51 protein-coding genes, 4 tRNA genes and 1 pseudogene (1 of these 56 running past the window's edge) are annotated in these 57,074 nt (G+C 61.4%); 33 read left to right on the top strand and 23 right to left on the bottom strand.

Features of this window, described 5'->3' with window-relative positions; genetic code table 11:
- Together ASC85_RS18930 and mrcB are read right to left on the bottom strand one after the other, a co-directional pair.
- Positions 1-689: the 5' portion of a tetratricopeptide repeat protein gene (locus ASC85_RS18930; protein WP_057450888.1), read on the bottom strand. The gene continues 31 nt to the left of window position 1, outside the view; 689 of the gene's 720 nt are visible here — the first part of the coding sequence; it begins with the start codon at positions 687-689; its stop codon lies off the left edge, out of view.
- 16 nt (positions 690-705) lie between these two features.
- Positions 706-3,024, bottom strand: a complete 2,319-nt coding sequence (gene mrcB / locus ASC85_RS18925) for a penicillin-binding protein 1B (RefSeq protein WP_003205618.1) — start codon at positions 3,022-3,024, stop codon at positions 706-708.
- 128 nt (positions 3,025-3,152) lie between these two features.
- Between mrcB and ASC85_RS18920 the strand changes: the two genes are divergently transcribed.
- The 3 genes from ASC85_RS18920 (at position 3,153) to ASC85_RS18910 (ending at position 5,642) form a co-directional block, all read left to right on the top strand.
- Positions 3,153-4,709, top strand: coding sequence for a bifunctional aminoglycoside phosphotransferase/ATP-binding protein (locus ASC85_RS18920; RefSeq protein ID WP_057450887.1), 1,557 nt, complete (start codon positions 3,153-3,155; stop codon positions 4,707-4,709).
- 87 nt (positions 4,710-4,796) lie between these two features.
- A complete protein-coding gene (locus tag ASC85_RS18915; protein WP_003205621.1) occupies positions 4,797-5,138 on the top strand; it encodes a pentapeptide repeat-containing protein in 342 nt (113 codons plus the stop codon).
- Positions 5,139-5,369: 231 nt separating this feature from the next.
- On the top strand, positions 5,370-5,642 hold the full coding sequence (locus ASC85_RS18910) for a TfoX/Sxy family protein (protein WP_003205623.1): 273 nt from the start codon (positions 5,370-5,372) through the stop codon (positions 5,640-5,642).
- Positions 5,643-6,000: 358 nt separating this feature from the next.
- Here ASC85_RS18910 and ASC85_RS18905 read toward each other — a convergent pair whose 3' ends face one another.
- The 4 genes from ASC85_RS18905 to ASC85_RS18890 are packed head-to-tail and all read right to left on the bottom strand — an operon-like array spanning position 6,001 to position 9,554.
- The gene (locus ASC85_RS18905; protein ID WP_057450886.1) at positions 6,001-6,858 is read right to left on the bottom strand and encodes a ChaN family lipoprotein; all 858 of its coding nucleotides are present in this window, start codon (positions 6,856-6,858) and stop codon (positions 6,001-6,003) included.
- A 16-nt stretch (positions 6,859-6,874) separates the two neighbouring features.
- On the bottom strand, positions 6,875-7,642 hold the full coding sequence (locus ASC85_RS18900; protein WP_057450885.1) for a heme ABC transporter ATP-binding protein: 768 nt from the start codon (positions 7,640-7,642) through the stop codon (positions 6,875-6,877).
- Positions 7,642-8,625 carry a FecCD family ABC transporter permease gene (locus tag ASC85_RS18895; protein ID WP_164488490.1) on the bottom strand — a complete coding sequence of 328 codons (984 nt, stop codon included), beginning with the start codon at positions 8,623-8,625 and terminating at the stop codon, positions 7,642-7,644. Before ASC85_RS18895 ends, ASC85_RS18900 begins: the two co-directional genes overlap by 1 nt.
- A gap of 50 nt (positions 8,626-8,675) precedes the next feature.
- On the bottom strand, positions 8,676-9,554 hold the full coding sequence (locus ASC85_RS18890; RefSeq protein WP_057450883.1) for a heme/hemin ABC transporter substrate-binding protein: 879 nt from the start codon (positions 9,552-9,554) through the stop codon (positions 8,676-8,678).
- A 254-nt stretch (positions 9,555-9,808) separates the two neighbouring features.
- Between ASC85_RS18890 and ASC85_RS18885 the strand changes: the two genes are divergently transcribed.
- Positions 9,809-10,126 carry a Rieske (2Fe-2S) protein gene (locus tag ASC85_RS18885; RefSeq protein ID WP_057450882.1) on the top strand — a complete coding sequence of 106 codons (318 nt, stop codon included), beginning with the start codon at positions 9,809-9,811 and terminating at the stop codon, positions 10,124-10,126.
- On the opposite strand, the gene sfsA is transcribed toward ASC85_RS18885, so the two are convergent.
- Complete coding sequence (sfsA, locus tag ASC85_RS18880; RefSeq protein WP_057450881.1) at positions 10,082-10,828, bottom strand: DNA/RNA nuclease SfsA; 747 nt, start codon at positions 10,826-10,828, stop codon at positions 10,082-10,084. The two genes, ASC85_RS18885 and sfsA, sit on opposite strands and share 45 nt — an antisense overlap.
- Positions 10,828-12,000: a pyridoxal phosphate-dependent aminotransferase gene (locus ASC85_RS18875; RefSeq protein WP_057450880.1), complete on the bottom strand. Its 1,173-nt coding sequence runs from the start codon at positions 11,998-12,000 to the stop codon at positions 10,828-10,830. The genes sfsA and ASC85_RS18875 overlap by 1 nt, the downstream gene beginning before the upstream one ends.
- Positions 12,001-12,351: 351 nt before the next feature.
- Between ASC85_RS18875 and dksA the strand changes: the two genes are divergently transcribed.
- From dksA to ASC85_RS18800, 15 genes are all read left to right on the top strand, one after another.
- Positions 12,352-12,795 (top strand): RNA polymerase-binding protein DksA, encoded by a 444-nt coding sequence (gene dksA, locus ASC85_RS18870; RefSeq protein WP_003205639.1) that lies wholly within the window; start codon positions 12,352-12,354, stop codon positions 12,793-12,795.
- Between the two features lie 161 nt (positions 12,796-12,956).
- Positions 12,957-13,847, top strand: coding sequence for a tRNA glutamyl-Q(34) synthetase GluQRS (gluQRS, locus tag ASC85_RS18865; RefSeq protein WP_057450879.1), 891 nt, complete (start codon positions 12,957-12,959; stop codon positions 13,845-13,847).
- Between the two features lie 78 nt (positions 13,848-13,925).
- On the top strand, positions 13,926-14,102 hold the full coding sequence (locus tag ASC85_RS32170; protein ID WP_003176118.1) for a hypothetical protein: 177 nt from the start codon (positions 13,926-13,928) through the stop codon (positions 14,100-14,102).
- Positions 14,086-17,040 (top strand): sensor histidine kinase, encoded by a 2,955-nt coding sequence (locus ASC85_RS18855; protein ID WP_024618745.1) that lies wholly within the window; start codon positions 14,086-14,088, stop codon positions 17,038-17,040. Before ASC85_RS32170 ends, ASC85_RS18855 begins: the two co-directional genes overlap by 17 nt.
- 22 nt (positions 17,041-17,062) lie before the next feature.
- On the top strand, positions 17,063-18,496 hold the full coding sequence (locus ASC85_RS18850; protein WP_057450878.1) for a sigma-54-dependent transcriptional regulator: 1,434 nt from the start codon (positions 17,063-17,065) through the stop codon (positions 18,494-18,496).
- Positions 18,497-19,211: 715 nt separating this feature from the next.
- The gene (locus ASC85_RS18845) at positions 19,212-20,609 is read left to right on the top strand and encodes a polynucleotide adenylyltransferase PcnB (RefSeq protein WP_057450877.1); all 1,398 of its coding nucleotides are present in this window, start codon (positions 19,212-19,214) and stop codon (positions 20,607-20,609) included.
- A gap of 3 nt (positions 20,610-20,612) precedes the next feature.
- Entirely contained in the window at positions 20,613-21,098 is a 486-nt protein-coding gene (gene folK / locus ASC85_RS18840) for a 2-amino-4-hydroxy-6-hydroxymethyldihydropteridine diphosphokinase (protein WP_057450876.1), read from the top strand.
- A gap of 366 nt (positions 21,099-21,464) precedes the next feature.
- The gene (panB, locus tag ASC85_RS18835) at positions 21,465-22,265 is read left to right on the top strand and encodes a 3-methyl-2-oxobutanoate hydroxymethyltransferase (protein ID WP_057450875.1); all 801 of its coding nucleotides are present in this window, start codon (positions 21,465-21,467) and stop codon (positions 22,263-22,265) included.
- Entirely contained in the window at positions 22,262-23,122 is an 861-nt protein-coding gene (gene panC / locus ASC85_RS18830) for a pantoate--beta-alanine ligase (RefSeq protein ID WP_057450874.1), read from the top strand. Before panB ends, panC begins: the two co-directional genes overlap by 4 nt.
- Before the next feature lie 217 nt (positions 23,123-23,339).
- Positions 23,340-23,720 carry an aspartate 1-decarboxylase gene (gene panD, locus ASC85_RS18825; protein WP_003205654.1) on the top strand — a complete coding sequence of 127 codons (381 nt, stop codon included), beginning with the start codon at positions 23,340-23,342 and terminating at the stop codon, positions 23,718-23,720.
- A gap of 322 nt (positions 23,721-24,042) precedes the next feature.
- Entirely contained in the window at positions 24,043-25,707 is a 1,665-nt protein-coding gene (pgi, locus tag ASC85_RS18820) for a glucose-6-phosphate isomerase (protein ID WP_003205656.1), read from the top strand.
- Between the two features lie 242 nt (positions 25,708-25,949).
- Positions 25,950-27,887, top strand: a complete 1,938-nt coding sequence (gene acs, locus ASC85_RS18815; protein WP_057450873.1) for an acetate--CoA ligase — start codon at positions 25,950-25,952, stop codon at positions 27,885-27,887.
- A gap of 243 nt (positions 27,888-28,130) precedes the next feature.
- On the top strand, positions 28,131-29,147 hold the full coding sequence (locus tag ASC85_RS18810; protein WP_057450872.1) for a class I SAM-dependent rRNA methyltransferase: 1,017 nt from the start codon (positions 28,131-28,133) through the stop codon (positions 29,145-29,147).
- Positions 29,148-29,267: 120 nt separating this feature from the next.
- Positions 29,268-32,201, top strand: a complete 2,934-nt coding sequence (locus ASC85_RS18805; RefSeq protein WP_057450871.1) for a DUF748 domain-containing protein — start codon at positions 29,268-29,270, stop codon at positions 32,199-32,201.
- A 1-nt stretch (position 32,202) separates the two neighbouring features.
- The gene (locus ASC85_RS18800; protein WP_057450870.1) at positions 32,203-32,499 is read left to right on the top strand and encodes a DUF2845 domain-containing protein; all 297 of its coding nucleotides are present in this window, start codon (positions 32,203-32,205) and stop codon (positions 32,497-32,499) included.
- 327 nt (positions 32,500-32,826) lie between these two features.
- On the opposite strand, the gene ASC85_RS18795 is transcribed toward ASC85_RS18800, so the two are convergent.
- Together ASC85_RS18795 and ASC85_RS18790 are read right to left on the bottom strand one after the other, a co-directional pair.
- Positions 32,827-33,180 carry a BON domain-containing protein gene (locus ASC85_RS18795; protein ID WP_003205664.1) on the bottom strand — a complete coding sequence of 118 codons (354 nt, stop codon included), beginning with the start codon at positions 33,178-33,180 and terminating at the stop codon, positions 32,827-32,829.
- 345 nt (positions 33,181-33,525) lie between these two features.
- On the bottom strand, positions 33,526-33,948 hold the full coding sequence (locus ASC85_RS18790; RefSeq protein WP_053163361.1) for a pilin: 423 nt from the start codon (positions 33,946-33,948) through the stop codon (positions 33,526-33,528).
- Positions 33,949-34,172: 224 nt separating this feature from the next.
- Here ASC85_RS18790 and pilB point away from each other — a divergent pair, with 224 nt between their 5' ends.
- From pilB to yacG, 5 genes are read left to right on the top strand one after another with little or no spacing between them, the layout of a single operon-like run.
- A complete protein-coding gene (pilB, locus tag ASC85_RS18785) occupies positions 34,173-35,873 on the top strand; it encodes a type IV-A pilus assembly ATPase PilB (protein WP_057450869.1) in 1,701 nt (566 codons plus the stop codon).
- 2 nt (positions 35,874-35,875) lie between these two features.
- The gene (locus ASC85_RS18780; protein ID WP_057450868.1) at positions 35,876-37,093 is read left to right on the top strand and encodes a type II secretion system F family protein; all 1,218 of its coding nucleotides are present in this window, start codon (positions 35,876-35,878) and stop codon (positions 37,091-37,093) included.
- 1 nt (position 37,094) lies between these two features.
- Positions 37,095-37,964, top strand: coding sequence for a prepilin peptidase (locus ASC85_RS18775; RefSeq protein WP_057450867.1), 870 nt, complete (start codon positions 37,095-37,097; stop codon positions 37,962-37,964).
- The gene (gene coaE / locus ASC85_RS18770) at positions 37,964-38,587 is read left to right on the top strand and encodes a dephospho-CoA kinase (protein WP_057450866.1); all 624 of its coding nucleotides are present in this window, start codon (positions 37,964-37,966) and stop codon (positions 38,585-38,587) included. The genes ASC85_RS18775 and coaE overlap by 1 nt, the downstream gene beginning before the upstream one ends.
- On the top strand, positions 38,584-38,790 hold the full coding sequence (gene yacG, locus ASC85_RS18765; protein ID WP_057450865.1) for a DNA gyrase inhibitor YacG: 207 nt from the start codon (positions 38,584-38,586) through the stop codon (positions 38,788-38,790). The genes coaE and yacG overlap by 4 nt, the downstream gene beginning before the upstream one ends.
- On the opposite strand, the gene ASC85_RS18760 is transcribed toward yacG, so the two are convergent.
- From ASC85_RS18760 to ASC85_RS18750, 3 genes are all read right to left on the bottom strand, one after another.
- Complete coding sequence (locus ASC85_RS18760; RefSeq protein ID WP_013694234.1) at positions 38,787-39,002, bottom strand: hypothetical protein; 216 nt, start codon at positions 39,000-39,002, stop codon at positions 38,787-38,789. The genes yacG and ASC85_RS18760 overlap by 4 nt on opposite strands.
- Before the next feature lie 63 nt (positions 39,003-39,065).
- Positions 39,066-39,752 (bottom strand): energy-coupling factor ABC transporter permease, encoded by a 687-nt coding sequence (locus ASC85_RS18755; RefSeq protein WP_057450864.1) that lies wholly within the window; start codon positions 39,750-39,752, stop codon positions 39,066-39,068.
- Positions 39,753-39,789: 37 nt separating this feature from the next.
- Positions 39,790-40,203: a tautomerase family protein gene (locus tag ASC85_RS18750; protein ID WP_057450863.1), complete on the bottom strand. Its 414-nt coding sequence runs from the start codon at positions 40,201-40,203 to the stop codon at positions 39,790-39,792.
- A gap of 151 nt (positions 40,204-40,354) precedes the next feature.
- Between ASC85_RS18750 and ASC85_RS18745 the strand changes: the two genes are divergently transcribed.
- From ASC85_RS18745 to ASC85_RS18725, 5 genes are all read left to right on the top strand, one after another.
- Entirely contained in the window at positions 40,355-41,254 is a 900-nt protein-coding gene (locus ASC85_RS18745) for a LysR substrate-binding domain-containing protein (RefSeq protein WP_057450862.1), read from the top strand.
- A 545-nt stretch (positions 41,255-41,799) separates the two neighbouring features.
- Positions 41,800-42,426, top strand: a complete 627-nt coding sequence (locus tag ASC85_RS18740) for a DUF1780 domain-containing protein (RefSeq protein ID WP_003205682.1) — start codon at positions 41,800-41,802, stop codon at positions 42,424-42,426.
- Positions 42,423-42,950 (top strand): MOSC domain-containing protein, encoded by a 528-nt coding sequence (locus ASC85_RS18735; RefSeq protein WP_057450861.1) that lies wholly within the window; start codon positions 42,423-42,425, stop codon positions 42,948-42,950. The genes ASC85_RS18740 and ASC85_RS18735 overlap by 4 nt, the downstream gene beginning before the upstream one ends.
- 52 nt (positions 42,951-43,002) lie before the next feature.
- Positions 43,003-43,176 (top strand): DUF3094 domain-containing protein, encoded by a 174-nt coding sequence (locus ASC85_RS18730; protein ID WP_003205686.1) that lies wholly within the window; start codon positions 43,003-43,005, stop codon positions 43,174-43,176.
- A 60-nt stretch (positions 43,177-43,236) separates the two neighbouring features.
- Entirely contained in the window at positions 43,237-44,535 is a 1,299-nt protein-coding gene (locus ASC85_RS18725) for an NAD(P)/FAD-dependent oxidoreductase (RefSeq protein WP_057450860.1), read from the top strand.
- Between the two features lie 139 nt (positions 44,536-44,674).
- On the opposite strand, the gene ASC85_RS33910 is transcribed toward ASC85_RS18725, so the two are convergent.
- From ASC85_RS33910 to rluD, 9 genes and pseudogenes are all read right to left on the bottom strand, one after another.
- A complete protein-coding gene (locus ASC85_RS33910; protein ID WP_430458910.1) occupies positions 44,675-45,538 on the bottom strand; it encodes a methyl-accepting chemotaxis protein in 864 nt (287 codons plus the stop codon).
- Positions 45,530-46,300: pseudogene (locus ASC85_RS33905) on the bottom strand (MCP four helix bundle domain-containing protein); the annotation flags it as partial. The gene ASC85_RS33910 and the pseudogene ASC85_RS33905, both read right to left, overlap by 9 nt.
- A gap of 145 nt (positions 46,301-46,445) precedes the next feature.
- Positions 46,446-46,522: transfer RNA gene (locus tag ASC85_RS18715), tRNA-Pro, on the bottom strand.
- Positions 46,523-46,615: 93 nt separating this feature from the next.
- Positions 46,616-46,691, bottom strand: a tRNA-Lys gene (locus ASC85_RS18710).
- A gap of 5 nt (positions 46,692-46,696) precedes the next feature.
- A tRNA-Pro gene (locus ASC85_RS18705) sits at positions 46,697-46,773 on the bottom strand.
- Positions 46,774-46,780: 7 nt separating this feature from the next.
- Positions 46,781-46,856: transfer RNA gene (locus tag ASC85_RS18700), tRNA-Asn, on the bottom strand.
- Between the two features lie 474 nt (positions 46,857-47,330).
- Positions 47,331-49,895, bottom strand: coding sequence for an ATP-dependent chaperone ClpB (gene clpB, locus ASC85_RS18695; protein WP_003205692.1), 2,565 nt, complete (start codon positions 49,893-49,895; stop codon positions 47,331-47,333).
- 130 nt (positions 49,896-50,025) lie between these two features.
- On the bottom strand, positions 50,026-50,751 hold the full coding sequence (gene pgeF, locus ASC85_RS18690; protein WP_057450858.1) for a peptidoglycan editing factor PgeF: 726 nt from the start codon (positions 50,749-50,751) through the stop codon (positions 50,026-50,028).
- Positions 50,748-51,710 (bottom strand): 23S rRNA pseudouridine(1911/1915/1917) synthase RluD, encoded by a 963-nt coding sequence (gene rluD, locus ASC85_RS18685; protein ID WP_003205696.1) that lies wholly within the window; start codon positions 51,708-51,710, stop codon positions 50,748-50,750. The genes pgeF and rluD overlap by 4 nt, the downstream gene beginning before the upstream one ends.
- Positions 51,711-51,860: 150 nt before the next feature.
- Between rluD and ASC85_RS18680 the strand changes: the two genes are divergently transcribed.
- From ASC85_RS18680 to ASC85_RS18670, 4 genes are all read left to right on the top strand, one after another.
- Complete coding sequence (locus ASC85_RS18680) at positions 51,861-52,877, top strand: outer membrane protein assembly factor BamD (RefSeq protein WP_046065043.1); 1,017 nt, start codon at positions 51,861-51,863, stop codon at positions 52,875-52,877.
- Between the two features lie 125 nt (positions 52,878-53,002).
- Entirely contained in the window at positions 53,003-53,236 is a 234-nt protein-coding gene (locus ASC85_RS31360) for a PP0621 family protein (protein ID WP_025215539.1), read from the top strand.
- Complete coding sequence (locus ASC85_RS18675) at positions 53,226-54,815, top strand: two-component system sensor histidine kinase NtrB (protein WP_057450892.1); 1,590 nt, start codon at positions 53,226-53,228, stop codon at positions 54,813-54,815. The genes ASC85_RS31360 and ASC85_RS18675 overlap by 11 nt, the downstream gene beginning before the upstream one ends.
- Positions 54,812-56,155 carry a sigma-54-dependent transcriptional regulator gene (locus tag ASC85_RS18670; RefSeq protein ID WP_057450857.1) on the top strand — a complete coding sequence of 448 codons (1,344 nt, stop codon included), beginning with the start codon at positions 54,812-54,814 and terminating at the stop codon, positions 56,153-56,155. The genes ASC85_RS18675 and ASC85_RS18670 overlap by 4 nt, the downstream gene beginning before the upstream one ends.
- An 82-nt stretch (positions 56,156-56,237) precedes the next feature.
- Here ASC85_RS18670 and ASC85_RS18665 read toward each other — a convergent pair whose 3' ends face one another.
- Positions 56,238-56,603 carry a DUF6124 family protein gene (locus ASC85_RS18665; protein WP_039014157.1) on the bottom strand — a complete coding sequence of 122 codons (366 nt, stop codon included), beginning with the start codon at positions 56,601-56,603 and terminating at the stop codon, positions 56,238-56,240.
- Between the last annotated feature and the right edge of the window lie 471 nt (positions 56,604-57,074).

The raw sequence follows: 57,074 nt of genomic DNA, 5'->3' as shown, positions 1-57,074 counted from the left end.
AATGCCGCGCCAGCGGAATCGCCCTGTTTCTCACGGGCCTGGGCGATCAATTCCCACAGACTGGCCTGAAGTGCCGGGCGACCACTGGAGAATGTCAGGCCACGACGGGCCAACTGTTCGGCTTGCGGCGCATCGCCCTGAGCCATGCGCACCTGGGCCAGGCGATAAAGCACCTGAGGTTCGCGCGGCGCGACACGTTGGGCACGCTCCAGGCTGGAAGACGCACCGTTGAGGTCACCACCGGCCTGTTGCTGTTGCGCCGTGGTCAGCAGGGCCAGCACCGGGCCGTCCAGCTGTTCATCGGCGGACAGACCTCCGGCTCCTGCCGACGGAATGCTGCTCGGCGTCGAAGGCATGCTGTAGCTGCCCTGGTTGATCGGTGAGGTTTCGATTGGCCCAGGGGTGATCGGGCCCGGCGTGATCGGCGTGCTGCTGATCGGCGCCGAGGTCGTCGCGCCACCACCGGGCACCATCACGACGACACCGGTGTCGCCCTGCGGGATTGCCTGGACCTGGCCCTGCACCGGCCGCTTCACTGTCGTTTGACGGAAACCGCCGTTGGCCGAGACCCGCTCACTGTTGGAGACAGCGGTGCCGGAGTCAACAACCGGAATCGAACCACGTTGTACGGTAGAGCAACCACTGAGCAAAGCCACGGCCGTTACCGCTGGAATCAACCACTTGTTCACTTGAAACCCTCTTTGCTTAATTCATCCAGTCCTTGACCCAATCCATCACCGATTCGGCGGGATTCGTGCCGCCACAGGCTGCACCGGGTGGCGGTTCGCTGCCGCGAATATACGGCATCTGCACGGCGCCCGGGCAATTGGCATCGGAGCCTTGCCCCGTGCGCGAATCGACCCACGCCTGGACGATGTTGTCCGGTTGCGGCATGTCCAGCGGCAACGGGTCGGCCTTGCGCATGAAACTGGTCCAGACCTGCAGCGCACCGGTGGCACCGGTGAACGGGGTCTTGCCGTTGTCATCACGTCCGAGCCAGACCACCGCCAGCAGGTCCTGGCTGAAGCCGGCGAACCAGCTGTCGCGCGAGTCGTTACTGGTACCGGTCTTGCCCGCCAGGGTCAGGGTCCGGGGCAACACGTTATAGACCGAACTGCCGGTGCCTTCACGCATGACCCGCTGCATCGCGCTCTGGATCAGGTAAATGGAGGCCGGATCGAAACGCTGCTGGATCTGGAACGGATAACGCTTGAGCGGCTCGCCATCGGCGGTCAGCACGCTGCGAATCCCGCGCATCGGCGTATTGAAACCGCCGTTGGCCAGCGTCTGGTACATGGCCGCCACTTCGATCGGCGTAAGGCCACCGGCCCCCAACAACATCGATGGGAACGCCGGGAATTCGCGGCTAACCCCCAGGCGCGCCAGGGTCTTGAGTACGTTCGGCACGCCGACTTCCAGCCCGAGGCGAGCCGTCGACAGGTTGTAGGAATGCGCCAGCCCCTGGTACAGGAACACCGTGCCGTGGGAACGACGATCATAGTTCTGCGGTTTCCAGACCTGGCCATCGGCGCCCTTGACCGAGAACGTCTCGTCCGACAGCCAACTGGTCAGCGTGTATTGGCTCGGCTTTTCCAGGGCGGTGAGGTACACCGCCGGCTTGATCAGCGAGCCAATCGGGCGCACCGCATCCAGCGCCCGGTTGAAACCGGCGAAACTGGCCTGCCGGCTGCCGATCATGGCCTGGACTTCACCGGTTTCCGGGTTGGTCACCACCATGGCCGCTTCAACTTCGTCTGCGCCCTTGCGCCCACCCAGCCGCTTGAAGGTGTCCTCGACCGAGGCCTCAGCCTTCATCTGCAGGATCGGGTCGAAACTGGTGAAGATGCGCAGGCCTTCTTCGGTCAAGTCTTCGTCGCGGTAGTCTTCCCGCAATTGACGCTTGACCAGGTCCATGAAGCCGGGGAACGAACTGTCTGCCAGGCTGCCACGCTTGGTCACGCCCAACGGCATCTTTTTCGCCGCCTCGACTTGCTCGGCCGTCGCCACACCTTGTTGCTGCAGCAGGTCGAGCACCAGGTTGCGCCGTTCGAGGGCGCGTTCCGGATTACGACGCGGGTTGTAGGAAGACGGTCCCTTGACCATGCCCACCAGCAACGCCACCTGATGCAACTTGAGCTCGGACAGCGGTTGGCTGAAGAAGAACTGGCTGGCGAGGCCGAAACCGTGCACCGCCCGTTGACCGTCCTGGCCGATAAATACCTCGTTGAGGTAGGCCTCCAGGATCTCCTGCTTGTCGTAGTGCAGCTCCAGCAGCAACGCCATCATGGCTTCGGTGAGCTTGCGGGTCAGGCTGCGTTCGTTGGTCAGGTAGAAGTTCTTGACCAATTGTTGGGTCAGGGTACTGCCGCCCTGGCGCATGTGGCCCGAGGAGGTGTTGACCCAGATGGCCCGGGCAATCGACTTGGGCGAGACGCCGAAGTGATGGTAGAAGTCGCGGTCTTCGACGGCGATCAGCGTATCGAGCAGGAACGGCGGCACCTGGTCGATCTTGATCAGGATCCGGTCTTCGAGGTTCTTGGGGTACAGGCCACCAATGAGCAGCGGCTCAAGGCGCACCACCGACAGGCTTGCGTTGTTGGCGCCGGTCAGCGCAGCGACATAATCGCCGGAAAAACGCACCCGCACCGGTTGCGCCTGCTCCATGCCCTCATAGAACTGGAAGCCACGGGTATTGAGGTCGATGGTATTGCCATTGACCGAGGCCGCACCCGGACCATTGGCCACGCTTTCACGGCGATAACCCAAGGCATCGAGCTCGGTCAGGAAATCATCCTTGCTCAGCTTTTGTCCGACGAACAGCTCCAACGGCCGGGCATAGACCTTGGCCGGAATGGTCCAGCGCTTGCCGGAGAACTTCTCCTGGACCACGGCATCGAGATAGACCGCAAAACCGGCGAGCACGACGAGGCCCACCAGGCTGAGTTTAAGGGCCCAGCCCAGCCAGGGCCGCAGGCGGCTGGCGGGTGGTTTCTTGGGGGTACGGGGGGATCGGGTACGAGTCATGGCGGCGGATTATACGCACTTTGTCGCGGTTCAACATGAGCCCAGCACACAGGCCATCCGGTTTGCGTTCGCGTCGCTTGCCGCCATAATGACGGCCTTGAATTTTTCCCGTCTATGAAGGACCGCCCGTGAGCCAATCCCTGATCGCTGCCCTGCAAAACCCGGCCCTCTACCCGCATCCCGTCGAAGGGTTCCAAGTCATCGAGACCCACATTTCCTGGGTATTGCTCACCGGTCCATACGCCTACAAATTCAAAAAGCCGGTCAACTTCGGCTTCCTCGACTTCACCAGCCTCGAGGCGCGCAAGCACTTCTGTGGTGAGGAGTTGCGCCTCAACCAGCGCCTGACCCAGGACCTGTACCTGGACGTCCTGCCGATTACCGGCAGCGCCGAAGCGCCACAGCTGGGTGGCGACGGCCCGGCCATCGAGTACGCCCTGAAGATGCGTCAGTTCCCGCAGAGCGAACTGCTCAGCACGCTGCAAGCCAACGGCGAACTGACCACCGCGCACATCGACGAGATGGCCGCGCAGATCGCCCAGTTCCACCTCTCCACGCCCAAGGTGCCCGCCGAGAACGACGCCGGCACCCCGCAAAGCGTGATGGCACCGGTGCTGCAGAACTTCGAACAGATCCGCCCGTTCCTCAACGACAAGGCCGATCTGTTGCAACTCGAAGCCCTGCAAGCCTGGGCCGAAAGCAGCTTCGAACGCCTCAAGCCACTGTTCACCCAGCGCAAGGCCGAAGGTTTCATCCGCGAATGCCACGGTGATATCCACCTGGGCAACGCCACCGTGATCGACGGCAAGGTGGTGATTTTCGACTGCATCGAGTTCAACGAACCGTTCCGCTTCACCGACGTCTACGCCGACACTGCGTTCCTGGCGATGGACCTGGAAGACCGCGGCCTGAAGTCGCTGGCACGGCGCTTCGTCAGCCAGTACCTGGAACTGACCGGTGACTACCAGGGCCTGGAGCTGCTGAACTTCTATAAAGCCTATCGTGCCCTGGTCCGGGCAAAAGTCGCGCTGTTCAGCATGCCGGCCGAAGCCGATCCAGTGCAGCGCGCCACCACCCTGCGTCAGTACCGCAACTACGCCAACCTGGCCGAAAGCTACAGCACCATTCCTTCGCGCTTCCTGGCCATCACCCACGGCGTCTCGGCCGTTGGCAAAAGCCATGTCGCGATGCGCCTGGTAGAGGCACTGGGCGCCATTCGCCTGCGTTCGGATGTGGAGCGCAAGCGCCTGTTCGGCCAGCAACAAGTACCCAACGATCCACAGGCCGGCATTTATAGCAGCGACGCCAGCAGCGCTACCTACGCCCGCCTGCATGAAATCGCCGCGGTGATCCTGCACGCCGGATTCCCGGTGGTGATCGATGCCACTTACCTCAAGCACGATCAACGCGACGCAGCAGCGAAAATCGCCGAGGCCACCGGTGCTCCGTTCTTGATCCTCGACTGTAATGCGCCGCAAGCGGTCATCGAAAGCCGCCTGGCACAACGTCAGGCCGACCAGAAAGACCCCTCCGATGCGAATCTGGCGGTCATTGCCGCACAACAATCCAGCCGCGAGGCGCTGACCCCGGCGGAAATTCTCTGCAGCAAACGGGTCCAAACCAACGAAAGCGGCACACTCGACATCGTGGTCGCGCAGATCCGCCAGCGCCTGCCAGGCCTGTAACTATTTCGGCCGTGAAGCGATGCCCAGCTTCACGGCCGCCAAATAGTGGCACTATACTGGCGTCATAAAACCAACAGGTGATATGAAATGAGCCTTCCCAAGCTTCTCAACACCCCGCTTTATGCCTTGCTGCGCAAAGACGATATCGCCGGGTTCAACAACGAACGCCCACAAGGTCCAGTCGACATGCGTGGCGGCGACTTTCGAGGCCTTGATCTGCGGGAACTGAACGCGGACGACGTTGACTTCAGCGACGCCTACTTCCGCTCCGCCGATCTGCGCGGCATCGACTTTCGCAAGTCGTCACTGGAAGGCGCGAGCCTGGCCCACGCGCAAATCTCCGGCGCCTACTTCCCGCCGGAACTGTCTGCGGACGAGATCCTGATGTCGATGAACTTCGGCACCCGGTTGCGCTACCGCACTCGCTGAACCTGTTTGAAGCGGGTCGGCCAACGAGCGGACCTGCCACAGACTGAACGGATCTCCAGCGCCCCCGCTTGCGCTGGAGCATATAGCTTTCACCCTTTTCCCACCCCATCGTGCGTAATGCATTAGAAGCTTTTGCGTCGAATCCGACCAAACAATCACGCTTTTCCTACTGACCGCTACACTGCTCAGAAGCTTGCCCACTGCACCAGTCGGCCGTCGCAAGGAGGCTCGATGAATGATGAACTGCAACACCTGAAGAATCTGGGCAAGACATCAGCCCAGTGGCTGCATGCTGTGGGCATCCACAGCGCTTCCGATCTACGCCGGCTCGGCGCGGTGGACGCCTATCGCGCCGTACGCACGCGCGGCTTCCGGGCTTCCAAGGTGTTGCTGTATGCCATCGAGGGCGCGTTGATGGATGTGCATTGGAATGACATTCCCGCCGAGCGCAAAGAAGCCCTGAATAAACAGCTGGACGCCATTTCGACGCGCCACAAGGCCTGACGCCCTTTCGTTTCCTGCACGGACCCTGGCCGCAAGGTTATTTCGGCGAATCGCAAAACAATGTTTGACATGGTAATGAGAATCGCTATGATTACCACGTCCGGTCGCGAGACTGGTCGATATTTGAACAGCCCTTGGTTCGGACTCTCAGATATCTCCTCATCAGGCTAATCACGGTTATTTGACCCGGCTTTTGCCGGGTCTTTTTTTTGCCTGAAAGAAGCACTCCTTCTCACACTTCGCTCCGTAGGAGTGTGTAGGAGCTGTGTAGGAGCTGTCGAGTGCAACGAGGCTGCGATCATCCCCAGACACTTGAACCCCAAGCGAAAGATCAAAAGATCGCAGCCTTCGGCAGCTCCTACCGGACGGGGTTGGATTCGCGCATCTGCGCGCAGTAATCCTGTGGCGGCATGGCCGGCGTGTACCACACGTAATCCGCCATGGCCGACGTCACCTCACTGCCCTCCTCGGCCAACATCAGGACGATGGGTGCCTCGCTGGCGCCAAGATCCAGCACATGCAGCGGCACACCGACATCCTTTCGCGCATGCCAGGCACCGGCGAACAACAGTGCCGGTGTCGGCGCTTGCAACAGGCGTTCGGCCATGCGCCGGTCACGCTGTTGCTGCACGGCCAGCATCGCCGGCATTTGCGACTCGGGCAGCAAACCGCAGTGGGATTCACGGATTTGCCCCAACAACTCGTCCTTCACAGTGGCTGCATTGGAGCGAGTGCCCATCAAGCCCGGGGCTTGTCGATAGAAACGCTGGATCTCGGCGGTGTCCAGATTGGCGGCAAGCAACGGATAGCGTTGCGCCAGGGCAAACTCGACGACGGGGCCATACAGGCTCCAATCCCAGCCGGGCGACCAGTCCAGTGCGCCGGGCAGGTCCTTCGGCAAGGCGGGTAACTGGCTGATCGAATCAACGCGTGGCTGCTGGGCGGGGGTGAGCATCTCCAGCAACAGGCTGCCCTGGGCCCGCTGCCCGGCCAGGGCCTGGAGCAGCCAGACCTGCAGCGCGTGGTGATCGCGATTGTCGTGCCGCTCCCCCACCACCACCCGAGGCGCCTTGGCCAAGCGTTCGACCAATGCCTGGGGTGTCACGGCCTGGCCATTGTGCAAATCACGGATTCGTCCGCCAAGTGGGGGCGGAGCGATGCTCTGACACGCCGTCAGTACACTCAATGCCAGAATCAGAAGCAGGCGCACGTCCATATCCTCCAGGGCGCCCTCAGCGGGCAATGATCAATGGATGCCCTCGCTCCGGATGGTCTTGCACCAGCACGTCCAGGCCAAACACCGCCTTGAGCGGTTCCGGGCGCAGCACGTGCCGGGGCGTGTCCAGGGCCACCGGCCGACCGGACGCGAGCAGCAACAGGCGATCACAGTAACGCGCCGCCAGGTTCAGGTCATGCAGGATCACCAGCACGGCAGCACCGCGACTGGCGAATTCACGCACCGCCAGGAGGATGGTGTGCTGGTGCAGCGGATCGAGCATCGAGGTCGGCTCATCCAGCAAAAGGGTTTGCCCCGCCTCACCTGGCCACAACTGCGCCAACACCCGCGCCAGATGCACCCGCTGACGTTCGCCGCCGGACAACGCCAGGTAACTGCGACCGTGCAGATGCGCGGCGTCTGCCGCTTGCAGCGCCGCGGCGACGATTTGCTCGTCGCGCAGCCGACCACTCTGGTGCGGCAGGCGCCCCATGCCGACGACCTCCTCGACACGGAAGGCAAAATCCAGGGTCGAGGACTGCGGCAAGACCGCCAGGCGCCGGGCGCGCTCGGCACCCTGCCACTGAGCCAGAGGCCGATCATCGAGCCAGACCTGCCCCTGGGCCGGGCGCAATTCGCCACACAGGCCCGCCAAAAGGGTACTTTTACCCGCGCCGTTGGGCCCGAGCACACCGAGCACTTCGCCAGGGTTGAGCGCGAGATCGACGTCCGCCAGCACCGTCTTGCGGCCACGTTGAATGTGCAGGTTCTGCGCTCGCAGCATCAGGCGCGCCCTCGCACCAATAGATAAAGGAAGAACGGCGCGCCGATGAAGGCCGTGACAATGCCGATCGGCAATTCCGCAGGGGCCAGGGCCAGGCGCGCCACCAGGTCGGCGAACAACAGCAGGCTGGCACCCGCCAACACCGAAGCGGGCAGCAACACCCGGTGGTCGGGCCCGGCCACCAGCCGCACCAGATGCGGCACTACCAGCCCGACGAAGCCGATCATGCCCGCAGCCGCCACCGCCGCGCCAACCCCCAGGGCCGTACAAAACACCAACTCACGCTTGAGGGCTTCGACGTTGACGCCCAAGTGGGCAGCCTCGGACTCGCCCAGCAACAACGCATTGAGTTCCCGGGCCCGGCGTGGCAGCCAGAGCGCCACTCCGGCACTGACCAGCAACAGCGGCCACAACCGCGCATAGCTGGCACCGTTGAGACTGCCCAGGTTCCAGAAGGTCAGGGTGCGCAGGGTCGCATCATCCGCCAGGTAGGTGAACAGGCCGACAGCCGAACCGGACAGGGCGGTCAGGGCAATACCGGCCAGGAGCATGGTCGCGACATGGGTCTGGCCGTTGCGTCGCCCGAGACGATAGACCAGCGCCGTAACGCCGAGCCCGCCAAGAAATGCACACAACGAAAGCACGTAGGGGCCAAAGGCTTCGGGCAACCCACCCAGCGCCGAGCCACCGACAATGGCGAACGCGGCGCCCAGTGCCGCACCGCTGGACACGCCCACCAGCCCCGGGTCCGCCAGTGGGTTGCGAAACAATCCCTGCATCGCCACACCGGACAACGCCAACACCCCGCCCACTGCCAACCCCAGCAAGGTACGCGGCAAGCGGATCTGGCCGAGGATCAGTTCGGCCTGCTCCAGGCCATCGACGGCCACCGGCAAGCCCAACAGGCGCAAGGCGGCGCGCAAGGTGTCGAGCAACGGCAAACTCACCGGCCCCAGGGCCAGGGACAACCAGGTCGCCAGCAGACACAGCAGGCCCAGGCCGACGAACAAGGTGCGTGGCTTGACCAACGAGGTCATGGCGCCGTGGCCGACGCAGCCGGATAGAAGCCTGCCGTCAGTGTCACCAGGCTTTGTGGCAACCGCGGGCCCAACCCGCCTACCAGCAGCGTCGGATCCAGCTCCATGACGCGCCCGTCCCTGGCGGCCCGGGTCGAGGAAAGAATCGGGTTTTCCCTGAACAGCGCCGCACGCGCTTCTTCACCGCTCAGGGCACGATCGGCAAAGACCAGCACCTCGGGATTCAGGCTGGCCAGGGTTTCCACGGAAAAAGACTTGTAGCCGCTGTGGGTTGCCAGGTTGTGACCGCCGGCCTGCTGTAACAACCAATCAGCGGAGGTGCCCTTGCCCGCAACCAGTGGCTTGCCACCGGAACTGCCCACCAATAGCAATACACCGGGAGCCTTTTGTTTGCGCTGGGCCTCGGCCACCCGGGCCTGTTGCTGGGTGAGTTGCTTTTGATAAAGGTCGAACAACCGCGCCGCCTCGGCCTCGGCCCCCAGCAACTGTCCCAGGTGCCGCAGATTGCCCTGCAGGGCCGGCAGGCCTGGTGTGGCCGAGAACAGTTCAACCTGCACACCGGCGCTGCGAATTTGCGCCAGCACGGGCGGTGGCCCCATTTCCTCGGTGCCCACCAGGATCTGCGGACGCAGGCTCAGCACGCCCTCCGCCGACAGCTGTCGCTGATAGCCGATACTGGGCAAGGCCCGCAAGGATTCAGGATGCTGGCTGGTGGAGTCCACGCCCACCAGCTTCGACTCGCCCCCCAGCGCACTGACCCACTCCGACACGGCGCCACCGGCGCTGACCCAGCGTTGCGGCAAGTCAGCAGCGCTGGCCCCCTGGTTGAGCAACAGTGCGACACAGAGCGCAACAACGCGGATGTTCAGGCGCATCGGGCAGCTTCCTCAAAGAAGTTTTTCACAGGACCGGTCCCGGCCAAGTATCCTCAGCCACCTGCGAAGGAGGCGCCATTTGATAATTGTTTTCATTTGACCGTCAAGCATAGACATCTGTGGCATGAACCTCTGTGGGAGCGAGCCTGCTCGCGATAGTGGTGTGTCAGTCACATTAAGGCTGGCTGATCCACCGCTATCGCGAGCAGGCTCGCTCCCACAGGGGACTTTTCAACACAAATATAGAGATACACATGAAGTTTCTTTGTACCGCCGCCGAAGTGCCCGACAACGGCAGTCGCGGTTTCGACCTCGATGGGCGCAAAGTACTGGCCGTACGGCGCGCCGGCCTGGTGTATGCCTATCTCAACCGCTGCCCGCACCGTGGCGTGCCGCTGGAATGGCAACCCGACCAGTTCCTCGACCCCAGCGCCAGCCTGATCCAGTGCGCCACCCACGGCGCGCTGTTCCTGATCGAGAGCGGTGAATGCGTGGCGGGCCCCTGCGCCGGTCAATTCCTCGCTGCCCTAAACAGCCGGGAGGACGAGCAAGGCATCTGGGTCGAGTTCTAGCAATACCGGCAACGCACGGTCCACCCACATCTGCTCGGGCGTCAGCGTGACCCCGTAGGCCAGCACCTCCACACCCGCCGCCACCGCATCACGCAAGGCAGCGGCGTAAACCGGGTCGATTTCCTGTGCTGGGCGCACCGCTTCGATGCCGCTCAGGTTCACACAATACAGCTGCACCGCCCGCACACCCTCGCGGGCCAGGCAGGCGAGTTCCCTCAGGTGTTTGGCCCCGCGCAGGGTCACCGCATCGGGAAACGCCGCCACATTCGTGCCATCGAAACCCAGCGTGACACTTTTGACTTCGACCCAGGCCGAGCCTTGATCGTAGTCCAGGCGAAAATCGATACGGCTGTTTTCCACCCCATAAGCCACTTCCCGCTTGAGCCCGGTAAACCCGTTCAGTTCGCTGATGACCCCGGCGCGCAAGGCTTCTTCGATCAACGCGTTGGCCCGCGCGGTATTGATGCAGGCGAGCCGCCCTTGAGGGGTTTCGCCGATTTCCCAGGTGCCGGGCAACTTGCGCTTGGGGTCGCTGGAGCGACTGAACCAGACACGCGCGCCTTCAGCCATGCAATTGAGCATCGATCCGGTGTTAGGGCAGTGAATAGTGAGCAGTTCGCCATGAACGGTCTCGATATCGGCGAGAAATCGCTTGTAACGTCGAATCAAGCGACCCTCTTCCAACGCAGGGGAAAAATGCATCAGCCTTGCCAGCTCCGTAGTCCACGTTCGATTCGCGCCACCGCTTCCTGTAGCCGCGGCAGGCTCTGGGTGTAGGCGAAGCGCACATGATGGCCGGCCTGATGACGGCCGAAATCCAGGCCCGGCGTGAAGGCCACGTGCTCGGTTTCCAGGAAGTGCTGGCAAAACGCAAAGGCATCGCCGCCGAACGCGCTGATATCGGCATAGAGGTAAAACGCCCCTTCCGGCTCCACCGCAATACCGAAGCCCAATTCACGCAAGGCCGGCAGTAGAAAGTCGCGGCGCCGCGCAAACTCGGCCCGCCGCTGCTCGAAGATCTCGATGGTCGCGGGCTCGAAACAGGCCAGGGCGGCGTACTGGGCCATGCTCGGCGCACTGATGTAGAGGTTCTGCGCGAGTTTTTCCAACTCGCCGACAGCCGCCGAAGGGGCCACCAGCCAGCCAAGTCGCCAGCCGGTCATGCCGAAATACTTGGAAAAACTGTTAAGGACAAAGGCATCGTCGTCGACTTCCAGCACGCTGGCGGCGTCGGTGCCGTAGGTCAGGCCGTGATAGATCTCGTCCACCACCAGATGGCCGTTGTGGCCCTTGATGGCCTTGGACAACCCCGCCAGCTCGTCCCGGGTGAGAATCGTCCCGGTCGGGTTGGCCGGCGAGGCCACCAACGCACCGACGCTGTCCTGGTCCCAATGGCGGCTCACCAAGTCTGGCGTCAATTGGTAACGCACCTCGGGCCCCACTGGCACCAATTGCGCCGCCCCTTCGACCAGGCGCAGGAAATGACGGTTGCACGGATAACCGGGGTCGGCCAGCAGCCAATGCTTGCCTGGGTCCACCAGCAAGGCGCTGGCCAGCAACAACGCGCCGGACCCGCCCGGGGTCACGAGGATGCGCCTGGGGTCAATCTCCACCCCATAGCGCTGGCCGTAGAAACCGGCGATGGCCTCGCGCAGCTCGGGGATGCCACGGGCCGCGGTGTAACGGGTCTTGCCCGCCGCCAGCGCGGCCTGGCCGGCCTGGATGATTGGCTCGGCGGTAGTGAAATCCGGTTCGCCGATCTCCAGGTGGATGACGTCATGCCCGGCGGCTTGCAGTTCGTTGGCACGGGCCAGCAACGCCATCACATGGAAAGGTTCGATGGCGCGGCTGCGCGCACTGTAGGGCTGAGCCATTGGCCTTCCTTCAGGGGAAAAAAGAACCGATTCTACCCAACTCTCCAGCCAAGTCAGAAACAACTGCGGGAACACGGGCGAACCGCAAGCGGTCTGAGCCCGTGGATTGCAGGAAATGACTCCCGCGATTGGCCCAGGCTTGACTAGAATCAAGCATTGAGCAGGTTTACATCCTCACCGAAGCGAACCCCGCCACGTTTTACAGGCCCCGGCCGCCGCAGGCTCGACAACCGGGAGTAGCGCGGCCCGATTTGATCTGGTAAGTTCGCCCGCTTGCAGCCGCAGGGCCGGCAGGTGTCGGTGATGGAGCAATCCTGCGTAGTGGATTACAAGAGTAGAGGCGGTCCATTCATGCCCACCCAAGCAAAGCAAAATCAAAATCAGTCGCTCAGCGGGTTTGAGCCTTACGTCCCGCAAGCTGGCGAAGAGTACATGGGCGCCCCCATGCGCGCGCACTTCACCAAGATCCTGAACAAGTGGAAACAGGACTTGATGCAGGAAGTCGACCGCACCGTGGATCACATGAAAGACGAAGCGGCCAACTTCCCCGACCCGGCCGACCGTGCCAGTCAGGAAGAAGAGTTCAGCCTCGAACTGCGCGCCCGTGATCGCGAGCGCAAGCTCATCAAGAAAATCGACAAGACCCTGCAACTGATCGAAGACGAAGAATACGGTTGGTGCGAGTCCTGCGGCATCGAGATCGGCATTCGCCGCCTGGAAGCCCGCCCGACGGCCGATCTGTGTATCGACTGCAAGACCCTGGCGGAAATCAAGGAAAAACAGGTCGGCAAGTAATCGCCGGGGCTGTCACCGAAACGGAGCGTTCATACGCTCCGTTTTTTGTTTCCGATACTTTCAATATCCCTGTGGGAGCGAGCTTGCTCGCTCCCACAAGGGGATATGCTTCGGCATCAAGATTTGTATTCCTACCGCTCAGACTCAGTAACATTCGCCCTATGACTGCCACCGCCCCCTACATCGGCCGCTTCGCCCCCACCCCCAGCGGCCACTTGCACTTCGGCTCACTGGTCGCCGCACTGGCGTCGTACCTGGATGCCCGCGCCGTGGGTGGGCGTTGGTTGCTGCGCATGGAAGACCTCGACCCGCCCCGGGAGGAACCGGGCGCGCAAGCGGCGATTCTCAAGGCACTGGAAAGCTACGGGTTCGAATGGGACGGCGAGATGGTTCGCCAGAGCGAGCGCCATGACGCCTACGATCAGGTCATCAACCGGCTGCTCAGCCAGGGCCTGGCCTACGCCTGCACCTGTTCGCGCAAGCAATTGGAAGCGTACCAGGGCATTTATCCGGGGCTATGCCGCAACGCCGGGCACAGCACCGAGAACGCCGCCATCCGCCTGCGCGTCCCCGAGCTTGAGTACCACTTCACCGACCGGGTCCAGGGCGAGTTCCGCCAGCACCTGGGCCGTGAGGTCGGTGACTTCGTGATCCGCCGCCGTGACGGGCTCTACGCCTATCAATTGGCCGTGGTCCTGGACGACGCCTGGCAAGGGGTGACCGATATCGTGCGCGGCGCCGACCTGCTGGACTCCACGCCGCGCCAGCTCTACCTGCAAGAATTGCTCGGGTTGCCGCAACCGCGTTACCTGCACGTACCGCTGATCACCCAGCCCGACGGGCACAAGCTCGGTAAATCCTACCGCTCACCGCCCCTGGCGGCCGATCAGGCCACGCCATTGCTGTTACGGGCGTTGCGCGCGCTGGGCCAGCAACCGGGCCTCGAACTGGTCGATGCCAGCCCACGGGAACTGCTGGCTTGGGGCATTCGCCACTGGGACGCGGGCAAGATCCCGCGCACACTGAGCCTGCCCGAAGCGCAAATACGTTGACGGCCCTTGCAGCTTGGCGCCCATCCGTTACCATCGCCGCACGTTTTTTGGGCACGCGCATAAATTAGAGAGGCCGGGATGTATATCTATCGCTTGGTCCTGCTCCTGGTAGTGGGGATTTATCTGTTCTCCCCGGCCATCATGGATTGGTGGATCGATGCCACGGGTGCCTGGTATCGGCCGTATCTGCTCTGGCTGATCCTGATTGTCGTGACCTTCATCCTGCAGAGCCAAAAAGATGCCGATGAGCTTTAGCCTGACCCAGATGATCCTGATCAGCGCCGCCTACCTGGCCGTGCTGTTCGGCGTAGCCTGGATCAGCGAACGAGGCATGATCCCCCGGGCGATCATCCGCCACCCGCTGACCTACACCCTGTCGCTGGGTGTCTATGCCAGTGCATGGGCGTTCTATGGCACGGTCGGGCTGGCCTACCAGTATGGCTATGGCTTCCTCTCCAGTTACCTGGGGGTGTCAGGGGCGTTCCTGCTGGCGCCGGTGTTGCTCTACCCGATCCTGAAAATCACCCGCACCTACCAACTGTCGTCGCTGGCCGACCTGTTCGCCTTTCGTTTTCGCAGCACCTGGGCCGGCGCGCTGACCACGATCTTCATGCTGGTCGGGGTGCTGCCGTTGCTGGCCCTGCAGATCCAGGCCGTGGCCGACTCCATCAGCATCCTGACCCGCGAGCCGGTGCAGCACCGGGTGGCGCTGAGCTTCTGCGTACTGATCATCCTGTTCACGATTTTCTTCGGCTCCCGGCACATTGCCACGCGGGAAAAGCACGAAGGCCTGGTGTTCGCCATCGCTTTCGAATCGGTGATCAAGCTGATCGCCATCGGCGGCGTCGGTCTCTATGCCTTGTACGGCGTGTTCGATGGCCCGCAACAGCTTGAGCTCTGGTTGTTGCAGAACCAGACCGCCCTCGCCGCCCTGCACACACCTTTGCAGGAAGGCCCATGGCGCACGCTGTTGCTGGTGTTCTTCGCATCGGCCATCGTGATGCCGCACATGTACCACATGACGTTTACCGAAAACCTCAACCCGCGCTCGCTGGTAAGCGCCAGTTGGGGCCTGCCGCTGTTCCTGCTGCTGATGAGCCTGGCGGTACCGCTGATTCTCTGGGCCGGCTTGAAGCTGGGCGCCAGTACCAATCCGGAATATTTCACCCTGGGCATCGGCATCGCCGCCAACAGCAAGGCCCTGGCGTTGCTGGCGTATGTCGGCGGCCTGTCGGCGGCCAGCGGCTTGATCATCGTCACCACGCTGGCATTGTCGGGCATGGCCCTCAATCACCTGGTGCTGCCGCTTTACCAGCCACCGGCCGAAGGCAATATCTACCGCTGGCTGAAATGGACACGGCGGGCGCTGATCGTCGCGATCATCATGGCCGGCTACGGTTTCTACCTGATGCTGGGTGAGGGACAGGACCTGGCCAACCTGGGCATCGTCGCCTTCGTTGCCACCTTGCAGTTCCTGCCCGGCGTACTGTCGGTGCTGTATTGGCCGACCGCCAACCGCCGCGGCTTCATCGCCGGCCTGCTGGCAGGGATCCTGGTGTGGCTGGTCGCGATGCTGTTGCCGCTGATGGGCAACCTGCAGGGCTTCTATATTCCGCTGCTGAACATGATCTACGTGCTCGACGACACCAGTTGGCATATGGCGGCCATCGCCTCCCTGGCGGCGAACGTGCTGATGTTCACCCTGATCTCGCTGTTCACCAACGCCAGCAGCGAAGAGGCCAGCGCCGCCGAAGCTTGCGCGGTGGACAATGTCCGCCGCCCGCAGCGTCGCGAACTGCACGCCGCCTCGCCCCAGGAATTCGCCACGCAACTGGCCAAGCCCCTGGGCGCCAAGGCCGCGCAAAAGGAAGTCGAACAGGCCCTGCGCGACCTCTACCTGCCCTTCGATGAACGTCGCCCGTATGCTCTGCGTCGCCTGCGGGACCGGATCGAAGCCAACCTGTCCGGCCTGATGGGCCCCAGCGTGGCCCAGGACATGGTCGAGACGTTCCTGCCCTACAAGGCCGGCGGCGAGAACTACGTCACCGAAGATATCCACTTCATCGAAAGCCGCCTCGAGGACTACCACTCGCGCCTCACCGGCCTTGCCGCCGAACTGGACGCCTTGCGCCGTTATCACCGCCAGACCTTGCAGGAACTACCGATGGGCGTGTGCTCCCTGGCCAAGGATCAGGAAATCCTGATGTGGAACAAGGCCATGGAAGAGCTCACCGGGATCGCGGCCCAGCGCGTGGTCGGTTCCCGCCTGAGCACCCTGGGCGAGCCGTGGAAAGGCTTGTTGCAGGGTTTCATCGACCTGCCGGACGAGCACCTGCACAAACAGCACCTGGCCCTCGACGGCCAGACCCGTTGGCTGAACCTGCACAAGGCGGCGATCGACGAGCCCTTGGCGCCGGGTAACAGCGGCCTCGTGCTACTGGTCGAAGACCTGACCGACACCCAGATGCTCGAAGACAAGCTGGTCCACTCCGAACGACTGGCAAGCATCGGCCGCTTGGCCGCCGGGGTGGCCCACGAAATCGGCAACCCGATCACCGGCATCGCCTGCCTGGCGCAGAACCTGCGCGAGGAACGCGAGGACGACGGCGAGCTGACGGAAATCAGCGGCCAGATCCTCGAACAGACCAAGCGCGTGTCGCGCATCGTCCAGTCGCTGATGAGCTTCGCCCATGCCGGCGGTCACCAGCACAATGACGAGCCCGTCTGTCTGGCCGAAGTGGCCCAGGATGCCATTGGTCTGCTGGCGCTCAACCGGCGCAATTTCGAAGTGCAATTCTTCAACCTGTGCGATCCGGACCATTGGGTCGATGGCGACCCCCAGCGGCTCGCCCAGGTGTTGATCAACCTGCTATCCAACGCGCGGGACGCCTCACCGGCCGGCAGCGCGGTGCGGGTCAAGAGTGAGGCCTTCGAACACACGGTCGACCTGATCGTCGAAGACGAAGGCAGCGGTATCCCACAGAACATCATGGACCGATTGTTCGAACCTTTCTTCACCACCAAGGATCCTGGCGAAGGCACCGGTCTGGGCCTCGCACTGGTCTATTCCATCGTTGAAGAGCATTATGGACAAATCACCATCGACAGCCCGGCCGATGTACAAAGCCAACGCGGCACCCGTATCCGGGTGACCTTGCCGCGTCATGTCGAAGCGACGTCCGCTGTGAACTGAGACCGTCGAGAGAATCGAATCAATGCCGCACATTTTGATCGTCGAAGACGAAACAATTATCCGCTCCGCCTTGCGCCGCCTGCTGGAACGCAACCAGTACCAGGTCAGCGAAGCCGGTTCAGTGCAGGAAGCACAAGAACGTTTCAGCATTCCCACGTTTGACCTGATCGTCAGCGACCTGCGCCTGCCTGGCGCCCCGGGTACCGAGCTGATCAAGCTCGGCCAGGGCACACCCGTGCTGATCATGACCAGTTACGCCAGCCTGCGCTCGGCGGTCGACTCCATGAAAATGGGTGCGGTGGACTACATCGCCAAACCGTTCGACCACGATGAGATGCTCCAGGCCGTGGCCCGCATCCTGCGTGACCGACAGGCGGCGACCAGTAACCCGGCGGAACCCGCTGGCAAGGCCAGTGCCTCGGCGAAAGCCGGCGCCAGCAACAATAATGGCGAAATTGGCATCATCGGTTCCTGCCCGCCCATGCAGGACCTGTACAGCAAGATCCGCAAGGTGGCACCGACCGACTCCAATGTCCTGGTCCAGGGCGAGTCCGGTACCGGCAAGGAGCTGGTAGCCCGCGCCCTGCACAATCTGTCACGCCGGGCCAAGGCGCCGATGATCTCGGTGAACTGCGCGGCGATCCCGGAAAGCCTGATCGAGTCCGAACTGTTCGGTCACGAGAAAGGTGCGTTCACCGGCGCCAGCGCCGGGCGCGCCGGGTTGGTGGAAGCGGCGGACGGCGGCACGCTGTTCCTCGATGAAATCGGCGAACTGCCGCTGGAAGCCCAGGCGCGGTTGCTGCGGGTGCTTCAGGAAGGCGAAATCCGCCGGGTCGGCTCGGTGCAGTCGCAAAAGGTCGACGTCCGCCTGATCGCGGCCACCCACCGTGACCTCAAGAGCCTGGCGAAGATCGGCCAGTTCCGCGAAGACTTGTATTACCGCTTGCATGTGATCGCCTTGAAGCTGCCAGCCCTGCGCGAGCGTGGCGCGGACGTCAATGAAATCGCCCAGGCATTCCTGGCTCGCCAGAGCGCGCGGGTCAACCGCACCGACCTCAAGTTCGCCCCGGACGCCGAACAGGCCATTCGTCATTACGCCTGGCCGGGTAACGTTCGCGAGCTGGAAAACGCGGTCGAGCGGGCGGTGATCCTGTGCGAGAGCCCGGAAATCTCGGCCGACCTGCTGGGCATCGACATCGAACTGAGTGACCTGGACGACGAAGAGTTCATCGGCCTGGCCCCGCAACAGGGCGGCGCTGCCAACAACACCAGCCACGAACCCACCGAAGACCTGTCCCTGGAGGATTACTTCCAGCATTTCGTCCTGGAGCACCAGGACCACATGACCGAGACCGAACTGGCACGCAAACTGGGCGTAAGCCGCAAGTGCCTGTGGGAACGTCGCCAGCGCCTGGGAATTCCACGGCGCAAGACCGGAGCGACCAGCGAAAGCTGAGGTGTGGGGGTAACACCGCTGAATGTGAAAAAACTGTTACCTCAGCTTTTTCACGTAACAGAAGCCGGGGTTTACGGTAACGAAATCCCGGCTTTTTTTCGCCCCGAAAAAATGGTTATAACCCTAGAACCCCCGGTTTCGCTGGGCCTCGCAAAAGTTGGCACGCACCCTGCTATAGCTTTGGTACAAGAACAATAACAAGCAATGCAAAAGACAATAAAAATAAGACGAATCGACTCACGCACAATAAAAACAAGACGGCGAGAGGCGCAGCTAACTGATTCTTTTGGAGAGGCGTTGTATTTGGGGCTTGCCCCACAACCAGGCCGAGAACAATAAAAACTGTCTCAAGACAGGTGCCTGAACTGGTTGGATCGATAGATCACTGCAACACAGCGATCAAAGCAATCCGTTTGCTCTTGGCTCCCGATTGGGAGGGTCACGAAGGGAAAACCTCGTGACGCGGGCACTCAACAAAAACAAGAAGCCCGAAACCAATAATAAAAATAGAGCACGTAACTAATTCTGGGGGAGCTTCGGCTCCCCTTGTGGTTTCTGTCGTTCCGCCTCCCCGCAGCCTACAAGGCTTGTCGCTGAAGCTTGCAGCTCTAAACTGCTCCGTCCTACACCATCCCTCGACTAAATGCTAGAATCTCGGCCCATCATGCGGTCATTCTTCGTTTTTGGCCGAATATTCCTTCAAACAGTGCATCCCATGCTGAAGAAGCTGTTCCAGTCATTCCGTTCTCCCTTGCGTCGTACGCAACACATTCGCAGCACGCCTGAAGTGCTCAACAGCGGCCAGCATTCACTGCAAAAGGCCCAGTTCAGCCGTTATGCGGTGAACATCGTCGAACGTTTGCAGAACGCCGGTTACCAGGCTTACCTGGTCGGTGGTTGCGTGCGCGACATGCTGCTCAACATCACCCCCAAGGATTTCGACGTCGCCACCAGCGCCACGCCGGAACAGATACGGGCCGAATTTCGCAATGCGCGGATCATTGGCCGGCGCTTCAAGCTGGTCCACATTCACTTCGGCCGCGAAATCATCGAAGTGGCGACCTTCCGCGCCAATCATCCGCAAAACGATGAAGAAGAAGACAGCAACCAGTCTTCCCGCAACGAGAGCGGGCGCATCCTGCGCGATAACGTCTACGGCACGCTGGAAGAAGATGCGCAACGCCGCGACTTCACCATCAACGCCCTGTATTACGATCCGGTCAGCGAGCGCATCCTCGATTACGCCAATGGCGTACACGACATTCGCAATCGCCTGATCCGCCTGATTGGCGACCCCAAGCAACGCTACCAGGAAGACCCGGTGCGGATGCTGCGGGCCGTGCGTTTCGCCGCCAAGCTGGATTTCGGCATCGAAAAACACAGCGCCTTGCCGATTCGCGAACTGGCGCCGATGCTGCGGGAAATCCCTTCGGCGCGCCTGTTCGAGGAAGTGCTCAAGCTGTTCCTGTCGGGCAACGCGGCAGATACCTTCGAGATGCTGGTGGACCTGCAGTTGTTCGATCCGCTGTTCCCCGCCAGTGCCGAGGCACTGGAGCACAACCCGACCTACACCCACACCTTGATCAGCGAAGCACTGATCAACACCGACCTGCGCATCAAGCAGAACAAGCCGGTGACGCCTGCGTTCCTGTTCGCCGCGCTGCTCTGGCCTGCCCTGCCGGCCCGGGTGCTGCGCTTGCAAGAGCGTGGCATGCCGCCAATCCCGGCGATGCAGGAAGCTGCCCACGAGCTGATCGCCGAACAGTGCCAGCGCATCGCCATTCCAAAACGCTTCACGATGCCGATCCGCGAGATCTGGGACATGCAGGAACGCCTGCCACGGCGCAGCGGCAAACGTGCCGACCTGCTGCTGGACAACCCGCGCTTCCGTGCTGGCTACGACTTCCTGCTGCTGCGTGAAAGCGCGGGCGAGCAAACCGATGGCCTGGGCGAATGGTGGACCGATTACCAGGACGCCAACGACAGCGAGCGCCGCGACATGATTCGTGAGCTCAGCGGCAAGGACGACGGCGCCAGCGGCCCGCGCAAGCGCCGTCGCAGCAGCGGAGCCAAGCGCAAGCGTGCCGGTGTACCGAGCGCATCAGGCGAGTAATCGATGGAACGCATCTACATCGGCATGGGCAGCAACCTGGCCGAACCCGCCGAACAATTGCGCAGTGCCGTTCAGGCGCTGGCGCAATTGCCCGACACCCAACTGGTGGGGGTCTCGGCGTTTTATCAAAGTGATTCCCTGCTGCCCGGCCAACCGCGCTACACCAACGCGGTGGCGGCGCTGGACAGCCACCTGGCACCGCTGGACCTGCTCGATGCGCTGCAAGGCATCGAAACCGGACAGGGTCGCGAACGCCTGGAACGCTGGGGCCCGCGCACCCTGGATCTGGACATCCTGCTGTTCGGCGATCGCCTGATCGACGAGCCTCGCCTCAAGGTCCCCCACTACCACATGCAAGCCCGGGCCTTTGTGCTGTACCCACTGGCCGAGTTGGCGCCCGCCGACCTGCGCCTGGCCGATGGGCGCTCACTCAAGGATCTGCTCGCGGCGTGCCCATTCGTTGGCCTGGAACGCTTGCCGCCGAACTGAAGCAGTTCCTCTTGTGGGAGCAAAGCTTGCTCGCGATTGCGGTGGGCCAGTGAACATCCATGCCGTCTGATCCACCGCCATCGCGAGCAAGCTTTGCTCCCACAGGATGCGGTACTGGACCGTCATTCCGGGGACACGTCTCTACGCTGAAACGCATCAGTAACCCCGGTAACACCCGGCGGTAACACATCCAATTGACTTCCCGAGTGCTCCTCACGACTATAGGCGTCCCGATGCCGCCAACGCGGCGTTTAAAGGGCGCAATCCAGGCCTTACAAGCACCACACATAGAGGGTGCGCCTGTATAGATGACGATTCATGCGCGTTACTCGCAGTAGCTCAAGAGCGCCTAATGAGGACTTTTTCATGCCAGCTATTACCCTGACCACGCTGCAAGGTCTCAAGCAAAAAGGTGAGAAAATCGCCATGCTGACCTGCTATGACGCAACTTTCGCCCACGCCTGCAATGAGGCCGGTGTCGAAGTGTTGCTGGTGGGCGATTCCCTCGGCATGGTGCTGCAAGGTCACGACAGCACGCTGCCGGTGACCACCGCCGAGATGGCCTACCATGTGGCCGCCGTCAAACGCGGTAACACCGATGCACTGATTCTCGCCGACCTGCCTTTCATGGCCTACGCCACCCTTGAACAAACCATGACCAACAGCGCCATGCTGATGCAGGCCGGTGCCCACATGGTCAAGGTCGAGGGCGCGTTATGGCTGGCCGATTCGATTCGGCTGCTGGCCGAGCGGGGTATCCCGGTGTGCGCGCACCTGGGCCTGACCCCACAAGCGGTGAACATCCTCGGTGGCTACAAGGTCCAGGGCCGCAATGAGAACCAGGCGCGGCAGATGCGCGCCGATGCGATTGCACTGGAGCAGGCTGGCGCGGCGATGTTGCTGCTCGAATGCGTGCCCAGCGAGTTGGCGGAAGAAATCACCCAGGCGGTGAAGATCCCGGTGATTGGGATCGGCGCCGGCCACGCCACCGATGGCCAGGTACTGGTGCTGCACGACATGCTCGGGCTGTCGATCACCGGTCGCGTGCCCAAGTTCGTGAAGGACTTCATGGCTGGGCAAACGTCCATCCAGGGCGCCCTGAGTGCCTACGTCGCCGAAGTCAAGGCCGTAACCTTCCCTGGCGTCGAGCACGGGTTTTCTGCATGAACACCGTCAAAACCGTACGCGAACTGCGGGCCGCCGTGGCCCGTGCCCGCGGCGAAGGCAAACGTATCGCCTTCGTGCCGACCATGGGCAACCTGCACAGCGGCCACGTGGCGCTGGTCACCAAGGCCGCGCAACGGGCCGACTTCGTGGTGGCGAGCATTTTCGTCAACCCACTGCAATTCGGTGCCGGCGAAGACCTGGACAAATACCCCCGCACCCTGGCGGCCGACCAAGAGAGACTGCTCCAGGCCGGCTGCCATCTGCTGTTCGCGCCCAGCGTCGAAGAGATGTACCCCGACGGCATGGCCGGACAGACCCGGGTCAGCGTCCCGCAATTGTCCGAAGGCTTGTGCGGCGCCAGCCGTCCAGGGCATTTCGAGGGCGTGGCGACGGTGGTCAGCAAACTGTTCAACATGGTCCAGCCTGACCTGGCGGTGTTTGGCCAGAAAGACTTCCAGCAACTGGCGGTGATTCGCGCACTGGTCCATGACCTGAACATGCCGATCCAGATCATCGGCGAGCCGACCGTTCGCGCCGAGGACGGCCTGGCGTTGTCCTCGCGCAACGGCTTCCTCAGCCCGGATCAACGTGCCGTCGCGCCCGTGGTCTATCGCGTCCTGAGCCAGATCGCCGAGGCCATCAAACAGGGTCGACGAGATTTCCCGGCGCTGATCGATGAGCAGCTCAAGCAACTTGAAGCTGCCGGCCTGCGTCCCGATTACCTGGAAATCCGTCACGCCAAGACCTTGCGTCCGGCATTGAGCGAGGACCGTGACCTGGTGATCCTGGTGGCGGCCTTCCTCGGTACCACGCGCCTGATCGACAACCTGCACCTGGACCTCGATAGCCCCGCCTGAACCCACACCCGTCCCAATCTGGGGATGGGCCTTGTGGGAGCAAAGCTTGCTCGCGATAGCGGTCTGATATTCGACATACGTGTCGAATTTGACCACGTCATCGCGAGCAAGCTTTGCTCCCACATACAGACTGCACTTGCAAATCCCTCGCGTATTGCCGCCCCACCAGCCTTCAGGCAGACTGCCCGCCGTTCGGACCCGACCAGAGGAAACATTCATGCACGCCATCATGCTCAAGGCCAAGCTGCATCGCGCCGAAGTCACTCACGCAGTGCTCGATTACGAAGGCTCCTGCGCCATCGATGGTGAGTGGCTGGATCTGTCGGGGATCCGTGAATACGAACAGATCCAGATCTACAATGTCGACAACGGCGAACGCTTCACCACCTACGCCATCCGTGGCGAGGAAGGTTCGCGGATGATCTCGGTGAACGGTGCCGCAGCGCACAAGGCCAAGGTCGGTGACCGTGTCATCATTTGCGCCTACGCCCACTACAGCGAAGCCGAGCTGGTCAACTTCAAGCCCCGCATGCTGTACATGGCGCCAGGCAATGAACTGAGCCACACCAGCAATGCGATTCCGGTACAGCTCGCCTGATCGAACCCGAACGATATCTGTGTACAAACCTGTGGGAGCAAAGCTTGCTCGCGATAGCAGTGTGTCAGGCGACATCCATGCAACTGGTCCATTGCAATCGCGAGCAAACTTTGCTCCCACAGCGAACCATTCCCGCCGCCTGTTGTATAAAAAAGTACCGGGAACCGGTCAGACAAAGTCAAGACAGATCGCAACGCGAGGTTTACTGTATCCGCCCTGCGTCCGGCGATCGTGTCGATGCAGTGTCCGGACGCCCACCTCGAGCCGCGCCGGAATTTTTAGTGTACAAAAGGTCGTTCAAGTAAAAAGGAAACCCGCAGCGATGGCGTATTACCGAACCCCTCATGACGTGACCGCTCTGCCAGCCTGGCAAGCGCTGAATGACCACCGCAAAGCCATGCAGGATTTCAGCATGCGCGAAGCGTTCAATGCCGATCCGCAGCGTTTTACTCAATTCACCCTGTCGAGCTGCGGCCTGTTTCTCGACTACTCGAAAAACCTGATCAACGCCCAGACCCGCGATCTGCTGGTGGGCCTGGCCAACGAAGTCGACCTCAAGGGCGCGATCAAGTCGCTGTTCGAAGGCGAAATCGTCAACGCCTCGGAAAACCGCCCTGCCCTGCACACCGCCCTGCGTCGGCCGGTGGGCGACAAGCTGCTGGTCAACGGCGTCAACGTGATGCCGGACGTGCATAAAGTGCTGAACCAGATCACCGACCTGGTGGGCCGCATTCACGACGGCCTGTGGCGCGGCTACACCGAAAAACCCATCACCGACGTGGTGAACATCGGCATCGGTGGTTCTTTCCTCGGCCCGGAGCTGGTGTCCGAAGCGTTGTTGTCCTACGCGCAAAAAGGCGTTCGCTGCCACTACCTGGCGAACATCGACGGCAGTGAGTTCCATGAACTGACCATGAAGCTGCGCGCAGAGACCACGCTGTTCATCGTCTCGTCGAAATCCTTCAACACCCTCGAAACCCTGAAGAACGCCCAGGCCGCCCGCGCCTGGTACCTGGCCCAGGGTGGCTCCGAAGCGGAGCTGTATCGCCACTTCATCGCCGTGTCGAGCAACAACGCCGCCGCCGTGGCCTTCGGCATCCGCGAAGAAAACATCTTCCCGATGTGGGACTGGGTCGGCGGGCGTTACTCGCTGTGGTCGGCCATCGGCCTGCCGATCGCCCTGGCCATCGGCATGTCGAACTTCAAGGAATTGCTCTCCGGGGCCTATTCCATGGACCAGCATTTCCAGAGCGCCCCGTTCGAACAGAACATGCCGGTGCTGCTGGCACTGCTGGGCGTGTGGTACGGCAACTTCTGGGGCGCGCAGAGCCATGCGATCCTGCCGTACGACCACTACCTGCGTAACATCACCAAGCACTTGCAGCAATTGGACATGGAATCCAATGGCAAGAGCGTGCGCCAGGACGGTACACCGGTGTCGACCGACACGGGCCCGGTGATCTGGGGCGGCGTCGGCTGCAACGGTCAGCACGCTTACCACCAATTGTTGCACCAAGGCACCCAGTTGATCCCGGCCGACTTCATCGTGCCGATCGTCAGCTTCAACCCGGTTTCCGATCATCACCAGTGGCTGTACGCCAACTGCCTGTCCCAGAGCCAGGCACTGATGCTCGGCAAGACCCGCGCCGAAGCCGAAGCCGAGCTGCGGGACAAGGGCGCCAGCGAAGAAGAGGTGCAGAAACTGGCCTCCCACAAGGTGATCCCGGGCAACCGTCCGAGCAACACCCTGGTGGTCGAACGCATCAGCCCACGTCGCCTCGGCGCGCTGGTGGCGCTGTATGAACACAAGGTGTTCGTGCAGAGCGTGGTCTGGGGCATCAACGCCTTCGACCAATGGGGCGTGGAGCTGGGCAAGGAACTGGGCAAGGGCGTCTACAACCGCCTGGTGGGCAGTGAAGAAAGCCTAGCCGAAGATGCTTCGACCCAGGGCTTGATCAACTACTTCCGCGGTCGTCACCGCGGGTGATAGTCTGACAGGGCGGCTCACCCGCCCTGTCAGCTTTCGTTCAGGACAGTTCCTTCGGCTCGGGTCGCCCGCAAACCGTGGAGTACACGGTACTGTAGGAGCTGCCGAAGGCTGCGATCTTTTGATCTTGATCTTTCACTTGGCACTCAAGTGGCATTGAGAAAAAAGATCGCAGCCTTCGGCAGCTCCTACGAGGGTCGTGCAGCTCCCCTCTTGTCGCAAAACAAGAATAAGGAACCGTCATGTTCGATATCAGCCAGTACCCCCAAGCCGATGCCGTCCGCCGGGCTGCGCAACTGAGTCAGGACGAGTACAAGCGGCTCTACAAAGAATCCATCGAACACCCCAGCGCCTTCTGGGCCGAGCAGGCCACGCGCTTTCTCGACTGGATGACGCCCTGGCAAACCGTCCAGCGCTATGACCTCAAGAACGGCGACGCGACCTGGTTCGCCGGTGGCAAGCTGAACGTCAGCACCAATTGCATCGACCGTCACCTGCAAACGCGCGGCGACCAGACGGCAATCATCTGGGAAGGCGACGACCCCGCCGAATCGGCAGAAATAACCTACAAAAAACTTCACAACCATGTGTGCCGCCTGGCCAACGTGCTGAAAAGCCGTGGCGTGAAGAAAGGCGACCGGGTCTGCATCTACATGCCGATGATCCCCGAGGCCGCCTACGCCATGCTCGCCTGTACCCGTATCGGCGCCGTGCATTCGGTGGTGTTCGGCGGTTTCTCACCGGACTCGCTGCGCGACCGGATTCTCGACGCCGATTGCCGCACCGTGATCACGGCGGACGAAGGTGTGCGCGGCGGGCGCTTCGTACCGCTCAAGCGTAACGTCGACAAGGCCTTGGAAAGTTGCCCGAACGTCAGCACCGTGCTGGTGGTCGAGCGCACCCAGGGTGAGGTGGGCTGGGTTGAGGGCCGTGACCTGTGGTACCACCAGGCCATGCACGAGATGAGCGACGACTGCCCACCCGAACCGATGGACGCCGAAGATCCGTTGTTCATCCTCTACACCTCCGGCAGTACCGGCAAACCCAAGGGCGTGCTGCACACCACGGGCGGCTATCTGCTGCAAGCGGCGATGACGTTCAAGTACGTGCTCGATTACCGCGACAACGAAGTGTTCTGGTGCACCGCCGATGTCGGCTGGGTCACCGGCCATAGCTACATCGTCTATGGCCCGCTGGCCAATGGCGCCACCACACTGATCTTCGAGGGCGTGCCGAGCTACCCGAGCAGTTCGCGCTTCTGGCAGGTGATCGACAAGCATCAGGTCAACATCTTCTACACTGCACCGACCGCCCTGCGCGCGCTGATGCGCGAAGGTGCCGGACCGTTGCAGGAAACGTCCCGCAAAAGCCTGCGATTGCTCGGCACCGTTGGTGAGCCGATCAACCCGGAGGCGTGGGAATGGTATTTCAACACCGTAGGCGAACAGCGCTGCCCGATTGTCGATACCTGGTGGCAGACCGAAACCGGCGGCATCATGCTCAGCCCGTTGGTGAGTGCCCCACGGCTCAAGCCAGGCTGCGCCACCCGGCCGATGTTCGGCGTGCAACCGGTCTTGCTGGATGAAGTGGGCAAGGAAATCAGCGGCGCCGGCAGCGGCGTACTGGCGATCAAATCCAGTTGGCCCGGGCAGATTCGCAGCGTCTACGGCGATCATCAACGCATGGTCGACACCTACTTCAAACCCTACCCCGGCTATTATTTCACCGGCGACGGCGCGCGCCGCGACGAAGATGGCGACTACTGGATCACCGGGCGCATCGACGATGTGATCAACGTCTCCGGGCATCGCATCGGCACCGCCGAAATCGAAAGCGCCCTGGTGCTGCACGACAACATTGCCGAAGCGGCGGTCGTCGGTTACCCCCACGACCTCAAGGGCCAGGGCATCTATGCCTTTGTCACGCCGATGAACGGTGTGGAGGCCAATGACGAGCTGAAGAAGGAACTGCTGGCCCACGTCAGCAAGGAAATCGGCAGCTTCGCCAAACCGGAACTGATCCAGTGGGCGCCGGCGTTGCCCAAGACCCGTTCGGGCAAGATCATGCGGCGCATCCTGCGCAAGATCGCCTGCAACGAACTCGACAGCCTCGGTGATACCTCGACCCTGGCCGATCCAAGTGTGGTGGAGGGGTTGATCGACAAACGCCTCAATCGCTGAGTCAAACAACTCGGCCCCCTGAGGCATCGAGTCCTTGCGCCGCTGGACTGTGGGAGCAAAGCTTGCTCGCGAAACAGGCACCTCGATTTCTGAAAGACCGCATCGCCTGCATCGCGGGCAAGCCTTGCTCCCACAAAGGCCCTCGTCACAGAGGGTGCCTGACTCATATCTGTAGGCAATGCCCAACCCGAGTATGCATAACTGCTAAACTCCCGCGCCTCATTTCTCTAAGGCGCGCCCGGCATGTCTTCCTTGAATCAGGCGCTGCGCGCCGCCCTCGACCAGCGCCAGGAGCTGCTCGGCCAACTGCACCAGCAAGGCACCGACTGCTATCGCCTGTTCCATGGCAGCCAGGAAGGCGCCCCCGGACTGACCATCGACCGCTACGGCCCGCAACTGCTGGTGCAGAGCTTCCATCAGTCGCTGGAGCGCGACGACCTGTTGCAACTGCACGGCATCGTCAACGAACGGCTGGGCCTGGACACGCTCCTGGTCTACAACGATCGTGCCCGGGGCAATTCACGCATCGACCGCCAGGACACCGTCTACCAGGCTGACGAGGCCGCCCTGCAAGACCTGGTCGGGCATGAATGGGGCTTGAATTATCGCGTCCGCGGTCGCCATGCCGGGCAGGATCCACTGCTGTTTCTCGACCTGCGCAACGCCCGGGGCTGGGTCAAGGCACACAGCCGCAATAAAAGCGTGTTGAACCTGTTCGCCTACACCTGCGGCGTCGGCCTGAGCGCCGCGGCCGGTGGTGCGCGGGAGGTGTGCAACCTGGACTTCGCCGAAGGCAACCTGGCGGTGGGCCGCGAAAACGGCTTGCTCAACCCCGATTTGCCGCCGATGGAGTTCGTGCAGTCGGATTACTTCCCGGCGATCCGCCAACTGGCCGGCCTGCCCATCAGCCAGCGGCGCGGGCAGAAACTGCCCAGCTACGTGCGCCTGGAGCAACGCCAGTACGACCTGGTGCTGCTCGATCCACCGGCCTGGGCCAAAAGTGCGTTCGGCACCGTCGACCTATTGCGCGACTACCAAAGCCTGCTGAAACCGGCGCTGCTCACCACCGCCGACAATGGCGTGCTGATCTGCTGCAACAACCTGGCAAAGGTGCCCATGGACGACTGGCGCGAGCAGGTGTTGCGTTGCGCGGAAAAGGCCGGACGCCCGGTACGCGAGTGGAGCGTGCTGACGCCCGGCAGCGATTTCCCCTCCCGGGACCAGCAGCCACCGCTCAAGACTTTGGTGCTCCAGCTCTAAGCCCGACTCAGAATTCTTACTCGAAAAACGGACAAATCTCATAAATCACAGTGGCTTCGGAACCGGAAACGCATGCCATACTCCAAGGCATTCCGAATTCACACCAAGATGAAGCCACACATGCCCAAAGGATTGATTCGCGCTATCGGCGCTCTGTTGACCGCACTGGCCCTCTACAGCCTGTTGGGCTTTCTGATTTTGCCGGGCATCGCCTTGCGCATCGCCAACCAGCAATTGGCCACCCTTGCGACGGTGCCGGCGCAGATCCAGCGCATTGAACTCAATCCCTTCAGCCTGGAAGTCAGCCTCTGGGGCCTGAATATCGGCGAACCAGGCAAGGAGCAGGTCGGCTTCGAACGGCTGTACGCCAATTTGCAACTCGACAGTTTGTGGTCCGGCGCCCTGCACCTGGTCGACATCGAGCTGGACAAGCCCAAGACCGAAGTGATGTTCGCCAAGGACGGTCAGTTGAACCTGCTGGGTCTGTTCAAGCTGCCGGCCAGCGAACCGACGCCCGCCGACCCCGAGGCCAAGCCGTTCCCCCTGCGGGTCGACCGAATCAAGTTGGCCGGCGGTTATGTGCATTTCCAGGACCTGCGCCCCAGCGAGCCTATTGAGTTTCTCTACGACACCCTCGATTTCGAGCTGAAGAATCTCAGCACCCTGCCCGACGACAATGCCGACATGACCCTGGTGGCCATAGGTCCCAACGGCGGGCAGATCGACTGGACCGGTAATTTCAGCCTCACGCCGATTGCCTCCCAAGGCACGCTCAAAGTCACCGACGGCCAGATGAAAGCCTTTTGGCCCTACGTACGCGACGCCGTGCCGCTGGTGTTGGAAAACGGCGTCCTGAACCTCAGCACCGACTACAAGCTCAACCTGGCCAAGGGCACCGAACTGCTGCTCAACAACGTCGCGGTCAGCGTCGCGCCCTTCGCCATCAAGGCCCCCGATGGTCGTCCACTGGTGAAGTTCGAACGCCTGGACGTGAGCGAAACCACGGTGGACCTGGCCAAGCAGCAAGTTATCGTGGGCAAGATCCGCAGCCAGAAGCTGGAAACCTGGGCCGCTCGCGAGGCGGACGGGCAACTGGACTGGCAGAAACTCTTCGCCAGCCAGCCGGCCAAACCGCAGGTCAAGGCTGAACCGGCATCCGCCCCGGCAGCGGCAGACTCGCCAAAAGCTGAACCGGCACCGCCGAGCAAACCGTGGCAGGTGATATTGAAGGACGTGCAACTGCGCGACTACCAGGTGCACCTGGCCGACCGCCAGGCCCAACCCGCCGTGGCCCTGGAGGTCGGCCCGCTGAACCTCGACCTGCAGAACTACGACACCCTCAACGGCTCGCCCTTTACCCTCAAGCTGGACACCGGGATAGGCAAGCAGGGCAAGATCCTCGCCGACGGCGAGGTCAACCTGAACCCGATCACCGCCAAGCTCAAGGTCAAGACCCAGGACGTCGACCTGCGCGTCGCCCAGTCGTACATCAACCCGTTCATTCGCCTGGAGCTGCGCTCCGGGATGCTCGGCAGTGATCTGGCGGTCGACCTCAAAAGCACCGAACCGCTGGCATTTGCCGTCACCGGCCGCGCCCAGGTCGATCAGTTGCACACCCTCGACACGCTCAAGACCCGCGACTTCCTCAAGTGGCAGAGCCTGGTCCTCGAAGGCCTGAGTTATCAGCACGGTGACAGCCTGTCCATCGACAAGGTCAACCTGTTCCAGCCTTACGCGCGGTTCATGATCAACGACGACCGCACCACCAATATCGATGACCTGCTGATCCCGCAACCGGCCGACAGCGGCACCAAGAAAGCCGCGGCAAAACCGGCGTCCCAGGAAAAACCGCTGGGCATCCACATCGGTGGCATTGCCATCAATGACGGTTCGGCCAACTTCGCCGACTTCAGCCTGACGCCCAATTTCGCCACGGCCATCCAGCAGCTCAATGGCCAGATCGGCACCATCGACAGCCGCCAGGCCAAACCGGCCAGCGTGGACATCAAGGGCAAGGTCGACCGTTACGCGCCTGTCACCATCAAGGGGGCAGTCAACCCCTTCGACCCGATGGCCAGCCTCGACATCGCCACCAGTTTCAAACGGGTCGAGCTGACCACCCTGACGCCCTACTCCGGCAAGTTCGCCGGCTATCGCATCCGCAAGGGCCGGCTCAATCTCGACCTGCATTACCGGATCACCCAGGGCAAGCTCCAGGCGGAGAACAAAGTGGTGGTCGAGCAACTGCAACTGGGGGAGAAAGTCGACAGCCCGGACGCCGTGAGCCTGCCACTCAAATTGGCCGTCGCATTGCTGAAGGATTCCGACGGCAAGATTTCCATCGAACTACCGGTGTCCGGCGATCTCAACGACCCGCAATTCAGTGTCATGCCGATCATCTGGCAGACCCTGCGCAACCTGGTGGTACGAGCGGCCCAGGCGCCGTTCAAGCTTATCGGTGGGCTGGTGGCCGGCGGCGGCTCGGAAGACCTGGGCAGCGTGGCGTTTGCACCGGGCTCCAGCGACCTGAGCAAGAACAACGAAGGCACGCTGCTCAAACTGTCCGAGGCCCTTGGCAAACGTCCGGAGCTGCGTCTGGAGATCGAAGGCACCGCCGCCGAAAGCAGCGACGGCCCGCTGCTCGCCGCCCAGCGCCTGGAACGCGAATACCAGTACAACTACTACAAGATGCTGCAGCGTCGGGGCGACAAAGTTCCGGCCCAGGCCTCGCTGATACAGGTGCCGGAAGACGAAAAGGCGCCGCTGCTCGAAGGCATCTACCGCACCCGCCTCAAGACCCAACCGCCCGCCGAATGGACGCAATTGGACAAAAAGGCGCGCATCGAGAAACTGCGTGAAGGCGTGATCAAGTTCTGGAGCGGCAGCGACGTGCTCTTGCGTCAACTGGGACAGGAACGGGCCAGCAGCATCAAGGACTTCCTGGTGGACAAAGGCCAGTTGGCCGATGACCGCGTGTATTTCATCGACGCCAGCCTCGGCCAGGCCGAGAGCGATGGCCGGGTGATTACCCCGATGCATCTGGATGCCGAATAAGATGAAACCCTGGTTCGGGCTCTGCCTGGGTCTTGTGCTGGCCGCCGGCCAGGCCTCGGCTGCCGACACGCTGCGTTGCGGCAGCCAGTTGATCAGCGTCGGTGACCGCTCCAGCGAAGTGCTGCAAAAGTGCGGGGAGCCAGCGGCGCGGGATGATCTGGGCTACAAGCGCAGTGTCAATCGCCGGGAGGAATACCCGGTGGAAGAATGGACCTACGGCCCCAACAGCGGCATGTATCAGTACCTGCGTTTCGAGGGCAATCGGCTGGTGCAGATCACCAGCAAGCGGGGGCCGTGAGCTGATAGGTCTCTGCACTCAGTTGGCATGATGTTGAAAATATCACCGCCATCGCGAGCAGGCTCGCTCCCACAGGGGGCCGGGTTTCTTCAGGCAGAATGCATTTTAAATGTGGGAGCGAGCCTGCTCGCGAAAAGGGCAACTCGGTCCCCCCGGCTGCCCCACATACTTTTTTCCACTGGAATAGAACAGGCCCCCGGCACGAATGCCGGGGGCCTGTAATGGCCACGTCCATGTGGCCTTTCGCATGAACTCCAAAGCGACGGCAAACGTATATCCTGGCCCGCTTGCCGCGCCTTCTCCCAGTCCAGGCGAGAAGTCTTAGCCTTACTCGGCTTTCAGGCCGTCAGCCGATACGGCCTTGACGCCTTTGATTTTCTTGGCGATTGCCACAGCGGTGTCTTTTTGTGCATCAGTGACTTTGGTCATCGAAGACAGGGACACAACACCTTTATTGGTTTCAACTTTGATATCAGTGCCTGGAATGCCTTTTTCAGTGACCAGGTCAGCTTTGACCTTGGTGGTGATCCAGGTATCGGAAACGTCCTCTTTGGCTTCTGTCACTTCGCCCGCAGCCAGCATCATTGGCGCCTGAGTTGCTTGAGTGGTCTCGGCGAATGCGCTAGCCATGGTCAGGGTCAATGCGGTAGCAGCGGCGGCAGTGATAGCGAACTTCTTCATACGAGTAACTCCTGTTTTTCTCAAAAACTGCCGGAGGTGGATCCCGGCAGGGTTAACAGGAGTAGTGCGAAGGCTGTGCCAGTTTTCAGGAATCAATTAATTGCTTTTAATTCAGCGAGTTAAGCGAAGCGGAGATTTTCGCAATCATGCAAAATGCATGAACCGTTGATTCTGGACATGCAACTTGCGGGTTTGGGCCTTTTTCTAAGTTTATGAATTGCGGAGGGTTTTCTGTGGCGACGGAGCTTGCTCCCGCTGGGCTGCGTAGCAGCCCTTTGTGTAAGCCATACGGCGCAAGCAATCTCGCGCCGCGGTGACGGGCTAAACCTCAGGTGGATAAGGTCATCAAGGAGCAACCGCGACTGTGCAGCCACCTGCAGGTAAGAACTCTTCAGCAACATTGGAAGAGCAGCTCCAGACACCTGTCCCGGCACGACTGAGGGTGATCGTTTTACCTACGATGGAAGAAGGCGCTTCCTTTATGGCGCAAGTGACGGTGGCCGTCCCTGCAGTAGCATCACCTGAAACAGACATCGTGCAGTTGTTGCTCGACGCCGGTACACCCGTGTTGGCAGCCGTTGGGCTGGTCCCTTTGTTCAAGAGGTCTTCCACCGGCACCTTCAACGAAGAAGCTTCCGCCAGCCCAACCGTCACCTTCGCCCGCGCCTGATACTTCGAATATTGCGGCAACGCAAACGTCGCCAGGATGCCGATGATCGCCACGACGATCAGCAGCTCGATCAAGGTAAAGCCACTCTGCTTATTCATAGACATCTCCCATGCATGAGTCGAAATCTCATGACCTGAAAGGGCCATTGCAGCTCACATGCCAACCCTCAAGCCTCATCAATAAAGGGGATTGAACCCGCACGACGGCGACGTCCTACCTCAACAACCGCACTATCTGACGTTTTTTGTCACCCCACCCCGCTGGTTTGGCGTGGATGCTTGACTAGGCTATAAGTCATGAACTGTTCGCCGCCGGGATTCCCATGAATGACATCGCCCTCAGCGGCCTGACCAAGCAATTGGTGCTGGCCGAACTGCTCACCGAGCAAAGTGCGCAACAGGCGTATCAACAGGCCCAACGCAGTCGCATCCCCTTGGTGAGCTATCTGGTGCAGAACAAACTGGTCCAGAGCCGCCAGGTCGCGGAGATCGCCTCGGAGCATTTCGGCGTCGCCCTGCTGGACCTCAACAGCCTGGACAAAGAAACCCAACCAAGCGGCCTGGTCAGCGAAAAACTGGTGCGCCAGCATCATGCCCTGCCGCTGTGGCGGCGCGGCAACAAGCTGTACGTGGGCATCTCCGACCCAACCAATCACCAGGCCATCAATGACATCCAGTTCAGCACCGGCCTGACCACCGAAGCCATCCTGGTGGAGGACGACAAGCTCAGCGACGCCATCGAAAAATTTTTCGAGTCCAGCAGCACCGGCCTGGAAGGCATGGGCGATGTCGACCTCGACGGCCTGGATATCGAATCGATCGACGACACCAGGCAAGACTCCATCGCCGGCCAGGACACCGACGACGCGCCCGTGGTGCGCTTCGTCAACAAGATGCTGCTGGACGCAATCAAGGGTGGCTCTTCCGACTTGCACTTCGAGCCCTATGAAAAGATCTACCGGGTGCGGGTGCGCACCGACGGCATGCTGCGAGAAGTAGCCAGGCCGCCGATCCAACTGGCCAACCGTATCGCCGCACGCCTGAAAGTCATGGCCAGCCTGGATATTTCCGAGCGGCGCAAACCCCAGGATGGGCGCCTGAAAATGCGCCTGTCGAAAACCAAGTCCATCGATTTCCGGGTCAACACCCTGCCCACGCTCTGGGGCGAAAAAGTGGTGATCCGGATCCTCGACCCATCCAGCGCACAAATGGGCATCGATGCCCTGGGCTACGAACCGGACCAGAAAGACCTGTACATGGCCGCCCTCAAGCAACCGCAAGGACTGATCCTGGTGACCGGCCCAACCGGCTCGGGCAAGACCGTGTCGCTCTACACCGGGCTGAATATCCTCAACACCGTGGACATCAACATTTCCACCGCCGAAGACCCGGTGGAGATCAACATGGAAGGCATCAACCAGGTCAACGTGAATCCGCGCCAGGGGCTGGATTTCGCCCAGGCCCTGCGCTCGTTCCTGCGCCAGGACCCGGACGTGATCATGGTCGGCGAGATCCGCGACCTGGAAACCGCCGAGATCGCCATCAAGGCCGCCCAGACCGGGCACCTGGTGCTCTCCACCCTGCACACCAACAGCGCCGCCGAAACCCTGATCCGCCTACAGAACATGGGCATTCCGGGGTTCAACATCGCCACCGCCGTGCACCTGATCATTGCCCAGCGGCTGGCGCGCAAGCTGTGCAGCCACTGCAAGAAGGCCATCGAAATTCCCGAGGAAACCTTGCTCAAGGAAGGTTTCCCTCGGGAACGCATCGGCACATTCACGATCTATGAGCCGGTCGGTTGCGAACAGTGCAATAACGGCTACAAAGGGCGCGTGGGGGTTTACGAAGTGGTCAAGAACACGCCCGAGCTGCAACGGTTGATCATGGCCGAGGGCAACTCGCTGGAAATCGATCTGCAGATGCGCAAGGACGGCTTCAATGACCTGCGCGCATCGGGGCTGCTCAAAGTGATGCAGGGGGTCACCAGCCTCGAAGAAATCAACCGGGTCACCAAGGATTAAGCATGGCGGTCAAGGCAGTAAAAACCGACGTCTATACGTGGGAAGGCAAAGACCGCAAAGGCGCGAAAATGACCGGCGAGCTGACGGGCCAGAGCCCGGCGCTGGTCAAGGCACAGCTGCGCAAACAAGGCATCAACCCGCAGAAGGTGCGCAAGAAATCCACCTCGATATTCAGCAAGGGCAAGCGCATCAAGCCTCTGGATATCGCCCTCTTCACCCGCCAGATGGCGACAATGCTCAAGGCTGGCGTGCCGCTGTTGCAGGCGTTCGACATCATTGGCGAAGGCTTCGACAACCCCAACATGCGCAAGCTGGTGGACGAGGTGAAGCAGGAAGTCGCCGCCGGCAACAGCTTCGCCGCGGCGCTGCGCAAGTGCCCGCAATATTTCGACGAGCTGTACTGCAACCTGGTGGACGCCGGCGAACAGGCCGGTGCCCTGGACACGCTGCTGGACCGGGTCGCGACCTACAAGGAAAAGAGCGAAGCGCTCAAGGCCAAGATCAAGAAAGCCATGACCTACCCGGCGGCCGTGGTCCTCGTAGCCGCAGTGGTCACGGGGATCCTGCTGGTCAAGGTAGTGCCGCAGTTCGAATCGGTATTCGCCGGGTTCGGCGCGAAACTGCCGGCCTTCACGCTGATGGTCATCGGCCTGTCGGAGTTCATGCAGCAATGGTGGTGGATAGTGCTGGGCGGGCTGGTGGGTGCTTTTTTTGGCGTGAAATACGCGCTCAGGCGTTCGGAGCGCTTTCGCGACTGGCGCGACAAATGGCTGCTCAAGCTGCCGCTGATAGGCACCTTGCTGTACAAGTCCGCCGTGGCCCGCTACGCCCGCACGCTTTCCACCACCTTCGCCGCCGGCGTGCCGCTGGTGGAGGCCCTGGATTCGGTGTCAGGCGCCACCGGCAACGTGGTGTTCAAACGTGCCGTGCAGCGCATCAAGCAGGACGTCTCGACCGGCATGCAGTTGAATTTCTCCATGCGTGCCTCAGGGATCTTTCCGAACCTTGCGGTCCAGATGACCGCCATCGGCGAGGAATCCGGTGCGCTGGACGACATGCTCGACAAGGTGGCGAGCTTTTATGAGGCCGAGGTGGACAATCTGGTGGACAACCTCACCAGCCTGATGGAACCCTTCATCATGGTGGTCCTGGGGGTGGTCGTCGGTGGCCTGGTGGTTGCCATGTACTTGCCCATCTTTCAACTCGGCTCTGCGATCTGACATGCCCCTGAGCGAATTCTTCGTGCTGTATCCCCCGGCTTTCGTGCTCGTTGCAGCACTGCTCGGCCTGATCATCGGCAGCTTCCTCAACGTGCTGGTGTGGCGCCTGCCGAAGATGCTCAACCGCGAATGGCGCCTGCAGGCCCACGACCTGCTGGGCCTGCCAGCCGAAACCCCGGGCCCGGTCTACAACCTGATGCTGCCCCACTCCCAGTGCCCGCACTGCGGCCATCGCATCCGCGCCTGGGAAAACATTCCGCTGCTCAGCTACCTGATGCTGCGCGGCCGCTGTTCGAGCTGCGCCGCGCCCATCGGCAGGCGCTACCCCCTGACCGAAGTGGCCTGCGGTGCGTTATCGGCGTTCGTTGCCTGGCATTTCGGCTTTGGCTGGCACGCCGCGATGGTGATGGTGTTGACCTGGGGCCTGCTGGGCATGAGCCTGATCGACGCCGAGCATCAATTGCTGCCCGATACCCTGGTGCTGCCGCTGTTGTGGCTGGGCTTGATCATCAACAGCTTCGGGCTCTTCGTGTCCTTGAACCAGGCGATGTGGGGCGCGGTGGCCGGCTACCTGGCGCTGTGGTCGGTGTTCTGGGTGTTCAAGCTGATCACCGGCAAGGAAGGCATGGGCTACGGGGATTTCAAGCTGCTGGCGATGCTCGGCGCCTGGGGTGGCTGGCAGATCCTGCCGCTGACGCTGCTGCTGTCGTCGCTGGTGGGCGCCGTTGTCGGGGTGATTGTGCTGCGCTTGCGTGATGCTCCCGGGTCGACGCAGATCCCCTTTGGACCCTATCTGGCCATTGCCGGCTGGATTGCCTTGCTCTGGGGTGGTCAAATAACCGACTTCTATTGGCAGTCTGTCGGTTTTTAATGAATACCTCAGTGAAAAAACCCTGGATTCTCGGCCTGACCGGTGGCATCGGCAGCGGCAAGAGCGCGGCGGCCCAGCATTTCATCGACCTGGGCGTGCACGTCATCGACGCCGATCATGCGGCGCGCTGGGTGGTCGAGCCCGGGCGCCCGGCCCTGGCGAAAATCGCCGAGCACTTCGGCCCCGGCGTATTGCAGGCCGACGGCGCCCTGGACCGGGCGGCGTTGCGCAAGCTGATCTTCGAGAATGCCGATGAACGCCGCTGGCTCGAGGCGCTGCTGCATCCGCTGATCGCCGAGGAAATCGCCCATCATCTGGCCCAGGCACAATCGCCCTATGCGATCCTGGTATCGCCGCTGCTGATCGAGTCAGGGCAGTACGCCATGACCCAGCGGGTCCTGGTGATCGATGCGCCGGAACAACTGCAGATCGAACGTACGTTGCAGCGCGACCAGACCAGCGAACAGCAGGTCCAGGCGATTCTCAAGGCCCAGTCCAGCCGCCAGGATCGCCTGAGCCATGCCGACGACGTGGTGGTCAACGATCGCGACCTCGCCTGGCTGCACAGCGAGGTCGAGCGCCTGCATCACTTTTACCTTACTTTGCGTGGAGGCCAATCATGAGCCAGACCCCAACCGTTGATTGCCCAACCTGTGGCGCCCCTGTGGAATGGAGCCCGCAGAGCACATTCCGGCCGTTCTGTTCTGATCGCTGCAAACTGATCGACCTCGGCGCCTGGGCGTCGGAAGAACACAAGATTCCGGTCAGCCCCGACGCCGAGGACGAGCTGTTCAGCGAAGACTTCGAGCCTCGCTCACATCATTAAGGCCGCATGAAACCGTAGTCCTGTTCATCGTCGAGGTTTTCCGCCAGGAAACTCAACTCATCGGCCAGGTCTTCAGGGCTGCGCACTGTCTTGCTCTGTTGCACGATCGCACTGAGCAAGGCGCGCAGGCTCAAGCCCGGGTCAAAACCGATCTCCATCGCGGCATCGTGGCTACGCCTGATCTCTTGTCTCGCCCACTCATAAACACTCATGGTTGTGCTCCTGGAAATTTTCCAAAGCATGAAGGGCGTGTGGTGGTGCAGCCTTGACGTGAATCAAGGCTTGTCATCATCGTTCCACGGCGCCGACAGGTAGCGCGTGCGGTTGAAGGTTTCCAGCCATTCGGGACTGAACACCACCAATGCACTGATCACCATGCCGTTGATGAAGGCCTCGGGGAAGATGATCAGCCAGAGGTAGCCGACAAAATCTTCCAGCCAGTAAGGCATGGCGAATATACCGTCGTACCACAGCAGGCCAAGCCCCAGCAGCAGGCACGCCAACGCAGAAAGCGCGGCCGCGAGAAACCCCGAACAGAAGATATACACGAACAGATTGCGCGGCTGGGCGCGCTCCACCAGGATCGCGCAACACTCGGTGACCAATACCGGCAACAGGATCAGCAGCGCACCGTTGACCCCTACCGCGGCCATGTCCTGACGGCCCAGCAGCACCAGCGCGAGCTGCGCGCACAGGCCACCGAGGATTGCCAACGGCCAGTCCAGCAACAGCGTCACGGCAGTCATGCCGATGAAGTGATACGAAACACCCGTATCGAAATCCCGGCGCACCAGCCACAGCATGAACAACGCCAGCACTGTGCCGAACAGCAGATGCTGGCGACGGCTGTCGGTAAACAGCTCGACCCACGGCGCCCGCACCACGGCCCAGACCAACACCGGCACATACATCAGCCAACCAGTCGCCAGGGTCTGCGGTGAGAGCAGTTCGGCACCGATCATGGGCTACTCCTGCGAGAACTAGAACGCCGTCCGTGCACTACTCGGTAGCGACACTTCCTGGCTGTTGTACCAAGGCCATTGCAAACTTACCAAAGCCTACCGACCAATCCGAATAGTCATTCTCGTGCATGAAGATGAAAACGTCTTGCGGACGAACCTGGGCTTGAACCCCGAGATTGTCCGCGATTTTTTTGTAGAGCTCGCGCTTCATCGCATCACTGCGGCCCCTGCGCATCGTAATCTCAATCACGATCAAATGGTCTGAACGAGCCACACCGTTAAACGTGCGGCTATAGAAAAACTGTTCAGGGTCGTAGTCAGTGACCAGGTTGAACAACTCATCCTCGGGCATACCAATGCTCTCGACCAGTGCTTGGTGTATGCCATCGACGATGCGCTGACGTTGTTGCTGGCTGGTGCCCATGATGACGGCGGTACGAACAAATGGCATGTGAGGTGCTCTCAATTTGATAGGGAATGCCCCCCAATCCTGGCGACCCGAAACAGTCGGCAGACACTGCAGGAACCGGGGAATTCTGCAAAATCCGCCCGATACCTGATATCGATTTATACGTTCGATGTAATTGAGATAAAGTCACTTTATGAAACGTCGCCTCCCCCCATTGAATGCACTGCATACCTTCGAGGCCGCTGCCCGACTGGGCAAAATGATCGCGGCCGCCGAGGAGCTGTCTGTCACGCCTGGCGCTGTGAGTCGCCAGGTACGCCAGCTGGAGCTGAGTCTTGGTGTGGACCTGTTCGAAGGCCCAAAGAACAAACCGCAGCTCACCGTTGCCGGTAGAGAACTGCTGCCGGAACTGACGGCCGCACTGGATCAGATCGAGGCTGCGGTGAGCAGGGTCCGAGACACGGCGACAGGCACCTTGGACGTGTCCTGCTTCAGCACATTTACGGTCAAGTGGCTGATACCGCGGCTTTTCGACTTCAATACGACCTACCCAGAGATCAAGATTCGCCTGAGCTCACCGGTTCACGGGAGCGATCCGGGCCGGGATCGCTATGACGTGATGATCACGGCTGAACAGGGCATCGTGGGCGAGCAGAAAAACACCGTCCGGCTGTTTGCTGAACGATTGGGCGTCGTGTTGTCGCCCACCTTATCGGCGCGTATTCAATTAACCGACGTGGGCTCGATTTTCAGCCATCCCCTCCTGCATACCAAAACCCGTCCGGATGCCTGGGCAAACTGGGGGGATGCGATTGGACACCAGGCCACTGCGCCGGCCGGGCAGGAATACGAGCACTATTACTTTACGTTGGAGGCGGCGATTGCCGGCCTGGGGATTTGTGTCGCCCCGTGGCACTTGGTGGCTGACGACATTCGCCTGGGTCGTCTGGTGGCGCCGTTCGGGTTTCGCCCGAGCCGCTACGTCTATGTTGCTAAGCGCAGCGCGCAGCAGAGCAAGAAGCTGGATCTGTTTTGCGCTTGGTTGGCGTGTCAGGCTGAACAGGATGATCTATTGGGCCCTGCCTGGGGGTAATGCTGTTCACTTGAGCGGTTATCGGAGAGTTGGTCTTCCATTCTGAGGTCTGTTTCAGGGTGGTGTGTATATCCGTTTCTGCGGTAACGGCCGCTTAGGGTTCCGCCCTGACGGCGGCTCACTATTGAGAAGCCCGGGAGCCGGCCCAGTCAAAAGTAAGCAAAACGCTTCTGCCCCACCACTCGGTGCCTAGCCCAGGCTCGGCATGCCTGGCTCTCCCGGTCGTACATCCGTTAGATCTGTGGGAGCAAAGCTTGCTCGCGATAGCGGTCTGTCAGGCAACATCAATGTTGAATGCGCCGCCATCTTCGCGAGCAAGCCCGCTCCCACACTGTTTTTGAGGCATGCACAAAAACCAACGTTCACCGCAGCCCCCTCCCCTGTGGGAGCGAGCCTGCTCGCGATAGCGGTGATGCAGGCGCATAGAGGCTCGCCCCCTTGCTTTAGGCTCTAAGTGAACATCATTACCTGGCCTGAGCAGAAATTTGCCCCTTCACAGCACGCTTTATTTTTTTTGATCACATTTGAACGCTAAGCTTGGGCTCATGGATGACTCCGATTACTTACGCCTGCTGACCATCGCGGCCGAGCAAGCCAACGCCTTTCTCTCCAATGCCCGCAAATGGGAGCGTGAGCGTTGGGTCTGCCAGCGCCTGCTGCAGGGGCTGAACGTGCCTTACCGCGCTGACGAGTTCGCGCCCGCCGGCGAGCCGCCGGACGTGTTGTTTCGCGATGCCAATTTCGAGGTGTTTTTCGTGCTCGACGAAGGTCGCCGCCTCAACGACGAATGGCGCGATGAGCTGCAACGCCGCCGCAGCGCTTTCTCCCTGAGCCAGTTGGTGCGTCGTGAGGCCAAGCCGCGGCGGATCCCGGCCAATGAGTTCCTGATGCGGCTGGCCCCGACCTTGCGCAAGAAGGCTCACAACTACACCGAGCGCGGCATGGACCTGGGCGACCTGGACATCATCGCCTTCGCCAGTCTCAAGCGCGAAGTGCTGGACCTCAACAGTCACTTCCCACCGCCGACCGAATACCTGCGCCAGGGCTGGCGTTCGCTGTCACTGGTGGGGCCGACGTTCGCCCGGGTGCTGTTCGCCCACCCCGACGCGCCGGACTTCCTGCGCAGCAACCTGGGCCGCAGCATCGTGTTCGATGTCGGGATCAGCCTGTGAGCCCACTGCAGGAACTGATTGCCGCTGTGCCCCAGCAAGGCCGCGTACGCTGGATTGGCGTGCGCCCCCAGGGGCATGCGCCGATGATCGAACTGGACGCCGTGGAGGCCCGCCTGGAGGCTGGGCTGACCGGCGATCATGCCCGCCCCGGCGTGCGCAATGCGCGGCAAGTAACGCTGATCCAATGGGAGCATCTGGCCGTGATCGGCTCGCTGATGGGCCGTCCCGAAGACCGGCCCGTGCTGCCACAGGAGCTGCGACGCAATATTGTGGTCAGCGGCATCAATCTGTTCAGCCTCAAGGGTCGGCGCTTTCGCATTGGCCAAGCCATTTTTGAAACCACCGGCTGGTGCCAGCCGTGTGCCCGATTGGAGCGGAACCTCGGCGAAGGTACGTTCCAGGCGGTACGCGGCCATGGCGGAATCACCGCCCGGGTGTTAAAAAGTGGAATCATTCGCCTGGACGACAGCCTGACCGTCGAACCCGTTCCGGCGAGCGGCTACGCTGCTTTCAATGCCGGCTAGCCGGACGCTGTAACGTCTTCACATTCCGCAACGTCTACCTGACGAGGCCTTTATGACCAGCCGCCTGAACCCAGAAGACCAGAAGCATGTCGAAGAGTACCTGCAACTGTCCCAGCACCGAGTCGAGCGCCGGCCTTTCCGGCCGTGGATGCTCCTGGTGGTGGTACTGGCCGTGACCATCGGCCTGGGCCTGTTGAGCCGACTGATCAGTTACCTGACGCTATGAGCCACTTGATGCTCGCGCAGGTAACGGCACTGATTTCCTTTAGCCTTGCGAGATATCCCCATGACTCATCGTATTGTCATCGTTGGCGGCGGCGCCGGCGGTCTGGAGTTGGCTACCCGTCTGGGTAAGACTCTAGGCAAGCGTGGCACGGCCAGTGTGATGCTGGTCGACGCGAACCTGACCCACATCTGGAAACCGCTGCTGCACGAAGTGGCTGCCGGCTCCCTGAACTCCTCCGAAGACGAACTCAACTACGTCGCCCAGGCAAAATGGAACCACTTCGAGTTCCAGCTGGGGCGCATGAGCGGTCTGGATCGCGAGCGCAAAAGAATCCAACTGGCCGCCACCTATGACGAGGCGGGCGTCGAGCTGTTGCCGGCCCGGGAACTGGGCTACGACACCCTGGTGATTGCCGTCGGCAGCACCACCAACGACTTCGGCACCGAAGGCGCGGCGCAGCACTGCCTGTTCCTCGACACCCGCAAACAGGCCGAGCGCTTCCATCAGCAATTGCTGCACCACTATCTGCGCGCCCACGCCGGGCAGACCGATATCGTCGAGCGCATCAGCGTCGCCATCGTTGGCGCCGGTGCGACCGGGGTCGAACTGGCCGCCGAGCTGCACAATGCCGCCCACGAACTGCACGCCTACGGCCTGGACCGGATCAAACCGGAGAACATGCACATCACCCTGATCGAGGCGGGCCCACGCGTCTTGCCGGCCCTGCCGGAGCGTATCGGCGGGCCGGTGCACAAGACCCTGGAAAAACTCGGCGTCAATGTCATGACCAACGCCGCCGTCAGCCAGGTGACCGCCGACAGCCTGATTACCGCGGATGGCAAAGTGATCGACGCGAGCCTGAAAGTCTGGGCCGCCGGGATTCGCGCCCCGGACTTCCTCAAGGACATCGACGGGCTGGAGACCAACCGGATCAACCAGTTGCATGTGCTGCCCACCTTGCAGACCACCCGCGACGAGAACATCTTCGCCTTCGGTGACTGCGCCGCCTGCCCGCAACCCGGCAGCGAGCGCAACGTCCCGCCCCGCGCCCAGGCCGCGCACCAGCAGGCCTCGCTGCTGGCCAAGTCCTTGAAACTGCGGATCGAGGGCAAGGCCCTGCCGGAATACAAATACACCGACTACGGCTCGCTGATCTCGCTGTCGCGGTTCTCGGCAGTGGGCAACCTGATGGGTAACCTGACCGGCAGCGTGATGCTCGAAGGCTGGCTGGCGCGGATGTTCTATGTGTCGCTGTACCGAATGCACCAGATGGCGCTGTACGGCATGTTCCGCACGGCCATGCTGATGCTGGGCAGCAAGATCGGGCGTGGGACCGAGCCTCGGCTGAAGCTGCACTGAGGCCTTACTGACGATCGTTCCCACGCTCTGCGTGGGAATGCAGCCCGGGACGCTCCGCGTCCTTTGTGACGCAGAGCGTCACTGGATTCACTCCCACGCAGAGCGTGGGAGCGATCATCCCTTCATGTCCCTTCAATAATCAAACCTGAAACCGCTGCACCATCGTGCGCAGCGAATTCGCCAACTGCGACAACTCATGGCTGGACGCGCTGGTCTGGCCCGCGCCGGAAGCCGAGCGCACCGACAAATCACGAATGTTCACCAGGTTGCGATCCACCTCGCGGGCCACTTGCGCCTGCTCTTCGGCGGCGCTGGCGATCACCAGGTTGCGTTCGTGGATTTCATTGACCGAGGCCGTAATGGTCTGCAACGCGTCCCCCGCCCGTTCCGCCATGGCCAGGGTACTGGCGGCGCGACTGGAGCTGGCCTGCATGGAGTCGAGTGCCTGGGTGGCACCGCTGCGCATGCCCTGGACCATTTGCTCGATTTCCTGGGTCGATTGCTGCGTGCGATAAGCCAGCGCCCGTACCTCATCGGCCACCACCGCAAACCCGCGCCCGCTCTCACCCGCACGGGCCGCTTCGATGGCCGCGTTGAGGGCCAGCAGGTTGGTCTGCTCGGCAATGGCGCGGATCACGTCCAGCACCTTGCCAATATCCTGCGATTGGTTGGCCAGGGATTGCACCAGGCCACCGGTCACCTGCACATCGCTGGCGAGGGCGCCAATGGCGTCGACCGTGTCGCTGACTCGCTGCTGCCCAAGGGATGCCGACTCACTGGACTGACGCGTGGCATCGGAGGTGGAAACCGCATTGCGCGCGACTTCTTCCACGGCAGTGGTCATTTCGGTGACGGCGGTGGCGGCCTGTTCGATTTCGTTGTTCTGTTGTTGCAGGCTGTGGGTGCTGTCGAGGGTGACGGTGTTCAGCTCATCGGCTGCAGTGGCCAGTTGCGCGGCCGAACCGCTGATGCCCTGCAACGTCTCACGCAGATTCTGCTGCATGGCCGCCAACGCCTTGAGCAAGCGACTCACTTCGTCGTTGCCATGGGTCTCGATTGGCCGGGTCAGGTCACCCCGGGCGACGTTCTCCGCAGCGTTGAGCGCCTCACCCAAGGGTTTGACGATACTGCGCGTAAGCAGCATGGCCAGGGCCACCGTGGCCAGGGCGGCGAGCACAACGAACAGGCTGACGATCATGCGGGAATTGGCGTAGTGCTCCTGGGACTTCTGGCTCTCGATGGAAACCTGCTTGGAGAACAGCTCCGCCAGGTCGTTGAGCTGTTTGCCGGAACCGTCCACCACGGTCTTCATGTCCACCAGCAGCAGCTTGATCAGCTCATCCCGACGCCCCTGCTCCGCCAGGGTGAAGGATTGGGCGATACCCGTACGGTAAGCGGCAAAGGTCTGCTTGAACTGGTCGTAAATGGCTTTGCCTTCAGGCGTCACGACGAGCTTTTCGTAGGCAGTGATTTTTTCGCTCAGCTCCTTGTCGCGCGTATCCATCTGCCCGCGATACACCGCAATGTTCTTCGGGTCCTGATCCAGGGCCATGCGCAGGGAAATGGTGCGGATCCGCAACATCCACTCGCGGATCTCATCACCGCCGCGAATGCTCGGCAGCCACTGGGTTTCCACCGCGACTTCACTGTCACGAATACTCGACATCTGTCCCAGCGCGAACACCCCGAGCAACGCCACCAGCACGGCGATCAAGGCAAAACCCAACGCGGCACGCGGGGCGATATTCAGCTGACGAAGAACCATAGGGAATGCCTTTTCATTGTTGGCCTGAAGTGGGGCCAGGCCCCTGTCGGCGGGTTATCGGCAGGTTGTACGATGTCTTAAGTCCAATTCACTTTATCGCAGGCAAAAAAAATCCCCGTATCTTTCGATACGAGGATTTTTAATATGGTCGGGGTAAGGGGATTCGAACTCCTGACATCCTGCTCCCAAAGCAGGCGCGCTACCGGACTGCGCTATACCCCGGTAAAAAAAAGGCGACCTTCGCAAGTCGCCTTCTCGATCAGCGCTTTTGGCCTCTGATCTTAAGATTCGATTCCAGCGAACTGGTTTCAAAAATGGTGGGTCGTGTGGGATTCGAACCTACGACCAATTGGTTAAAAGCCAACTGCTCTACCAACTGAGCTAACGACCCAAAAATGGTCGGGGTAAGGGGATTCGAACTCCTGACATCCTGCTCCCAAAGCAGGCGCGCTACCGGACTGCGCTATACCCCGATTGAAATGGCTCCGTGACCAGGACTCGAACCTGGGACCCAATGATTAACAGTCATTTGCTCTACCGACTGAGCTATCACGGAACTGATATTTCAAGTTACAGCAATTTTGAAGCTACAACGTTGAAGCTATCTTCAACCTCTTCTACCCTTACGCATCGCTGCGTTCGTGTGTCTGAGGCGCGCTATTCTACAATCTTAAAAACCTCTGTCAACCCCTTAAATTGCTTTCAAGACAATGATTTGCAACTTATTTTGGATTCCTTCTCAGCGAGAAGTAACCCTTGGGGTGACGTACTGCGGGGCGCACTTTACAAGCCTTTTCCTTTGAGTTCAACGGCCTGATGAAAAAAATGGCCTCGCAAAGCAAACACGCCCTATGGCAAGCGATGGACTGTGTAGGAGCTGCCGAAGGCTGCGATCTTTTGATCTTTCGCTTCAGACCCTGGCGTCAGAGGAAAGATCGCAGCCTCGTTGCACTCGACAGCTCCTACACAGTTCCTACAGCACCCTTCAGCGGGAGCAAGCTCCCACGCCACAAAAGCCCAGTCAATCGGCTCAGTTGAAGACGATTTCGTCGTTCTCCACTGTTCCGGTCACAGTCTCACCAGGCATGAACCGACCGGACAGGATCAACTGCGCCAACGGGTTTTCGATCCAGCGCTGGATCGCCCGCTTCAGCGGCCGTGCGCCATAGACCGGGTCATAACCCACCGCAATCAGCTTGTCCAACGCCTCGTCGCTCAATTGCAGTTTCAGCTCACGTTCGGTGAGGCGACTGCGCAGGCGACCCAACTGGATCTCGGTAATGCCGGCAATCTGATCACGGGCCAACGGCTCGAAGATCACCACTTCGTCGACCCGGTTGATGAACTCCGGCCGGAAGTGCGTAGAGATCGCGTCCATCACCGCCGCACGTTGCGCCTCGCGGTCGCCCACCAGTTCCTGGATCTGCGTCGAGCCCAGGTTGGAGGTCATCACGATCACCGTGTTGCGGAAGTCCACCGTGCGCCCGTGGCTGTCGGTCAGGCGACCATCCTCCAACACTTGCAGCAGGATGTTGAACACATCCGGGTGGGCCTTCTCGACCTCATCGAGCAGGATTACCGAGTACGGCTTGCGACGTACAGCTTCCGTCAGGTAACCGCCCTCTTCATAACCGACATAACCCGGGGGCGCGCCGATCAGCCGTGCCACGGAATGCTTCTCCATGAACTCGGACATGTCGATGCGCACCATGGCCTCTTCAGTGTCGAAGAGGAACTCGGCCAGCGCCTTGCACAACTCGGTTTTACCGACCCCGGTAGGGCCGAGGAACATGAACGAGCCGCTCGGCCGGTTCGGGTCCGACAGCCCGGCACGGGAACGACGCACGGCGTTGGACACCGCCACCACCGCCTCTTCCTGACCGATCACACGCTGGTGCAGCAGGCTTTCCATCTTCAGCAGCTTGTCACGCTCGCCTTCGAGCATCTTCGACACCGGAATGCCGGTCCACTTGGAGACCACTTCGGCGATTTCTTCCTCGGTGACCTTGCTGCGCAGCAACTGGTTTTCGCTCTTGCCATGCTGGTCGACCATTTGCAGGCTGCGCTCCAGGTCCGGGATCACCCCGTACTGCAGCTCGGCCATGCGGTTGAGGTCGCCTTTACGACGGGCCGCTTCCAGCTCCTGGCGGGATTGTTCGATCTTCTGCTGGATCTGCGCCGAGCCCTGGACTTCGGCTTTCTCCGAGTTCCAGATTTCCTCGAGGTCGGAATACTCACGCTCGTGGCGAACGATTTCTTCCTGCAACCTTTCCAGACGCTTCTTCGCCGCTTCGTCGCTTTCTTTCTTCAGGGCCTGGGACTCGACCTTGAGTTGAATCAGGCGCCGCTCCAAGCGATCCAGCACTTCGGGCTTGGAGTCGATTTCCATACGGATGCGGCTCGCGGCCTCGTCGATCAGGTCGATGGCCTTGTCCGGCAACTGGCGGTCAGTGATGTAGCGGTGGCTGAGCTTGGCCGCCGCGATGATCGCGCCATCGGTGATCGCCACTTTGTGGTGAACTTCGTAGCGTTCTTTAAGGCCACGCAGAATCGCGATGGTGTCTTCTTCGCTCGGTTCTTCCACCAGCACTTTCTGGAAGCGCCGCTCAAGGGCCGCGTCCTTCTCTATATATTGGCGGTACTCGTTGAGCGTGGTCGCGCCGACGCAGTGCAACTCGCCACGGGCCAGCGCGGGCTTGAGCATGTTGCCAGCGTCCATCGAGCCTTCGCCCTTGCCCGCACCGACCATGGTGTGCAGTTCGTCGATGAACAGGATGATCTGCCCTTCCTGCTTGGACAGCTCATTGAGCAGCGCCTTGAGCCGCTCTTCGAACTCGCCACGGTACTTGGCACCGGCGATCAACGCGCCCATGTCCAGGGACAACAGGCGTTTACCCCTGAGGCCGTCCGGCACTTCGCCGTTGATGATGCGCTGGGCCAGGCCCTCGGCGATGGCGGTTTTACCCACGCCAGGTTCGCCGATCAATACCGGGTTGTTCTTGGTGCGGCGTTGCAGCACCTGGATCGTGCGGCGGATTTCATCGTCGCGACCGATTACCGGGTCGAGCTTGCCTTCCTCGGCGCGCTTGGTCAGGTCGACGGTGTATTTGTCCAGTGCCTGGCGCGACTCTTCGTGGTTGGCGTCGTTGACCGCTTCGCCGCCACGCAGGTTGTTGATGGCGTTTTCCAGGGCTTTCTTGCTCACGCCCTGGCCGAGCAGCAATTTACCGAGCTTGCTGTTCTCGTCCATGGCGGCGAGCAGCACCAGTTCGCTGGAAATGAACTGGTCGCCCTTCTGCTGGGCCAGGCGATCGGCCTGGTTGAGCAGCCGCGCCAGGTCCTGGGACATGTTCACGTCACCGGTGGGGTTCTGGATCTTGGGTAACTGGTCGAGTTCCTTGGCCAGTTCTTTGCGCAGGCTGTTGACGTCAAAGCCGACCTGCATCAGCAGGGGCTTGATGGAACCGCCCTGCTGTTCGAGCATGGCCTGCATCAAGTGCGCCGGTTCGATACCGGGATGGTCCAGGCCGACGGCCAGGGACTGGGCATCGGACAGGGCCAACTGTAATTTGCTGGTTAAACGATCAATACGCATGGGTCACCTTCCTAATGAGCAGGCCGGACCTTGGAAACATCCTGAATGAAGAAACCTGCCAGATACCGTTATAGATGTGGTCGATTCTGGAAGATTCAAGCCGGGCGCCCTTGATACAGATCAGAGAAGTCTAGCGTTCGATCCAGATCAGCGAAGCGAAGCGACCAGTGCGCGGGTTGCGGCGGTAGGAAAAGAAACGAGGGTCAGTCACGGTGCAGAGACCGCCACCGTAGACGGCCGTGACACCACGTGCGGCCAGGCGCAGCCTTGCCAACGCGTAGATATCGGCCAGGAACTTGCCGGCGTTGGGGCTCGCGGCAAAGGCTTGTGCCGCCTGGGGCAGTTGCGCGATGAAGGCTTCACGCACTTCCGGCCCGACTTCAAACGCTTGCGGGCCGATGGCCGGGCCGAGCCAGGCGAGGATTTCATCCGCGGGCACGGCAAGGCTGTCGAGGGTGGCTTCCAGCACGCCGTTCGCCAGCCCGCGCCAGCCGGCATGGGCCGCCGCGACGCGGGTGCCGGCACGATTGCAGAACAGCACAGGCAGGCAGTCCGCCGTCATCGCGGTGCAGGCGATACCCGGTGTGTCGGTCCAACTGGCATCGGCAGCCGCCACCTGGGCCGGATCAGCCTCGACCACGACAATGCCGTGGACCTGCTGGAGCCAGGCCGGGGTGATGGCGAATTGATCGGTGAGACGACGACGGTTTTCGGCGACGGCCACAGGATCGTCGCCCACATGGTCGCCCAGGTTGAGGCTGTCGAACGGCGCCAGGCTGACGCCGCCCGCACGGGTCGTGACACAGGCCTTGACCCGGGCCGGCGCGGGCCAGTCGGGTATCAGCCAGTCACTCATCCGATGAACGCCTCGCGGTCCTGCTTGAGCAACGTCAGCAGCCAGACGAAATCATCCGGCAACGGCGACTCCCAGCTCATGCGCTTGCCGGTCGTCGGATGATCCAGTTCCAGAAAACGCGCATGCAGCGCCTGGCGCGGGAAATTTTTCAGCGATTCGACCATGGTCTGGCTGGCAGCCGGCGGAATGCGGAAACGACCGCCGTAGGCCGGGTCGCCCACCAACGGGAAGTTGATGTGGGCCATGTGTACACGGATCTGGTGGGTCCGACCGGTTTCCAGCTTGACCCGCACATGGGTGTGGGAACGGAAACGCTCGAGCACGCGATAATGGCTGACCGCCTGCTTGCCGCCCTCCATCACCGCCATGCGCTGGCGCTGCTGGCCGTGACGACCGATGGGGGCGTTGATCTTGCCACCGGCGGTGACGACCCCGATCACGATGCATTCATAGATGCGGCTGACGCTGCGGCTTTGCAACTGTGTGACCAGCTGTGTCTGCGCCTGGATGGTCTTGGCCACCACCATCAGACCGGTGGTGTCCTTGTCCAGGCGATGGACGATGCCGGCACGCGGCACATTGATGATGTCCGGTACGTGGTGCAACAAGGCATTGAGCAAGGTGCCATCAGCATGACCGGCAGCCGGGTGCACCACCAGGCCAGCAGGCTTGTTGATCACCAGGATGTCATCGTCTTCATAGACGATGTCCAGGGCGATGTCCTGGGCGACCCATTCTCCCTGGGCCTCCTGTTCGGCAGTCAGCTCGAGAATGGCACCGCCGTGGACGATGTCGCGCGGACGGATCACCGCCCCATCCACAGTCAGGCGGCCGTCCTTGATCCAGGCGGAAAGGCGCGAGCGAGAGTGCTCGGCAAAGAGTTGTGCGGCGACTTGATCGAGGCGTTGGCCGCCCAATTCGGACGGCACCTCTGCGCGAAGTTCTATTTTATCGGACATGCTCGGACTGGGCGTCGGCACAGCCTTTGGTTTCGGCTGCGCGCTTGTGGTTAAATACGGCGTCTTTTGCCCCGAGGCTTTCAACGGGGCGCTCATCATAACAGGACGGCCCCGCCCAAGACAGCGGCCGTCATAGGGACGCAAGCCGCCATGCAAGTGAAACACCTGCTGCTGATCGCCATCCTCGCATTGACTGCTGCTTGCTCGTCGAAGGAAGTCGTAGACGAAAACCTGAGCGAAGTCGAACTGTACCAACAGGCGCAGAACGACCTGGATAACAACAGCTATACCAGCGCCACCGCCAAGCTGAAGGCGCTGGAGTCGCGGTATCCGTTCGGTCGCTACGCCGATCAGGCCCAGTTGGAGCTGATCTACGCCAACTACAAGAACGCCGAGCCGGAAGCCGCCAAGTCCGCCGCCGAGCGTTTCATTCGCCTGCACCCGCAGCACCCGAATGTCGATTACGCCTATTACCTCAAGGGCCTGACCTCCTTCGACCAGGACGTCGGCCTGCTGGCGCGCTTCCTGCCGCTGGACATGACCAAGCGTGACCCGGGCGCCGCGCGCGACTCCTACAATGAGTTCGCCCAGCTGACCAGCCGCTTCCCCAACAGCCGCTACTCGCCGGACGCCAAGCAGCGCATGATCTACCTGCGCAACCTGCTGGCGTCCTACGAAATTCACGTAGCCGACTATTACCTGACCCGTCAGGCCTACGTCGCCGCCGCCAACCGTGGCCGCTACGTGGTGGAAAACTTCCAGGAGACCCCTTCGGTGGGTGATGGCCTGGCGGTGATGACCGAAGCCTACCAGCGCCTGCACCTGGACGACCTGGCGGCCACCAGCCTGGAAACCCTCAAGCTGAACTACCCGGATCACCCGTCGCTGGTCGATGGCCAGTTCACCCCACGGGTCGACGAAGCAGATAACCGTTCGTGGCTGAGCAAGGCGACCCTGGGCCTGATCGAGTCCCGTCCACCGCTGCCGCCGGGCGAAACCCGCGCCAACCAGGACGTACAGCGCCAGTTCCAGGATGCCAAGGAAGCCATCCCGAACGAACTCAAGCCCAAGGATGAAAACGGCGACGTGATCGAAGAAGAAGAGCCGGAGAACGAGTCCAGCGACCGCTCCTGGTTCAGCTACATGACCTTCGGCGTGTTCGACTGAGGCCAAGGCATCAGCAAAAAGGGAGACCCAGCGGTCTCCCTTTTTTGTGCCTGGCTTTTATTGCGCTGTGCGCCGTTCCAGTCCTTGGCTAAACTGCCTGATCACTCGCCAGAAAGCCGCCTATCATGCTTCGTTTATTGATCTTGTTCGCTGTCGTTGCCGCCGCCATCTGGATCTTTCGCGGGGTGAAAAGCGGTCCCCGCGCATCGCGCTCCACCCCGGAGCAGGACGCGCCGCCCATGGTGCGCTGCGCCCATTGCGGCGTACACCTGCCCCGTGACCGGGCGCTGGCCCTCGAACAACAATGGTATTGCAGCCAGGCTCACCTTGAGCAAGGCCCTGGCACTCGTGAGCGCTGAGGCCTCAAGCCCACGCGAAAAACAGGCGCAGCGCCTGCTGCGTCTCTATCACCTGTATCGTCTGAGCATCGGCATCACCTTGGTGCTGCTGATTTCCAGCAAACTGGACAACCGCCTGCTGGAGTTCGCCAATGACGACCTCCTGCGCAGTGGCAGTTGGTTGTACCTGGTGCTCAATATCCTGCTGGTGGTGTTCCTTGAGAACACCCGTCGCCCTGCCCGGCTGTTCGGCCTGGCCCTGACTGACGTACTGCTGCTCTCGTGGCTGTTCTTCGCCGCGGGCGGTGTGCCCAGTGCCATCGGCAACCTGCTCATTGTCTCGGTGGCCATCGGCAATACGCTGTTGCGAAGCCGGGTCGGCCTGCTGATCGCCGCTGTCGCCACGATCGGTATCGTCGGGTCGACTTTTTTCCTCGGCCTGAGCGACTCAAACCGTCCCAGCAGTTATCTGCAAGCCGGCACCCTGGGGGCACTGTGTTTTGCCGCCGCCCTGCTGGTACAGGGCCTGACCCGGCGACTGGAAGCCAGTGAAACCCTGGCCGAGCAACGGGCCAGCGAGGTGATCGGCCTTGAAGCGCTCAACGCGCTGATCCTGCAACGCATGCGCACCGGCATCCTGGTGCTCGACCGCGAGCGGCGCGTGCAATTGGCCAACGAAAGCGCCTTGAACCTGCTGGGCATGCACGATCTGGTCGGCCAGCGGATCGATGACTATTGCTCCGCCCTGGTCGAACGCCTGCAATTGTGGCTGAACAATCCCAGCCTGCGCCCCCCCAGCCTGACCGTGACCGGCACAGGCCTGACCCTGCAACCGAGCTTCATCGCCTTGGGGCATGACGATCAGCAGCAATTGCTGGTATTCCTTGAGGACCTGGCTCAGGTTGCGCAGCAGGCCCAGCAACTGAAACTCGCTTCCCTCGGGCGCCTGACTGCTGGCATCGCCCATGAAATCCGCAACCCCTTGGGCGCCATCAGCCACGCAGCGCAATTACTGCGCGAATCCGAGGAACTGAACAACGCGGATCGGCGTCTGACGCAGATTATTCAAGATCACTCCCAACGAATGAATCGCGTCATTGAAAACGTCCTGCAGCTGTCTCGCCGCCAGCAAACCACTCCCCAACGCCTCGACCTGCGGACCTGGCTCGACCAGTTCGTCCGCCAGGCCCGCGAAAGCATGGCCGAGCACCAGCACTTGCATCTGAGCATCGACCCGGGCGACTACACCACGCTGATGGACCCCGACCAGTTGACCCAGGTACTCGACAACCTGCTGCGCAACGCCTGGCGCCACAGCGCCATGGCCCACGAACAGGCCGAGGCCTGGCTGAAACTGTTCATCGACCCCCACAGCCAGCTGTCCACACTGGACATCATCGACAACGGCCCCGGTGTAACACCCGAGCAGCAGGCACATTTGTTCGAACCCTTCTTTACCACCAGCAGCCAGGGCACCGGCCTTGGGCTCTATCTGTCCCGTGAGCTGTGCGAAAGCAACCAGGCCCGCCTAGACTTCAAACCACGCCAAGGCGGCGGCTGCTTTCGCATCACCTTTGCTCACGGACGGAAACAGATTTGAATAATCGCTCACGGCAACGAATCCTGATCGTCGATGACGAACCGGACATCCGCGAACTCCTGGACATCACCCTGGGCCGGATGAAACTCGACACCCGCAGCGCCAAGAACCTTGCCGAGGCCCAAGCCCTGCTGGCGGGGGAAGCCTTCGACCTGTGCCTGACCGACATGCGCCTGCCCGATGGCACCGGCCTGGAACTGGTGCAGCACATCCAGCAACGCTACCCGCAACTGCCCGTGGCGATGATCACCGCCTATGGCAGCCTGGAAACCGCCATCGACGCCCTCAAGGCCGGCGCCTTCGACTTCCTGACCAAACCGGTCGACCTGGGGCGGCTGCGGGAGCTGGTCACCAGTGCCCTGCGCCTGCCGCCGGTCGCCACGCCGGGTACGACCCTCGAGCGCAGCCTGCTGGGCAACTCGCCACCGATGCTCAGCGTGCGCAAGCAGATCGAAAAACTCGCCCGCAGCCAGGCACCGGTGTACATCAGCGGCGAATCGGGCTGCGGCAAGGAACTGGTCGCCCGGCTGATCCACGAACAGGGCCCCCGTGCCAACCAGCGCTTTGTACCGGTCAACTGTGGGGCGATTCCCACGGAGCTGATGGAAAGCGAGTTTTTTGGCCATCGAAAAGGCAGTTTCAGCGGCGCCATCGAGGACAAGCCCGGGCTGTTCCAGGCCGCCCATGGCGGGACCTTGTTCCTCGATGAAGTGGCGGACCTGCCCTTGGCGATGCAGGTCAAGCTGCTGCGAGCCATCCAGGAAAAAGCCGTGCGCGCTGTTGGCGGCCAGCAGGAAGAAGTGGTGGATGTGCGAATCCTCTGCGCCACCCACAAGGACCTGGACAGCGAAGTCGCCGCCGGGCGCTTTCGCCAGGATTTGTATTACCGGCTGAACGTCATCGAACTGCGCGTCCCGCCGTTGCGCGAACGCCGCGAAGACATAGAGTTGCTGGCCAATCACATGCTTCAGCGCCTGGCGGCCAACACCGGCAGTCCACCGGCCAGGTTGCATCCCCAGGCGCTGGACTCTCTCAAGAATTACCGCTTCCCGGGCAATGTGCGGGAACTGGAGAACATGCTTGAACGTGCCTACACCCTTTGTGAACAGCAGCAGATCGAAGCGGATGATCTGCGTTTGGCCGAGGGCAATGCGATTGAGGCAGGTAATCCTGATTTGATGCAGGTCGACAACCTGGAGGATTACCTGGAAGACGTCGAGCGCAAGCTCATCCTCCAGGCATTGGAGGAAACCCGCTGGAACCGCACGGCGGCGGCGCAGCGGTTGAAGTTGTCGTTTCGGTCGATGCGGTATCGGTTGAAGAAGCTTGGGCTGGATTGAGCCACGGTTTTGAAACTCACGCTTACCCCCTGTGGCGAGGGAGCTTGCTCCCTTGCCACGGGTTTCATGTTTGCCGCCGCGACTATCTTCCGTCCGCAGGCGCCTGCTCGTCCAGAACACGATTGGCCAGTAATTCACTCAGCTCAATCAATTGCAGTACCCCCAAGGCAATATGCCGTCTCGAACCGTCAAGTTCGAAAGCCAGATCGCTGATTGTTGCGTTGGCGGAGGCCAGGGTTTCGCTGAGGTTGGTGAGGAGGCATTCGGTGTCGATGCCGGCCACGACAGTGAATAACTGGTTTGAGGCGGGTTTCTTTTTGGTTTCGGGCTTTGGGCCGAGGTAATAGTCGAGGGCGCGTTTGGCGGCTTCATCGAGCTTTTGGTGATCAGGATCGACGTGGGTTGACGAGGAACCTGTTTCTGGGGGGTTGGGTGTATCTTTAATCATTGTGCATCTCCAAGTTTTTGGAGCTGTCACCGATCGCCGCGACGCGATTGGAGGTGGCAGCTGTACGCAGGTTCGCGGACCGAACTTGGAGCTTCGGCATACCCGAAGGTATCCCACGCACAGCCAACCATGACACAACGACAAATACCGAAGCACCGTCGTCGGCTGGAATTATGCACCAAGTTAACGGGCCGCGACGCCCGGACGCTGAATTGGCAGCGACGGGAAAAGGTTAGCCAGAGTTCTTCCCACCCGGCAACCGCCAGAACTCGTCGGAAAATTCGGCTCGAATCAGAATCTTGTCCGACCATTCCCACAAAGCTTGGTCGGCTGTGAGGGCGGTGTGTATATCCGTTTCTGCGGTAACGGCTACTTAGGGTTCCGCCCTGACGGCGGGTCACTTTCGAAAAGCGTGTACGGACCGGACACATGGTTGACGGGTGTGCGGGGACATGGTGGACACTTTCCAGC

It is taken from the genome of Pseudomonas sp. Root401, from assembly GCF_001425105.1.
GTDB lineage: Bacteria > Pseudomonadota > Gammaproteobacteria > Pseudomonadales > Pseudomonadaceae > Aquipseudomonas > Aquipseudomonas brassicacearum.
This window is presented reverse-complemented; position numbering and strand designations above follow the sequence as displayed.

Bases quoted from the DNA above. Each gene is read 5' to 3' on its own strand.
- ASC85_RS18755 (WP_057450864.1), bottom strand. From the start codon at position 39,752: ATGATCGGTGCCGAACTGCTCTCACCGCAGACCCTGGCGACTGGTTGG.
- ASC85_RS18915 (WP_003205621.1), top strand. From the start codon at position 4,797: ATGAGCCTTCCCAAGCTTCTCAACACCCCGCTTTATGCCTTGCTGCGC.
- coaE (WP_057450866.1), top strand. From the start codon at position 37,964: ATGAATACCTCAGTGAAAAAACCCTGGATTCTCGGCCTGACCGGTGGC.
- ASC85_RS18855 (WP_024618745.1), top strand. From the start codon at position 14,086: ATGCCGATGAGCTTTAGCCTGACCCAGATGATCCTGATCAGCGCCGCC.
- mrcB (WP_003205618.1), bottom strand. From the start codon at position 3,024: ATGACTCGTACCCGATCCCCCCGTACCCCCAAGAAACCACCCGCCAGC.
- ASC85_RS18875 (WP_057450880.1), bottom strand. From the start codon at position 12,000: ATGGCTCAGCCCTACAGTGCGCGCAGCCGCGCCATCGAACCTTTCCAT.
- ASC85_RS18910 (WP_003205623.1), top strand. From the start codon at position 5,370: ATGAATGATGAACTGCAACACCTGAAGAATCTGGGCAAGACATCAGCC.
- ASC85_RS18780 (WP_057450868.1), top strand. From the start codon at position 35,876: ATGGCGGTCAAGGCAGTAAAAACCGACGTCTATACGTGGGAAGGCAAA.
- ASC85_RS18795 (WP_003205664.1), bottom strand. From the start codon at position 33,180: ATGAAGAAGTTCGCTATCACTGCCGCCGCTGCTACCGCATTGACCCTG.
- ASC85_RS18775 (WP_057450867.1), top strand. From the start codon at position 37,095: ATGCCCCTGAGCGAATTCTTCGTGCTGTATCCCCCGGCTTTCGTGCTC.
- panD (WP_003205654.1), top strand. From the start codon at position 23,340: ATGCACGCCATCATGCTCAAGGCCAAGCTGCATCGCGCCGAAGTCACT.
- acs (WP_057450873.1), top strand. From the start codon at position 25,950: ATGTTCGATATCAGCCAGTACCCCCAAGCCGATGCCGTCCGCCGGGCT.
- ASC85_RS18805 (WP_057450871.1), top strand. From the start codon at position 29,268: ATGCCCAAAGGATTGATTCGCGCTATCGGCGCTCTGTTGACCGCACTG.
- pgeF (WP_057450858.1), bottom strand. From the start codon at position 50,751: ATGAGTGACTGGCTGATACCCGACTGGCCCGCGCCGGCCCGGGTCAAG.
- ASC85_RS18885 (WP_057450882.1), top strand. From the start codon at position 9,809: ATGAAGTTTCTTTGTACCGCCGCCGAAGTGCCCGACAACGGCAGTCGC.
- pilB (WP_057450869.1), top strand. From the start codon at position 34,173: ATGAATGACATCGCCCTCAGCGGCCTGACCAAGCAATTGGTGCTGGCC.
- folK (WP_057450876.1), top strand. From the start codon at position 20,613: ATGGAACGCATCTACATCGGCATGGGCAGCAACCTGGCCGAACCCGCC.
- ASC85_RS33910 (WP_430458910.1), bottom strand. From the start codon at position 45,538: ATGCAGCAGAATCTGCGTGAGACGTTGCAGGGCATCAGCGGTTCGGCC.
- ASC85_RS18790 (WP_053163361.1), bottom strand. From the start codon at position 33,948: ATGAATAAGCAGAGTGGCTTTACCTTGATCGAGCTGCTGATCGTCGTG.
- ASC85_RS18740 (WP_003205682.1), top strand. From the start codon at position 41,800: ATGGATGACTCCGATTACTTACGCCTGCTGACCATCGCGGCCGAGCAA.
- ASC85_RS18800 (WP_057450870.1), top strand. From the start codon at position 32,203: ATGAAACCCTGGTTCGGGCTCTGCCTGGGTCTTGTGCTGGCCGCCGGC.
- ASC85_RS18845 (WP_057450877.1), top strand. From the start codon at position 19,212: ATGCTGAAGAAGCTGTTCCAGTCATTCCGTTCTCCCTTGCGTCGTACG.
- ASC85_RS18760 (WP_013694234.1), bottom strand. From the start codon at position 39,002: ATGAGTGTTTATGAGTGGGCGAGACAAGAGATCAGGCGTAGCCACGAT.
- rluD (WP_003205696.1), bottom strand. From the start codon at position 51,710: ATGTCCGATAAAATAGAACTTCGCGCAGAGGTGCCGTCCGAATTGGGC.
- ASC85_RS18900 (WP_057450885.1), bottom strand. From the start codon at position 7,642: ATGCTGCGAGCGCAGAACCTGCACATTCAACGTGGCCGCAAGACGGTG.
- ASC85_RS18905 (WP_057450886.1), bottom strand. From the start codon at position 6,858: ATGGACGTGCGCCTGCTTCTGATTCTGGCATTGAGTGTACTGACGGCG.
- ASC85_RS18890 (WP_057450883.1), bottom strand. From the start codon at position 9,554: ATGCGCCTGAACATCCGCGTTGTTGCGCTCTGTGTCGCACTGTTGCTC.
- dksA (WP_003205639.1), top strand. From the start codon at position 12,352: ATGCCCACCCAAGCAAAGCAAAATCAAAATCAGTCGCTCAGCGGGTTT.
- ASC85_RS18730 (WP_003205686.1), top strand. From the start codon at position 43,003: ATGACCAGCCGCCTGAACCCAGAAGACCAGAAGCATGTCGAAGAGTAC.
- ASC85_RS18810 (WP_057450872.1), top strand. From the start codon at position 28,131: ATGTCTTCCTTGAATCAGGCGCTGCGCGCCGCCCTCGACCAGCGCCAG.
- gluQRS (WP_057450879.1), top strand. From the start codon at position 12,957: ATGACTGCCACCGCCCCCTACATCGGCCGCTTCGCCCCCACCCCCAGC.
- pgi (WP_003205656.1), top strand. From the start codon at position 24,043: ATGGCGTATTACCGAACCCCTCATGACGTGACCGCTCTGCCAGCCTGG.
- ASC85_RS32170 (WP_003176118.1), top strand. From the start codon at position 13,926: ATGTATATCTATCGCTTGGTCCTGCTCCTGGTAGTGGGGATTTATCTG.
- ASC85_RS18750 (WP_057450863.1), bottom strand. From the start codon at position 40,203: ATGCCATTTGTTCGTACCGCCGTCATCATGGGCACCAGCCAGCAACAA.
- clpB (WP_003205692.1), bottom strand. From the start codon at position 49,895: ATGCGTATTGATCGTTTAACCAGCAAATTACAGTTGGCCCTGTCCGAT.
- ASC85_RS18665 (WP_039014157.1), bottom strand. From the start codon at position 56,603: ATGATTAAAGATACACCCAACCCCCCAGAAACAGGTTCCTCGTCAACC.
- ASC85_RS18725 (WP_057450860.1), top strand. From the start codon at position 43,237: ATGACTCATCGTATTGTCATCGTTGGCGGCGGCGCCGGCGGTCTGGAG.
- ASC85_RS31360 (WP_025215539.1), top strand. From the start codon at position 53,003: ATGCTTCGTTTATTGATCTTGTTCGCTGTCGTTGCCGCCGCCATCTGG.
- ASC85_RS18680 (WP_046065043.1), top strand. From the start codon at position 51,861: ATGCAAGTGAAACACCTGCTGCTGATCGCCATCCTCGCATTGACTGCT.
- ASC85_RS18850 (WP_057450878.1), top strand. From the start codon at position 17,063: ATGCCGCACATTTTGATCGTCGAAGACGAAACAATTATCCGCTCCGCC.
- panC (WP_057450874.1), top strand. From the start codon at position 22,262: ATGAACACCGTCAAAACCGTACGCGAACTGCGGGCCGCCGTGGCCCGT.
- yacG (WP_057450865.1), top strand. From the start codon at position 38,584: ATGAGCCAGACCCCAACCGTTGATTGCCCAACCTGTGGCGCCCCTGTG.
- ASC85_RS18745 (WP_057450862.1), top strand. From the start codon at position 40,355: ATGAAACGTCGCCTCCCCCCATTGAATGCACTGCATACCTTCGAGGCC.
- sfsA (WP_057450881.1), bottom strand. From the start codon at position 10,828: ATGCATTTTTCCCCTGCGTTGGAAGAGGGTCGCTTGATTCGACGTTAC.
- panB (WP_057450875.1), top strand. From the start codon at position 21,465: ATGCCAGCTATTACCCTGACCACGCTGCAAGGTCTCAAGCAAAAAGGT.